This is a genomic window from Nocardioides ganghwensis (assembly GCF_014779655.1).
Classification (GTDB): Bacteria; Actinomycetota; Actinomycetes; order Propionibacteriales; family Nocardioidaceae; genus Nocardioides; species Nocardioides ganghwensis.
In genome coordinates, this window is the sequence record NZ_JACXYX010000020.1 from 1 (window position 1) to 55629 (window position 55629).

The following is a 55629-nucleotide window of genomic DNA, read 5'->3' on the forward strand; positions in this document are numbered from 1 at the left end:
CACATCGACACTTCGGATCAGCCACTCCCGGACCCGCACGCCCGACGCTACGCCGCACCTGCGCCGCCCCGAAAGAGCACAGCGACAAGGACCCGCGAAGCCACTCGTTGACAACAGAGGGGAGCCGATGTGCAGCACCGCACGGGGGTGTTGCCTAAACAGTCGGCCCGCCCTGCCACATGAGCTTGCTTCTGTCGGTCCGAGATCATCGACCGCACCTCCTGGAGCTCGCCGAAGCGCGGCAGCCGGTCCTCACCCCCGAGCACGCTCGTGTGGCGTCGTTTCGGGATCACCCGCGGCCTGTACGGCTCCAGGACTGTGACGTCGCGTTCGTCGAGCAACGACCGGCTGGAGACCCCGCGCACGTGCCGTCGGTCCACAGCATCGAGGCGAGCAGCGCGCCCGGAAGAAGTCCCCCCGGCCGGCTAAGGGGCGTGCGTGTCAGAGCTCCCAGACGTTCCGGGTTTGTGGGTCAGATCTGAATGTTCCGTCCGTTGACCCCCACAAATCGGCGGCGCTAGCGTGACGAGTCTCCAAAGGGCTCGAATGCTTTGGGAGATGGTCATGCGGCGTTCGGCAATCGCCGATCTCCTGCGAGGTTCCACAGCAGGCGGCACCCGTCCGCACACGTCCGGCCGGCATGCGCGCCGGGTCGCTGTTGCCGCCACCATGGCTGTGCCGATGCTGGCGCCACCGGCGCTTGTCGCCGTGCCCGCGACCGCGGGTCATGGCGCCGCTCATGTGTCCGGAACGGTGACCATCGTTCGCCTCACCACCGAGCAGCGCAGCAGCTCTTCCTTGGACCAGACCGAGGTCGCGACGTACCGGGTGGACGGTCCAGCGACCGTCCTCGACAGTGGGCGGTTCGAGTTGCCGGCCGCGCTCGAATACACCGTGGATGCGTACCGGTCCGAATCGACCACCTCTGCAGGCCTCACCTGTACCAGCGAATGGTTCTACGCATACGGACCCACCACGTGGACCGGACCCGACCTGTCCGGACAGGTTTCGAACCCCCGGGTCCTCATCGACCTGGACGACACCTTCAACCCTGGTCGGGCACGCCTCGAAGCGCGGTACGGCAACGTGGGTCCGATCCCCGGCACCTTGTTCGACCGTCGCATCACGCCCAGTGACCCGTTCGACGGCACGTACCACTGCAAAGAGTTCGTCTACGACGTCTCGCATGAGCAGTTCGCTGTACCGAGCCGGACCCTGGAAGGCTTGGACCCAGCAACCAGCAACGCTTCGGCAACTGTCTTTCGGTTGACGGGGAGCGTCGCCCAGACTCCTTTGCCAGGGGTCACCTACGTCACGTCCTATGACCTCACGATCTCGCTGGCACCTGACGCCACCGAGACGACATACACCGGCCCCACGACGATGACGTACTCCGATCCTGTCTCCCTGAGTGGAACGTTGAAGGACATCTCAGGAACCGCCGCAGTCGGCATCCCCGGTAAGCAGTTGGAGTTCACCCTGGGTGCGATACCCAGCGTCGTAGGGGCACCGACTGGCACCGACGGCTCGGCCTCGGCCCCACCGACGCCGGTGACTCTCGCGCCGGGCGCAGCCTCTGTTCGGACTGCGTTCGCGGGAGACGCCAGCTTGGCCGCATCCTTCGACACCGACGAAGTCCAGATCGAGCGCGAGTCCTGCACTCTCTCCTACACCGGCGACACACTGGTGCAGCCCTTGGTCCAGACGAGGCTCGCCGCGCAGCTTGGCGAGACCGATGCCTTCCCCGGCGACTGGGCCGGCAAGCTGGTCACTTTCGAGGTCGTGGACGCCGCACTCAACAGCCGCACCTACACCGCCACGACGAACCAGGCCGGGACGGCTGCCGTGGCCGTGCCGTTGAACGCAGACGTATACGCGGTCACGGCGAGCTTCTCCGGCGACGCCTTCTACGACCCATGTGCTGCGACCGCCGAGACTCTGGTGACCGTCGGCGCCGCGGGGTCGAAGGTGACCGGCGGGGGGTGGTTCAGCAACACCACAGGCCGGACCAACTTCGGTTTCAACGCGATCCCGCAAACGGACGGAACCTTCAAGGGACAGCTCCAGGTGCGCCCTACGACCACGAAGGACACCTTTCACGGGACCACCGTCACCGGACTCCGATCCCTTTCCCAGACCTCGGTCCAGTGGACGGGAACAGGACAGTGGAACAGGCTGCCGGGCTACGGCTTCACTGTCACGGTCGTGGACAACGGATCGTCCGGATCGAGGAAGGGCGACACCATCGAGCTTTCCATCTACCCAACCAGTTCGCCCTCCGCTCCAGTCTTCACCTCCAAAGGGCAACAACTGCTCAGGGGAGGGAACCTGGTGGTGCACCACTGACGCCCGGGGCCCTGACTGCCACGTCGCGACGGGGTGACCGAAGACGCCCAGTCCCCTGTTCCGGGCTCGCAGAGCGCAGCCGAGCTCACGGGACCCGAGTCGCGACGGCCCTCCCCCAGCAGCCCGCCCCTACAAGCTCTCCGGCGGCAAGTGCTTCTTCATCAACCGCCTGACCCGCTTCTGCTTCCGGTCCGGGATCATCGAGCGCATCTCCTCGAGCTTCCCGAAGCACAGCAGCCGGTCCTCGCCCTCGAGCACCGTCTTGTTGCGCGGGTTCGGGATGACGTGCGGCCCGCGGTGCAGCGTGAGGACGGTGATGTCGCGCTCGTCGAGGCCGGAGTCGCCGAGCTTCTTGCCGACCATGTCGGAGCCGGTGTGCACGACGATCTCGGCCACGCCGTAGCCGGTCGAGACGGTCAGCCGCTGGCGTACGTCGATGTCGGGGAACGCGACTTGGTTGGCCATGTAGTCGACGATCGCGCCGGCGACGTCGAGCTTGGTCGCGGTCTCGATGCCCTCGAGGCCGGGTGAGGAGTTCACCTCCATCACCTGCGGGCCCTTGCGGCCCTCGAGCATGTCGACGCCCGCGACGCGCAGGCCCATGATCTGCGCGGAGCGTACGGCCACGCGCTCGAACTCCTCGTCGAGCTCGACGGCCTCGACGCTGCCGCCGCGGTGCACGTTGGAGCGGAACTCGTCGCCCTGGGCGACGCGCCGCATCGCCGCCACCACGCGGTCGCCGACGACGAGGGCGCGGATGTCGCGGCCCTTGCTCTCCTTGACGAAGCGCTGGATCAGCACGTTCTGCCGGGTGCTCTGCAGCGTCTCGATGATCGCCTCGGCGACCTTGATCGTCGGCGCCAGGATCACCCCGATGCCCTGCGTGCCCTCGAGCAGCTTGATCACGACCGGCGCCCCGCCGACCCGCTCGATCGCCGGGATCACGTCGGCGCGATCGCGCACGAAGGTCGTCGCCGGCATCGGGATCTTGTGGCGCGACAGGATCTGCGTGGCGCGCAGCTTGTCGCGGCTGTTGGCGATGCCATAGCTCGTGTTGGGCGTGTAGACGTCCATCTGCTCGAACTGCCGCACGACGGCGGTGCCGAAGTAGGTGATCGAGTTGCCGATGCGCGGCAGCACCGCGTCGTACGTCGAGAGCTGCTTGCCGCGGAACAGCAGGTCGGGCTCGTCGCCCGACAGGTCGATGCCGAAGCGCAGCGTGTTGAGCACCTTGACGTCGTGGCCGCGGTCGATCGCCGCGGTCCGCAGGCGCTGGGTGCTGTAGGAGCGCGGTGCCCGAGAGAGGATGGCGAGCTTCATGGGCAGCCATCCAACCACCTCCGCAGCACGGCCCCCTGCCAAGATGGCCCGGTGTCCACCACACCCGAGCAGCCCGAGCCCGACCACGTCGTCGTCGGCTGGCGCGAGTGGGTCTCCCTCCCGCAGGCCGGCGTGGACTGGGTCAAGGCCAAGATCGACACCGGCGCCCGGTCGTCGTCGATCCACGCCTTCGACCTCGAGGCCTACGAGCAGGACGGCGCCGAGTGGGTTCGCTTCTCCATCCACCCCTGGCAGCGCTCCGACGAGGACCACGTCGAGCTCAGCCTGCCGGTCCTCGACCGCCGCGAGGTCCGCTCCAGCAACGGCCAGGTCGAGCAGCGGTACGCCGTCGCGATGGACGTCACGCTGGTGGGCCGCACCATCACGACCGTCATGACGCTGAGCAACCGTGACGAGATGGGCTTCCGGATGCTGATCGGGCGCGAGGCCCTCGAGCGGGGCTTCCTCGTCGACTCCGCCCGGTCGTACGCCGGCGGCAAGCCGCGGCGCGCCGTACGCCGCAAGAACTGGGGCAAGTAGCAGCATCCGGCCGGCGGGCCGTCACATCCCGCACCACCAGCGCGCAAGCGCCTCGAGCGCGTGCACAGCCAGGTCGAGGTGGTCCAAGCGGCGCTCGAGACGCACCACGGCCTTCCGGCTCTCGGGCCGCACTCGGGCCGTGCGCTGGGCGAGGTGGAGGGCCAGGAGCACCAGCTCGGCCCTGGTCAGGGACAGGGTGGGCGTGCCGGCGTCGCCGGCAGTGGGAAGGGTCATGCCCCGGGGGTGTCCGGCGATCGCGCCTGCTGCTCGGGAGGGCCGGTCGACGTCGATGTGGTCCATGCCCGCGCACCGTGCGGAGCCGCCGGACTACGGCAAGGAGGTCGTCACGACCTCACAGGGAGACGCACAAGGTCAGCCCACGGCACCGACAGGTGCGCCGCGCAGCATCGGGCTCACCAGACCAGATGCACTTCGGAAGGCAGCACCCATGCGACTCACCAAGCTCCGCCAGGCCGTCGCCAGCACGATGGCCGCCGCGCTCCTCGCGGGCTGCGGCGCCTCCGTCGCCGGCAGCTCCACGTCCACCTCCTCGAGCTCGTCGGTCAGCTCGTCGACCAGCGCGGTCGTCGCGACCGACGCCACGACCGTTGCGGACGCCCTCGCCGACAACGTGACCGTCGAGACCAGCGACACCGCGTACGACGAGGCCAACGCCACCGCGATCACCCTGTCCGGCACGACCGCCGAGTCCGACAGCGACGCGGTCGCCGTCGCGGACGGCACCGTGACCATCAGCGCTGCCGGGACGTACGTCCTCTCCGGTGACCTCGTCGGCCAGGTGGTCGTCGACAGCGCCGGCGACGGCGTCGTACGCCTCGTGCTCGACGACGCGACCATCACCTCCGAGACCACCGCCGCGATCGACGTGGTCGACGCGGAGTCCGTCGTGGTCGTCCTCGCCGACGGCAGCAGCAACGAGCTCGCCGACGCCGCGACGTACGCCGACACGTCCGAGGACGCCCCCACGGGCACGCTGTACTCCACCGCCGACCTCACCATCGGCGGCACGGGCTCACTGACCGTGACGGGACGGAGCAACAACGGCATCGTCGGCAAGGACGGTCTCGTCATCACCGGCGGGAGCATCGACGTGACGTCGGTCGACGACGGCATCCTCGGCAAGGACTACCTGGTCCTCACTGACGGCACGGTGACCGTCGACGCCGTCGGGGACGGCTTCAAGTCCGACAACACCGAGGACGCCGGCGCCGGCTTCGTGCTGGTCGAGGGCGGCGAGATCGCCGTCACCTCGCAGGACGACGGCATCAAGGGCGTGCAGGTGCTCGTCAGTGGCGGCACGGTCGACGTGGCCGAGTCGACCGAGGCGCTCGAGGGCTCGCTGATCATCGTCGACGGCGGCGACCTCGAGCTGCACTCCGCCGACGACGGCGTCAACGCCACCTCCACCGACGACTCGGCCGCGACCGACGGCCGGCCCGGCGGCGAGATGGCGGCCGACGACTCCGTACGCCTCGTCGTCAACGGGGGCACCCTCGAGGTGTGGGCCAGCGGCGACGGCCTCGACTCCAACGGCAGCGCCACGATCACCGGCGGCGACCTCACGGTGTGGGGCCCGACGACCGACGGCAACGGCGCCCTCGACGTCAACGGCACCTTCGAGGTCAGCGGCGGCACCCTGCTCGCCACCGGCTCCGCCGGGATGATGGTCGCCCCCTCGACCGACTCCGCCCAGGCCTGGATCGCCACAGCGCTCACCGCGACGGCAGCGGCCGGCTCCGAGGTCGTGGTCACCGACGAGGACGGCTCGGAGGTCGCGGCGTACACGCCCCAGAAGGACTTCGCCTCCGTCGTCCTCTCCGCAGCCGAGCTCGAGCAGGGAGCGACCTACACCGTCACCGTCGACGGCACCGCCACCACCGCCACCGCCGGCGAGGCGCCGGCCGGCGGCGGCCCCATGCACTGACCGCCCCTCCACCACCACACCCACATCCAGAAGGACGTCCGATGACCGAGAACCCCACCACCTCCATCCCCGCGCCCGACCAGCAGCCCGCGCCCCGGCGTACGCTCCGCGACCGCCTGCCCCGCCGCCTCCCGTCGAGCCGTAGGGCGATCGCCGCGGGAGCCGTCGCCGCGGGCCTCGCGATCGGCGGTGCCGGCTTCGGCGCCGGGTACGCCGTGGCGGACGACGGCGCCGGCGACACCCCCACCCAGACCACCGGCGACGGGGTCGAGCGCGGCCAGCCCGGAGACGGCCGCGGCCCGCTAGGCGAGATGGGCGGCCAGATGGGTGGAGGCATGGGCGGGCAGGACGGCACCACCGGTGAGCCCGACCTCGACGGCGACGGTGTGCCCGACAGCGGGTCCTCGGACTCCGGCTCCCCCACCACCCAGAACAGCTGACCTCTCCCGCGGCCCCCGGGTAACGGGTTCGTGCTCGCGCTCCCGCCCCCACCGGTGCGGGCGGGAGTGCACATGTCGACCCGTTACCGGACCCACCACCGGACCCGCCCCCAGACCGGCCCGCTCCGGCCCCTCCTACCCCCGGGAGGTGGCCGGGGCGGGTCTCGTGCGCCACTAGGCTGGACCCGTGACCACCGCCGCCGCCCCGACGAGCGCCGGCTAGTGGCGCGCGAGTCGTTCGGCATCGGCAGCGTCCGGATCCGCGCGGGCACCGTACGCGCCCTCGAGCTCCCGATCACCCGCCTCGTCACTGGCGCCGACGTCACCCTCCCGGTGCGGGTCGTGCACGGGCGCGAGGACGGGCCGAGCGTGTGGATCGACGCCGCCATCCACGGCGACGAGGTCGCCGGCGTCGAGGTCGTGCGGCAGGTCATGGCCGGGCTCGACCCCAAGACGTTCCGCGGGACCCTGGTCGCCGTACCGATCGTGAACGTCCTCGGCTTCATGACCGGCGACCGCTACCTGCCCGACCGCCGCGACCTCAACCGGTCCTTCCCCGGCTCGGCCCGCGGCTCGCTCGCCGGTCGGATCGCGCACCTGTTCATGCGCGAGATCGTGGCCGGCTGCGAGGTCGGCATCGACCTGCACACCGGGTCCGACCGCCGCAGCAACCTGCCCCAGGTCCGCGCCGACCTCGACGACCCGCGCACCCGCGAGCTCGCCGCCGCCTTCGGCGCCCCGGTGATGCTGCACGCCAAGATCCGCGACGGCTCGCTGCGCCACGCCGCCCGCGAGAAGGGCGCCAAGGTGCTGCTCTACGAGGGCGGAGAGAACCTCCGTTTCGACGACTACGCCGTCGACGCCGGGGTGATCGGCGTACGCCGGGTGCTGGCAGCGCTGGGCATGACCGAGCCGGTCGTCGAGCCGGCCGTCGAGGCCAGCCTCGAGTGTCGCTCGAGCGGCTGGGTCCGCGCTCGGCGCACCGGGATCCTGCACCTCGACGCGCACCTGGGGCAGAAGGTCAGCGACGGCGAGCGCCTCGGCACCCTCTTCGACTCCTTCGGCAAGACGCTGCGCGCGGTCTACGCCAACCGCGACGGCATCGTGATCGGCCGCACCGAGGCACCTCTCGTGAACTCCGGTGACGCCGTGGTGCACATCGCCTCTTGAGCGTCTGGTTGGCTCGTCGTCATGTCCTTCGACGTCGCCGCGTTCCGCGCCGAGTTCCCCTCCCTCGCCTCCGGCATCGCCCACTTCGACAACCCCGGCGGCACGCAGACGCCGCTCGTGGTCGGCGAGGCGATCGCCCGTACGCTCACCGGCCCGCTGTCCCAGCGCGGGTCGGCGCTCGTCAGCCAGCGCAACGCCGAGGCCACGGTCGCCGGCTTCCGCTCCGCCGTGGCCGACCTCGTCGGTGGGGTCCCCGGGGGCGTGGTGCACGGCCGCAGCGCCACCGCCCTGACGTACGACGTCTCCCGCGCGCTGGCCAAGACCTGGTCGGCCGGCGACGAGGTCGTCGTCTCCGAGCTCGACCACGACTCCAACGTCCGGCCGTGGATCCAGGCGGCCGAGCGCGCCGGCGCGACCGTGCGCTGGCTGCGGCTCGACCCGGCGACCGGCGAGCTCGACCTCTCCTCGCTCGACGCCATCACGTCGCGGACGCGCCTGGTGGCCCTGACCGCGGCCTCCAACCTCCTCGGCACCCGCCCGCCCGTCGCGACCGTCGCCGCGCGGGCGCACGACGTGGGCGCGCTCGTCCACGTCGACGCGGTCCACCACACCGCCCATGCCGCGCCGGACCTCACCGCGATGGGCGCAGACCTGCTGGTCTGCTCGCCCTACAAGTTCTTCGGTCCCCACTGCGGCGCGCTCGTCGCCGACCCGGACCTGCTCGAGACGCTGCGCCCCGACAAGCTGGTGCCGTCCACCGACGCGGTGCCGGAGCGCTTCGAGCTCGGGACGCTGCCGTACGAGCTGCTCGCCGGGGTGACCGCCGCGGTCGACCTCATCGCCTCGCTCGGCTCCGGAGACTCGCGTCGTGAGCGACTGGTCTCGGCGGCCGGGCTCATCGCCGAGCACGAGCTGCGGCTGCGCGTACGGATCGAGGACGGCCTGGTCGCGCTCGGCGACCGAGGTCGACTCACCCTCCACTCCCGGGCCGCCGACCGGACCTCGACTCTGTTCCTCACCCTGCGCGAGCGCAAGCCCGTGGAGGCGTACGAGCACCTGGCCGCTCGTGACGTCCTCGTCCCGGCCGGCACGTTCTACGCGTACGAGACCTTTCGGGCGCTGGGCCTGCCGGTCGACTCCGGACTGCGGATCGGGCTGGCGGCCTACACCGACGACAGCGACGTCGACCGGCTGCTCGAGGGGCTGGCGGACTTCCTCGGCGCCTGACTCAGTCGCCGCGCCGCCAGCGGTACGTCCGGGTGCGCGCCCCCGGCACGAAGCCGATCCGCCGGTAGAGGCGGGCGGGTCCCGGGTGGTCGTCGTCGCCGCGCGGGCAGACGAGCCCGGTGGTGGCACCGGCGTCGCGGGCGGCGGTGAGCGCCGAGACCGAGGCCGCGGTCGCCAGGCCCCGCCCGCCGTGCTCGGCCACGCAGCCCACGGGCTCGACCAGGGCCACCCCGGTCGTCGGGTCGAGCCAGACGCAGCACGAGGCCACCCACTCGCCATCGGCGGTGGTCACGACGTGGTCGAGCGCCGGCCGGTAGGGCGCGATCGTCATCAGCCGCTCGTACGCCGCCGTCGTCACGCGTGACGTCGGCGACCAGGCGGCGCGGTGGACCGCGGCCCGCTGCTCGTGCTCGCCGGGCCGCACCGCGCGGACGGCGTACCCCTCGGGGAGCCCCACCGCAGGCAGGTCGGCGAGGTCGAGGTGGTGGTGGGTGAACCACGGCGACTCCACCTCGACGAACCCGTGGTCGGCCAGCACGCCGGTCACGACGGCCTCCGTCTCGAGCGTGCTCGCGGTGACCTCGTCGGCCGCCCCGGCGAGGGCGGCGGTGACGACGGCGTCCACGGCGGCGGGGTCGGTGCCGCAGACCTCCAGCCAGTCGAGCGACTCCAGCCACGCCCAGGCGTCGTCGAGCACGTACGCCGGGCCGAGGTCGAGCACGTCGGGCTCGCCGTAGGCCGCCGACCAGGCCAGCTGGCCGGGATGGTGCCGCGACTCCGGTGACCAGGTCCGCGAGGCCAGCGCCTGCATCCGGGGCAGGGCCTGCTCGACGTCGAGGCGCTCGGGAGTCATGGCGGCACTCTGGCAGCCCGCGTACGGCGGCGCGCGGGGTTTTCAGTCCGGGCGGTAGGCCCCCCGCGCCTGCTCGGCGACCTCCTCCGACCCCGAGCCCGACTCGTGGGCGCTGGAGTCGACCTCGTCGGTGTCGACCATGTCGCCGACGGTCGCGTTGCCCTCGGGCTCGGCGTCGAGCGCCCGCTGGCGGTCCTCGTCGCTGACCCGCTCGCCGGCGGTCGGGAACACCGAGTCCTCCGGGTGCTCGGCGTAGGGGTCGGGCTCGGTCTGCTCGCCGTTGGTCATGGTCCCGACCGTACGCCGCGCGCCCACCGCCGCGGACCCCCGCAGGGGTGGCGGCACATCACGTCCCGGGAGCGTGTCCCGGTGCGACGTGCCGCCACCCCCAGCGGCGGGCGTCAGTCCTCGCGGGAGGACGTACGCCCCGGCTGCACCAGCTCGACGCGCGAGCCGGGCGGCAGCGCCTGGACCAGCCGCAGCTGCGCGAGCGACGGGTGGTCGTCGAGCAGCTTGGCGCCGTTGGCCAGCGACCGCAGGGCCGCCGTCTCGGCGCGCGCGGCCTCGAGCTGCGCCTGCGCGCGGTGGCGGCCGACGACGAGCTCGGCGTACGCCGCCCGCAGGTCGCCCGGCAGCACGACGTCCTTGACGACGACGTCGACGAGCCGGATGCCGACCTCCGCCGCGGCCGTGGCCGCGGCGTCGCGGACCCCCTCCGCGAGGCGCGACCGCGGCGCCCGGACGAGCGCCTCGGCCTCCTGCCCGGCGAGCACGTCACGCAGGCCGAGCTGGATCGCGAGGTAGACCGCGCCCACCGGGTCGCGGAGGCGCTCGGTGAACGCCACCGGGTCGGCCACCGTCCAGCGGAAGACGGCCGTCACCTTGGCGGTCACGCCATCGGCGGTGAGCACCTCCTGCGTCGGCACGAGGTCGAGGCGCTCGCGGAGGTCGACGAGCTGGTGCTCGGCGCGGCGGCGTACGACGTGCCGACCGGGACCGAGCACGACGGTGGCCTCACCGTCGCGGCGCTCGAGGAGGACCTCCCACGGCTGGACGGTGCGAGAGGGCAGGAGCAGGAGCTTGAGATCGAGTGGCATGGGCGGACCTCCTTCGCGGAGAGCGGTGGGTGGATGGATGGGTTCGGCGTGGTGCTGGACGGGCCGGGGTGGTGGCCGGCGACCACGGCGGCGGGCGGGGACAGGACCCGTCGTGCTGACCGGGTCCGCCTCAGGGCTCGTCGACGAGGACCGTCACCGGCCACCACCCGTGAGAGGAGTGAGAGTCGAACTCACAGGAGTGAACAGCTCCGATGCCGTTGCCTTGGAGGGCAGTGCGGCGAGGTACGACGCGCGGTACGGGGCCCGGAACTCCGGCCCCGCCGCTGATCTCGCCGTGCACGAGGGTAGGTGGAACGCGACATCGGCCGCACCTGGTTTTCCCCGCGACGTCCGGGCGCTGTCGGACCCCTCGGCCATGATGACGGGGTGACGCACTGGGTGCTCCACGTCGACATGGACCAGTTCCTCGTCGCCGTCGAGCTGCTGCGCCGGCCCGAGCTGGTCGGCCTGCCGGTCGTGGTCGGCGGGCGGGGCGACCCGACCGAGCGGGCGGTGGTGTCGACGGCGTCCTACGAGGCGCGCGCCCACGGCGTACGCTCCGGGCTCGCGCTCCGGCTCGCCAAGCGCCGGAGCCCCGACGCGGTCTTCCTGCCGGTCGACTTCCCGGTCTACGAGGCCGCGTCGGCGCGGGTGATGGAGACCCTGCGGTCCCACCCCGGCGCGGTCGTCGAGGTGCTCGGCTGGGACGAGGCGTTCGTCGGCGTCGAGACCGACGACCCCGTCGCGACCGCCCTGGAGATCCAGGCCGCGGTCCTCGAGGCGACCCGTCTGCACTGCTCGGTCGGCATCGGCGACACCCTGGTGCGGGCCAAGATCGCGACGGAGTTCGGCAAGCCGCAGGGCAGGTTCGTGCTGACCCGCGAGACCTGGATGGACGTCATGGGCGACCGGCCGACGACCGCGCTGTGGGGCGTCGGCCCCAGGATCGGCGGGCGGCTCGAGGCGATCGGCATCCGCACCGTCGCCGACCTCGCCTCGGCCGACGAGGCCGCCCTGGTCGCCGCCTTCGGCCCGACCAACGGTCCGCACCTCGGCCGCCTCGGTCGCGGCGGCGGTCGCTCCCGGCCCGACGACACCCCGTGGGTGGCGCGCGCCCACGGCCGCGAGACGACCTACCAGTCCGACCTCACCACGCCCGACGACGTACGCGCCGCCCTGCGCGAGCTCGCCGCCCGCGTCGTCGACGACGTCCGCAAGGAAGAGCGCGCCGTCATGCGGGTGCACCTCAAGGTGCGCTTCGCCCCGTTCTTCACCTTCACCAAGGTCCGCAAGCTCGCGGAGCCGACGTACGACGCGGACGTCATCGCCCGCACCGCCCTCGAGCTGTTCGTCGCGCTCGACGACGACCGTCCGGTGCGGCTCCTCGGCGTGCGCGGGGAGATGGTGCCGCCCGAGGGTGGCTACTGAGCCCGACAGTGGAGCGCAGGGCCGCCAGGTCCGGCCGTACGCTCCACTGTCCCCGCCATCGGCGCCGCGGTCACTCCGTGGCGATGGCGTCCAGCACCTTCATCCGCGAGGCGCGGATCGCCGGGACGATCGCGGCGAGCACCCCGAAGACCACCGCGACCAGGAGGAACGTCACCAGGCTCGTCAGCGGGATCGCCAGGGCCGTGAGGTCGTCCCGGAGCGAGCGCTGCAGCAGCACCCCGATGACCAGGCCGAGGGCCAGTCCGAGGACCGCGCCCATGACCGAGATCGTCACCGACTCGAGCGTCACCATCCGGCGCAGGCGGCGCCGCGACAGGCCCACCGCACGGAGCAGGCCGATCTCGCGGGTGCGCTCGATGACGCTGAGGCTGAGGGTGTTGACGATGCCGATGATCGCGATGACGATCGACAGCGCCAGCAGGCCGTAGACCATGTAGAGCAGCTGGTTGATCTGCCCCTTGAGGCTGTCGGCGAACTCCTGCTTGTCCTGCACGGCGACGATCGGGAAGTCCGCGACGAGCGCCTTGAGCTCCTTGCCCACGGCGGCCTTGTCGGCCCCGTCGGCGAGGTTGATCGACAGGGAGATGTCGGACCGCTTGATCTCGCCCTTCCTGAGGACGCTGAAGGGGACGTTGATGGCGCCGGCGACCTCGTTGTCCTCGGAGATGCCGCTGACGGTGACGTCGACGTCGTTGTCGCCGGGGAAGCGGATGGTGAGCGTGTCGCCGACGCCCACGTCGTACTTGTCGGCGGTGGACTCGTTGATCAGGGTCTGGTCACCGGTGAAGGTGGGCGACCCGTCGACCATCGGCAGGTCGTAGATCTCGGAGAACGCGGCGTCGGTGCCGAAGATGAACGACGGCTCGACGTCGTCCTCGACCAGGCCGAGGTAGCCCTGCTGCTGCGAGACCACCTCGACGCCGTCGACCTGGGACATCTGGCGGGCGATGGCGGGGTTGAACGCCGCGAAGACCGGGGACTGCACGAGGAAGTCGGCGGTGAACTGGTCGTCGACGACGTCGTCGAGGGTGGCGCTCATCGAGGCCGCCAGGACGCCGACGGCCGAGACCAGGGTGAGGCCGATCATCAGCGCGGACGCGGTCGCGCCGGTGCGGCGCGGGTTGCGGATCGCGTTGTCGCCGGCGAGACGGCCGGTGGTGCCGAAGACCCGGGTGAAGAGCGCCCGGCACGCCACCAGGACCGGGCGTCCGAGCACGGCCGAGATCGCGGCGACCGTCAGGACCCAGATCACGGCGCCGACACCGATCCAGACGGCGTCGTTGCCGGGTGCGCCGACCACCCCCGCGAGGGCGATGCCGGCGCCGATCACCAGCAGCACGGCCCCGATCAGGGTGCGGCGGCGCAGGCTGCCCTCGGTGGTGGCCGTGTCCTCGCGCATCGCCGCGACGGGCGCCACCTTGGAGGCCCGTCGTGCCGGCAGGTAGGCCGACACCAGCGTGACCACGATGCCGACGGCGTAGGCGGCCGCGACGGTCGTGGGGCTGAGGTTGAGCACGTCGGAGTTGATCTCGAGGCCGAAGCTGCCGAACAGGGAGGCCAGGCCACGCGCCAGCCCCAGCCCGACGAACAGACCGAGGGTGCTGCCGATGACGGCCATCATCGTGGCCTCCACCAGCACCGAGCGGCGCACCTGCTTGCGACTGGCGCCCAGGGCGCGCAGCAGTGCGAGCTCGCGGACGCGCTGCGCGACGAGGATGGAGAAGGTGTTGGCGATGATGAAGCCGCCGACGATCACCGCGATGACGGCGAAGACGCCGAGGAAGATCGAGATGAAGCCGAGGAACTCGCCGATGGCGTTCTGCTGCTGGTCGACGAGCTCGTCACCGGTGACCGCCTCGTAGCCGTCGGGGAGGACGGCGTCGGCCGCGTCGACCAGCTCCTGCTGGGAGACGCCCTCGGCCGCGGTCAGCGCGACCTTGGTGAAGACGTCCTGGCCGTCGAGGAACATCGCCTGCGCGCCGGAGGTGCTGAACGTGACCAGGGTCGAGCCCGCCGTACCACCGCCGCCGGCGAAGCCGGCGAGCCCGACGAGCCGCAGGGTCGTGGTGGGCGGCTGCTCGTCGGCGGCGGAGCCGAAGCCGACGGCCCCCGGCGGGAAGACCGTGACGTCGTCGCCGACCTCGTAGCCCGCCCGGTCGGCCGCGGACGGGTCGAGCGCGATCTCGTCGTCGGCCTCGGGCCAGCGGCCCTCGGTGAGCTCCATGATGGGGTCACCGAGGAGGTTCGGGGTGTCGGTCCGGTTGAAGGAGATGGTGGGCGCGCCGCCCCCGCCGACGAGGTTGCCGTCGGTGTCGGCGATGTAGAGCGCCTGGCTGTCGATGGTGCCGTCGGCCTGGGCGACCTCGGGGAGCGCGGCGAGCTCGGCCACGTCGTCGGGAGAGATGGTGAGGGTGTCCCCCGCGCCGATCTGCTGCCACGAGTTGGAGCCGGCCGGCTGCGCCTGGGCGTCGGCGTTGGTGCCCTCGATGATCCCGTCGAACGTCTTGCCCAGGCCGCTGCTGAAGGTGAGCACGCCGGCGAGGAAGCCGATGCCGAGCACGATCGCGAGCGCGCTCATCAGGAGGCGGACCTTGCGGGCGAGCAGGTTGCGCCAGGTGAGGCGGAACATCAGCCGGCCGCCTTGGCGGTCGCGAGGTCCTGCAGGCCGGCCATCTTCGCGAGGATCGCGTCGCGGTCGGGGTCGCGCAGCTCGTCGACGATCCTGCCGTCGGCGAGGAAGAGGATCCGGTCGGTGTAGGAGGCCGCAACCGGGTCGTGGGTGACCATGACGATGGTCTGGCCGAACTCGTCGACCGAGCGACGCAGGAAGCCGAGGACCTCCGCCGAGCTGGTCGAGTCGAGGTTGCCGGTGGGCTCGTCGGCGAAGACGATCGAGGGCTGGGACACCAGCGCCCGCGCACACGCCACCCGCTGCTGCTGGCCACCGGACATCTCGCTGGGGCGGTGGCTGAGCCGGTCGCGCAGGCCGACGGCGTCGATCACCGCGTCGAACCACGCCTGGTCGACCTTGCGGCCGGCGAGGTCGAGCGGGAGCAGGATGTTCTCCCGGGCGGTCAGGGTCGGGATCAGGTTGAAGGCCTGGAAGACGAAGCCGACCTTCTCCCGGCGCAGGGTGGTCAGCGCCTTGTCCTTGAGCCCGGCCAGGCCGGTGCCGTCGACCACCGCGTCACCCGACGTCGGGGTGTCGAGGGCCGCCAGGCAGTGCATCAGCGTCGACTTGCCGGAGCCCGAGGGCCCCATGATCGCGGTGAACTCGCCCTTCATCAGGTCGACCGTGACGCCGTCGAGGGCGCGGACTTCGGCCTCCTCGGACCCGTAGGTCTTGACCAGGTCATGTGCACTCGCCGCGACGCCGCGCGCCGCCTCCCCCGTGGGTCGCTCACTCATGCGGCAAGTCTGGCAGGGGGCGCGAACAGGCGGCCATGGGATAAGACCCCCAGGCGACCCTGACAACTGTCAGGGGTGGCTCGGGGTCCAGACCAGCTCCGGACGGCACCGCCCTAGATTGTCGGCGTGGGAGACGTCGTCGCGGGGCTGCTGACCGGCCTGTCCCTCATCGTGGCGATCGGGGCGCAGAACGCCTTCGTGCTCCGCCAAGGCCTCCGGCGCAGCCACGTCGGCCTCGTGGTCGCGATCTGCGCGCTCTCCGACGCCGTCCTGATCGTCGCCGGCGTCGCGGGCATCGGCGTCGTCGTGGACCGGGCGCCGTGGGCGGTCGAGGTGGTCCGCTGGCTCGGCGTCGCGTTCCTGACGGCGTACGGCGTCGGCTCGCTGCGGCGGGCCCGGGCGCCCCAGGTGCTCGCGGTCGGCGACGGCGCCGTCGGGTCCCGCGGCGGGGTCGTGGCCCGCGCGGTGGCGCTGACCTGGCTGAACCCGCACGTCTACCTCGACACCGTCCTGCTGCTCGGCTCGATCGCCGGCACCCACGGGCCGACGGGTCGTTGGTGGTTCGCCCTCGGTGCCTGCGTCGCGAGCGTCGCGTGGTTCGCCGGCCTGGCGTACGGCGCCCGCCTGGCCGCGCCGCGGCTGGCGAACCCCCGGGCCTGGCAGGTCCTCGACGTGCTCATCGGCGTCGTGATGCTGGCGATCGCCGTACGCCTCGCGCTCGGCGCCTGAACCCGCCCGGGGTAGTCCAGCGACTTCTGGCTGCCCGCGCGGGTAGTCCAGTGAGTTCTGGCTGCACGCCCGGGTAGTCCAGTGAGGATCGGCTGCCACAGGACCCACATCACGACCATCCTCCACTGGACTACCCCACGTGAGTCGCCCGCCCGGGTAGTCCAGTGACTTCTGGCTGCACGCCCGGCACTCGGGGAGCCACTTCCCACTGGACTACCCCGCGTGGGGGCGGGGGGAGGGATGATGGCCGACATGAGCGACCGCAAGACCCGGCCCACCGACGCGTCGGTCGACGAGGTCATCGAGTCGACGCCGGACGTACGCCGCCGCGAGGACGCCCGCAAGGCGCTCTGGCTGATGCGAGAGGTCACCGGCGCCGATCCGGTGGTCTGGGGGTCGTCGATGATCGGCTTCGGCCGCCAGCCCTACACCACGGCCGACGGCAAGGAGCGTGAGTGGTTCGCCGTCGGGCTGGCCCCACGCAAGGCGGCGCTGACGTTCTACGGCCTGACCTACTACGGCTCCAACGACGACCTGCTCGCCCGGCTCGGGCCGCACACCACAGGCAAGGGATGCCTGTACGTCAAGGAGCTCGACGCCCTCGATCGCGAGGTCCTGACCGAGATGGTCCGGCGGGCGTGGCGGGAGAACCACCGGCCGGGGTGAGGGGGTTTCGACACGCTCGCTGCGCTCGCTGCTCAACCGGCGGTGGGCCGCTGCGCTCGCTGCTCAACCAGCGGTGGGCCGCTGCGCTCGCTGCTCAACCGGCGGTGGCTCAACCGGCAGGTGGCGGGTCCCCCGCCTCGCGGGCGACGGCCTCGTCGTGGCGCCGGTGCAGCCGCTCGCGGATCTCCGCCGCGTCGTAGTGGCGGCGTACGCGCTCGTCGCGGGCGATGGCGGCACCGGTGGCCACCCCGGCCAGGATCCCGGCCAGGCCGAGCCACTTCCATGCGCGCATGGCGCCAAGCGTAGGCCTCGCTAGGGCAGACTGCGCGCATGGCATCGGCGCTGACCCTCGACCAGGCGGTCGACCTCACCCGCAGCGGCGACATCTGGCTGTTCCGCGGGCGCCGGGCCCCGGACCGGGCGATCCGGGCCGTCACCAACTCCCCGGTCAACCACGTCGGGATGGCCGTCGTGGTCGACGACCTGCCGCCGCTGATCTTCCACGCCGAGCTCGGCAAGAAGCAGCTCGACGTGTGGACCGGGGCGCACCACCGCGGCGTCCAGCTGCACGACCTGCGCGAGGCGGTGGCCCGGTGGCAGGGCGAGTACGACCAGGACGCCTGGCTGCGGCAGCTCGACCCGGAGATCGGCCGCGAGGAGGAGGACGGCATGCTGCGCGCCGTGGCCCGCCTCGACGGAGTCTCCTTCCCCAGCCTCACCCGGCTCGGCGCCCGGTGGCTGCGCGGCCGCGACGCCTACGTGCCGCACCGCAAGCGCGGCCGGAAGGTCACGCCGGAGGCGGCGTTCTGCGCCGAGATCGTGGCGACCTGCTACATCGAGATGGGCATCCTGCGAAACGACCGCCGGGCGACCTGGTACGACCCGGGCAAGTTCTGGAGCGGCGACTACCTGCCGATCTCGCCCGGCTGGACGCTGGGCAAGGAGGTCGCGGTCAGCCGCTGACCGACCGCGCCAGCCGCTCGGCCACCACGCGCACGGCGTCGCGGAGCTCGGGGCCGCCCACCACCGAGAACGGGATCGGCACGTGCGCGAGCCACTCCCCGGCGTACGCCGCGGCGTTGTTGGTGCTGCCGACGAGCTCGCAGCGACCGTCGGGCAGCGCGCGCAGGTCGCCGAGCGTGGGGCGGATCCACGGCCGGACCTCGTCGATGGCGGCGTCGAAGACCACGTGGGTGTCGTGCTCCCACCCCCTGCCGAGGTTGGCCTCGAGCTCCTTCGCCGGGTCGAGGTCGGCCGGCACGTCGAAGCCGTCCTCGAGCTGGACGACCTCGGTGACGCGGTCGATGCGGAAGGTGCGCAGCGCGTCGGCGTGGTGGGAGCGGCACAGCAGGTACCACCGGCCGTAGCGCACCACCACCGACCACGGGTCCACCTCGAAGGTGCGGGCGTTGCCCGCCGCCGTCCGGTAGCCGATGCGGACCTGGCGCTGCGCCGCCACCGCGGCGACGAGGTCGCTGGTCACGCCGGGGTCGGGCTTGGCCGACGCCCGCTCGGGGACCGTACGCGCGGTCTCGCGCAGGGCGACTGCCTGCCGCGCGACGTTGGTCGGCAGCACCCGGAGGATCTTGCCGAGGGCGGAGCCCACCGGGTCGTCGGGGTCCGCGACGGCGTGCTGGGAGTCGAGCGCGGCCATCACCAGGCCGAGCGCCTCGGTCGCGGAGAACACGAGCGGCGGCAACCGCAGCCCGCGACCCAGCGTGTAGCCGCCGTAGGGACCGCGGGTCGACTCGACCGGGATGTCGGCCTCGCGCAGGATCGCGACGTAGCGCCTGGCCGCGCGCTCGGTGACGCCGAGCCGCTGCGCCAGCTCGGTGGCGGTGATCCCGGGCCGGGTCTGGAGGACGTCCAGTGCCCGCAGGGCGCGCGCGGTCGGGCTGATCTCGCTCATGGGTCGATGATGACATCGATTCCGGACGTGGAACGTCCGGAATGAGGTCTAGCGTCCGTCAGGCACCTCAACCGACCAAGGTCAAGGAGAACCCATGGACATCGTGCTCATCGCCGGACTCTGGCTCGACGGCTCCGCCTGGGACGACGTGGTCCCCGAGCTGGAGAAGCTCGGCCACCGCGGCATCCCGGTGACGCTGCCCGGCCAGGGCGACGGCACCACCTCGGCGACGTACGACGACCAGGCCGGTGCCGTGCTCGCAGCGGTCGACGCCGCCGAGGGTCGGCCCCTCGTCGTCGGCCACTCGGCCGCCTCGACGCTGGCGTGGGTCGCGGCCGACCGGCGCCCCGACGCGGTGACGGGCGTGGTGCTGATCGGCGGCTTCCCCACCACCGACGGCGGCTCGTACGCCGACTTCTTCGAGACCGACGGAGACGCCGTCGCCTTCCCCGGCTGGGAGCCGTTCGCCGGCCCCGACTCCGACGACATGTCGCCCGAGCTCAAGGCCGAGGTGGCCGCGGGGACGCACCCGGTGCCGGTGGGCGTCACCAAGGGGACGGTCCGTTGGACCGACGAGCGCCGCCACGGCGTACCGCTGACGCTGGTCTGCCCGGAGTTCACCCCCGCACAGGCGCAGGAGTGGATCGACGCGGGCGACGTGCCCGAGCTCGCCGACGCGAAGGCGCTCGAGCTCGTCGACCTCGACTCCGGCCACTGGCCGATGTTCACCCAGCCCGCCGCGCTCGCGGCGCTGCTGGACGAGGCCACCCGGAGGTAGGCCTCAGTCGAGGAGCTCCTCCGGGCCGGCGGCCATGGTCGGGATGTCGGCCGGCGCGCGGTCCGGGGGCTTCACGGCCTCGAGCGGTGTCGACGGGGTCAGCGGCGTGACCGGGAGGACGACGTAGCCGCTCGACGTCCCGGAAGCCCCGGACGCGGCGTCGACGTCGACGTCGGCGAGCTCGGGCGGCGCCATGCCGAGCATCACCGCGACGGCGATGGCGCTGTCCGGGCGGTCGGCGGGGTCCTTCTGCAACAACGACGCCACGACCGCGCGCAGGTCCTCCGGCACGTCGTCCTCCAGCGGGGGCGGCGGCTCGTTGACGTGGCACAGCGCCGTGGCGATCGGGGTGCCGCGGTCGAAGGGGCGCTCGCCGGTGAGCATCTCGTGGGCGACGACGCCGAGCGCGTAGAGGTCGCTGGCGCCCGTCGCGGTCTGCCCGACGGCCTGCTCGGGGCTGATGTAGTTGGGGGTGCCGAGCATCTCGCCGACACGGGTGTGGCCGATCGTGTCGATGGCGCGGGCGATGCCGAAGTCGGTGAGCTTCACCAGCCCGTCCTCGCGCACGAGGATGTTGGCCGGCTTCACGTCGCGGTGCACCACGCCCGCCTCGTGGGCCGTACCGAGCGCGAGGGCTGCCTGGCCGAGGATCGAGCGCACCGGCTCGGGAGCCATCGCGCCCTGCTCGCGGATGATCGCGGAGAGCGGGAGGCCCTCGACGAGCTCCATCACGAGGTAGGTGCGGTGGTCGTCCTGGCCGTAGTCGAAGACCGTGGTGATGTTGGTGTGGAGCAGCGCGGCCGAGTGGAGGGCCTCGTCGCGGAACCGCTCGGCGAAGATCTCCTCGTTGTCGGGGTCGGCCCGCATGACCTTGACCGCGACGTCACGCTTGAGCACGTCGTCGAGGCCGCGCCAGACGTCGGCCATGCCGCCGGAGGCGATGCGCTCCTGCAGGACGTAGCGATCCCCGAGACGGAGTCCTTCCACGAGCCTGTGCATCGGGCAGTGCCCCACTTCCCTCGGGTACCAGCGCGCAGACCGCGCCAGCGTCGGATGCTACGTCCTCCGTGACCGGATCCGGCCTTTTTCATGCGCGAGGACCATCCCTCGGGGTGGAACCCTTGACAACGTACAACCATTTGGTTGTACGTTGGTCCCATGACCGCAGAGGACGAGGACCGGGCCGACGCCTGGTTCCACGCGCTCTCCGACCGCACGCGCCGCGACATCCTGCGCCGCGTGCTGGCCGGGGAGCACTCCGTCTCGGCCCTGGCGCGCAGCTACGACATGAGCTTCGCCGCCGTCCAGAAGCACGTCGCCGTGCTGGAGCGGGCGGGCCTGCTGACCAAGCGTCGGCAGGGTCGTGAGGCGCTGGCCAGCGGCGACGTGGAGGCGGTGCGGTCCGTGGGCGCGATGCTCACCGACCTCGAGGCGCTCTGGCGCGGCCGCATCTCCCGGATGGACGAGCTCTTCGCCGAGCAGCACGACACCTCACCCGACACCCGGCACGACCCCACCACTCACCGAACGGACTGAACCCATGCCTGTCACCGACGTCCAGCACGACCTCGACGCCCTCACCCTGACCATCACCGCCGACTTCGCCGCGCCCGTCGAGCGCGTGTGGCAGGTGTACGCCGACCCCCGCCAGCTCGAGCGCGTGTGGGGCCCCCCGACCTACCCGGCCACGGTCGTCGACCACGACCTCACCCCCGGCGGCCGGGTGAACTACTTCATGACCAGCCCCGAGGGCGAGAAGTACTACGGCTACTGGGACGTCACCGGCGTCTCGGCGCCCGACCGGTTCACCTTCGACGACGGCTTCGCCCTCGACGAGACCTTCGCCCCCAACACCGAGCTGCCCGTGTCGCACAACGTCTACGACTTCACGGAGGTCGACGGGAGCACCCGCGCGCGGTTCGTCGCGACGTACGACTCCGCCGAGGGCCTGCAGCAGGTGCTCGCGATGGGAGTCGTGGAGGGCGCCTCGTCCGCCATCAACCAGATCGACGAGCTGCTCGCGTCCTGACCGCCCGACCAGACCACACCGGACCAGAGGAGAAGCCCCATGCGCCCCATCGTCGTCACCGAGTTCATCACCCTCGACGGCATCGTCGACTCCCCCGGCGGCGGGGACCACCCGCACGCGGGGTGGACCTTCAAGGACGTCCCGTTCGAGGAGGCGGCCTACGACATCAAGGGCCGCGAGACCGAGCAGGCCTCGGCGCTCCTCTTCGGGCGGCAGTCCTACGACGAGTTCGCGCCGCACTGGCCGTCGATGGACGAGTTCGCGACCTACAACGCCATGCCGCGCTACGTCGTGTCGACGACGCTGCCCGGCGACACCGCGCCCTGGGGCGACGGGGAGGTCACCGTGCTGCGATCGCTCGACGCGGTCGCCGAGCTCAAGGAGACCGAGGGCGGCGAGATCCACGTCCACGGCAGCCCCACCCTCGCCCAGGGGCTGGCCCGCGCGGGCCTGGTCGACCGCTACCACCTGCTCGTCTTCCCGCTGCTGCTCGGCAGCGGCAAGAAGCTCTTCGCCGAGGGCGACAAGACCGCGCTCGCGCTGACCGAGCACGCGGCGTACGGCAACGGGATCACGCTCCAGGTCTACGACGTCGTGCACTGAGGCCCCCCCTCGGTAACGGGTCGGCAGGTGCACTCCCGCCCCCGCCGGTGGGGGCGGGAGTGCACCTGTCGGGCAGTTGCCCGGGGACCACCGGGGCTGCGCGATGATCTCTGGGTGGAGATCGCCCTGCTGCTCGTCTCGATGGCAGCCGTCGTCCTGGCCGTGACCGCCGTCAGCGAACGCCTGCACGTGCCCGCCCCGCTCCTGCTGGTGGTCGTCGGCGGCGCGGCGTCGTACCTCCCCGGCCTGCCGACGATCCACCTGGAGTCCGAGGTGGTCCTGCTCGGACTGCTGCCGCCGCTGCTCTACGCGGCGGCCATCCAGACCTCGCTGGTCGACTTCAACGCCAACCGCGGATCGATCCTCCGGCTCTCCGTGCTGCTGGTCGTCGTCACCGCGCTGGCCGTCGGCGCGGTCGTGCAGTGGCTGGTCCCGGGCCTGGGCTGGGCGGCCGCGATCGCGATCGGGGCCGTCGTGGCACCGCCCGACGCGGTCGCCGCGACCGCTGTCGCCAAGCGCATCGGGCTGCCACGACGGGTGGTCACCATCCTCGAGGGCGAGTCCCTCCTCAACGACGCCACCGCCCTCGTCACGCTCCGCACCGCGATCGCGTTCCTGGCGGGCAGCCTCACGATCGCCGAGGTCGGCCTGGACTTCGCCCGGGCCGCCGGCGGCGGCGCGGTCATCGGCTTCGCGGCCTTCTGGGTCGTCGCCCGGCTGCGCCGGCGCATCACCGACCCGCTGATGGACACCGGCATCTCGTTCCTCACCCCGTTCGCGGCCTACGTCGCCGCGGAGGAGGTCCACGCGTCGGGCGTGATCTCGGTCGTCGTCGCCGGCCTGCTGCTCGGCCACAAGGCCCCGATCATCCAGACCGCGCAGTCGCGGATCACCGAGCGGATCACCTGGGGCACGGTCGCCTTCCTCCTGGAGCACACCGTCTTCCTGCTCATCGGCCTCCAGCTCGACTGGATCCTCGAGGACGTCACCGAGTCGACGCTCTCGCCGGGCCGCATCGCGCTGGTCTGCGCGGCGACGCTCCTCACCGTGGTGGTGGTCCGCCTGGGCTGGGTGTTCTCGACGCTGCTCTTCCGCCGGATGGGTGACAACCCGCTGCCGGCCTCGTGGACCTTCCTGGTCGGCTGGGCCGGCATGCGTGGCGTGGTGACGCTCGCGGCGGCCTTCGTCATCCCCGAGGACACCCCGCACCGCGAGGTGCTGCTGCTCGTCGCCTTCACGGTCGTCGCCGGCACCCTCCTCGGCCAGGGGCTCACGCTCCCTCTCCTCACGCGCGCCCTCGGCGTACCGTCCCCCGACCCCGCCGAGGACGCCCTCTCCCGCGCGGCCCTGCTCCAGCAGGCGGCCGACGCCGGCTTCCGCCGGCTCGAGGAGCTCGAGTACGACGACCACCACGGCGTCGTCGACCAGATCCGTGCCCGGCTCGACCAGCGCTCGTTCGCCGCCTGGGAACAGCTCTCCACCACGACGGGCGAGGAGACGCCGTCGGAGCTCTACGCCCGGATCCGCAACGAGATGATCGACGCCGAGCGGACCAAGGTGCTCAAGGTCCGCAGCGAGGGCCGGGTCGCCTCCGACGTGGTGCGCCAGGTGCTGGGCATGCTCGACATCGAGGAGTCGATGCTCGACTTCGGCACCGCGGCGCGCGAGGGCGTACGCAACGGGTCGCTCGCCTTCACCGCCGGCCACCTCTGCGACGACCTCGAGTCGCACCCCGCGGTCGAGACCGTCGACGACGCGGCCTGCGCGACCTGCCTCGCCGACGGCACCCGGTGGGTCTCGCTGCGCCAGTGCCTGACCTGCGGGCACGTCGCGTGCTGCGACTCCTCGGTCGGCCGGCACGCCACCGCGCACTTCCACGAGACCCTCCATCCCGTCGTGGAGTCCGCGGAGCCCGACGAGTCGTGGCGCTGGTGCTACGTCCACAACCTGACGGGCTGACCGCCCTCCGACGCCGCACTACGATTCGGCCATGGGTGCGCCCGCGATCGTCATCGCCTCCGCCAACCACCAGACCGAGCTGTCCGAGGCCTTCGCGCGCTACGAGCGGGAGTACGACGTACGCCTGGTCGGCGACAAGATCTCGGCGAAGGCCACGGCCAAGGAGCTGATGACCGGCGGGCACCAGGTCGCGCTCTTCGTCATCGACAGCGACCACGACCAGGACGAGCTCTACGGGCTCATCAGCGGCACCCGTCAGGCCGTGCCGACCTCGCGGCGCCTGATCGTGACCCACGTCAGCCGGTTCCGCGAGGACAACCAGACGTTCCGGCACGCGGTCGCGGCCGGCAAGGTCGACGCGCTGCTGCTGATGCCGCAGGGCCCGCGCGACGAGGAGTTCCACCTCGCGGTCGGTGAGCTGCTCAACGAGTGGAACGCCACCGTCGCGGCACCCGTCGTCGAGAACGTCCGCATCATCACCCCGGAGAAGGACGCGCTGACCCGCGAGCTCCTCGACTACCTCTCCCGCGTCGGGCTGCCCGCGGGCGTGCACCACCCCGACAGCGAGGTGGGTCGCGCGGTCATGGCCGAGTGCCCCGAGGACGCGGGCCGTTGGCCGGTCGTGTCGTCGATGGTCGGCTGGTGCGGCCACTGCCCCGACGTACGCTCCCTCGCCAACCAGCTCTACGGCCGGCCCGACGACATCGAGGTCGACGAGGTGGTCGACCTCGTCGTGGTCGGCGCGGGCCCCGCCGGGCTGGCGGCCAGCGTGTACGCCTCGAGCGAGGGGCTCTCCACGGTGTGCCTCGAGGCCGAGGCGATCGGCGGGCAGGCCGGCACCAGCTCGATGATCCGCAACTACCTCGGCTTCCCCCGCGGCATCTCGGGCATGCGGCTGGCCCAGCGGGCGCGCGGCCAGGCGCTGCGCTTCGGCACCCGGTTCTTCACCGGGTGGCCGGCGACGGGGCTCACCCCCGCCACCGACGGCGGGCACCACACCGTGCACACCGACGGCGGCGACGTACGCGCGCGGTCGGTCCTGGTCGCCACCGGCGTGGACTACCGACGCCTCGGGGTCGAGTCGATCGAGGAGCTGGTCGGGCGCGGCGTCTACTACGGCGCCGCGATGGCGGCCGCGCGCGAGCTCGCCGGCGACGACGTCGTCGTGGTCGGCGGCGGCAACTCGGCCGGGCAGGCCGCGATCCACGCCGCCCGGTTCGCGCGCTCGGTCACCATCGTCGTACGCCGGCCCGACCTGACCGCGACGATGTCGTCCTACCTGATCGACGAGATCGAGTGGAACCCGCGCATCTCGGTCCGCGGCTCGACCCGGGTGGTCGACGGCGGACCCGACGACGTGGGGCACCTCGCGTGGCTCGACCTGGAGGACGTGGACGCCGGGACGCACGAGCGGGTGGCGGCGCGTGGGCTGTTCCTCCTGCTCGGCGCCGCGCCGGAGTGCAGCTGGCTCCCGGACGTGGTGCTGCGCGACGAGCACGGCTTCGTGCTGACCGGGCGCGACATCCCGCCGGAGCAGTGGGTCGAGGACGTGCCGCCGGAGGACCTGGCCACCACGGTGCCGGGCATCTTCGCCGGCGGCGACATCCGGGCCGGCTCGATGAAGCGGGTCGCCTCCGCGACCGGTGAGGGCGCGTCCGTGGTGTCGTCGGTGCACGCCTGGCTGGGCCAGTAGCCCGGCCCGGGACCAGGTCAGAGCTCCAGCAGCAGGAAGAGCACCGCCAGCGCGGGCAGGGTGCCCTGCATGAGCGCGGCGCGCACCATCGATCGGTCGTGGGCGACGAGCACGACCGCGGCGGCGAGCATCGACCCGGTGCCGGCCAGGGCGAGGGCGGAGCCGACCCAGTGCTCGGTCCCGAGCAGGGCCACGCCGACGAGCGCGATGATCGCGAGGAACAGGTTGTAGAAGCCCTGGTTGTAGGCCATCGGCGCCAGCACCTCGGCGTCCGCCTCGGAGACGCCGAACGTCCGGCGGGTCGAGGGGTGGGTCCAGCGGAACGACTCCAGGAACCAGATGTAGACGTGCAGCAGGGCCGCCAGCACCGTGAAGCCCACCGTGAAGATCGTCATGACCGCACCCTAGGGCCGCCTACCCCTGGGAGGGTGGCACGACGAGCACGCCAGCGACACAGTGGGACGTACGGCTACCCCGCCGCGAGGATCGAGGGAGGTCCCCATGGGACGACTGATCGGCATTCTGCTCGTGGTCTGGCTCGTCATCGGCGCGTTCGCCGCCTTCCAGCGCGGCTACTTCGAGGACGCGGAGACCAACTGCTCCGAGGCCAGCGACATCGCGCTCAACATCGTCGCGGGCCCGCTCAACTACGCCGGCCTCAACCCCAAGGTCGACTGCGCCGACGTCGACGTCGACACCCCCGAGCCGAGCAAGTAGCCGCGGGCGGCCGCGGCGCGCAGCCGCAGCCGACGCGTCGCTAGGGTCGGAGCGTGCCCGACCTCTCCCGCGTCCCCACCGCTCCCCTGCTCGCCACCGGCCTCGTCGGCGGCTTCGCGCTCGCCCAGCAGACGGGCGTACGTCCCCTCGGCGGGGTCGCGATGCTCGGCGCGAACGCGCTCGCCGCCCGCCAGTGGTACGCCGTGGGCGGCGCGCCGCTGGCCGCGGGGCTGACCGCGGCGTACTGGACCGCGATGGGTGTCTCGCACCCGCTCGCGAAGAAGGTCGGCACCTGGCCGTCCGTGCTCGGCGTCACCGCTGCGGCATCCGGCGCCGCCTGGGTGCTCGCCGACCGCCGCGCCCGCCGCTGACGGTCGCGGAGGTCAGTCCTCCGGCAGGTCCGCGAAGGCCTGCTTCATCTCGCGGTACCAGCCGAGCGACTTCTTCGGGTGCCGCCAGCGGCTCTTCATCTCGTCGCGGGCGGGCTGGTGGGCGGCGTCGCCGTCCTTCTCCGCCTGCTTGAGGTGCTGGTCCTGCGCGTTGATCACGTCGTCGTGGGTCTCGCCGCGGTGCGCGAGGTCGCACGGGCCGCCGAGCTGGCGGCAGGTCATGGTCTTCATGGGTTCTCCTCCGTGGGCTTGTGGTGGTTCGACGATCCGGGGGCTGCACGTGTGACCGGTGCGCTCACCGCGGCGACGCGCCGTCGCGGCGTACGACCCGGTCGAGGACGCCGGGGTCGGCGCGGAAGGTGATCGCCGCGACCCGGCCGGCCTCGACGGTGAAGTCGAAGACGACGGCCGCACGACCGCGGTGGAACCAGGCCGACGCCGGCCGGTCGCCGACGAAGACCGCCAGCGCCGCCTGCGCGCTGCCGTTGAAGAACGCCGCGACCTCGCCACGCCCCTCGATCGAGGCGGGCGTGCCGGCGAGGATCGCGGCCTCGTCGGCGCCGACGACGGCGTCGGGGGCGAGCAGCTGGAGCAGCCGCTCGAAGTCCCCTCCGCGGGCCGCGGCCATGAAGGCGTCCACCACCTCCCAGTCGGCGAGGGCGTCCTCGGCGGCGGGCTGGGCGACCTTGGCGCGGGCGCGCGAGGCGAGCTTGCGGGCGGCCGCGGGGGTGGTCTCGAGGACGGCGGCGATCGTCGCGAACTCGAAGCCGAAGCTGTCGTGCAGGACGAACGCCACCCGCTCGCGCGGCGAGAGCCGGTCGATGACCGCCTGGAGCGCGACTCCCACCGTGTCCGCGAGCGCGACGTCGTCGGCGGGGTCGCCGGGCCGCTGCGCCCAGACCTCGGCGCCGTCGTCGAGGTCGTCCATCGGGAGCGGCGTACGCGCCCGCAACCGGTCCAGGCAGAGCCGGGTGGTGACGGTCGTCAGCCACGCGGGCAGGTTCTCGATGTCGGTGCCGTCGCGCGTGGTGGCCCGGTCGAGCCGGAGCCACGCCTGCTGCACGACGTCCTCGGCCTCGGCATGGTCGGCCAGCACCCGGCCGGCCAGGGCCAGCAGGCGCGGCCGCTCGGCCTCGAAGGCCTTCACCTGGTCCATCACTCCACCCTTCGTCGATCGCATCATTCCAACCCGATGACGAGCCGGGGGCCCGGGATGTGACCAGCCCTCCCGCACACTGGAGCGCATGGACGCCCACCGGCTCCGAGCCCGCAGGCCCTTCGGTGCCCCGGTCGTGCTGCTCGCAGCGGTGGCGGTGCTGCTCGCCGGGTGCACGAGCGAGCAGTCGACGCCCGGCAGCCCGGACGAGGCGCCGAGTGCGACCAGTGCGACCAGTGCGCCCGAGCCCGCCGAAGACGCCTCCGAGGAGCCCACCGAGGAGTCCAGCGAGGACCCCACGGACGAGCCCGCCGAGGACCCCGCGGAAGAGCCGACCGAGGAGCCCGACCCGGTCGATCCGATCTCGATGGCCGCCCTGGCTCGGGCTGACCTGACCGGGGGCGACCTCCGGCTGGGGACGGTGCGCGAGCGGACGGCGGCGTACACGTCGTACGACGTCACCTTCGCCTCGACGACGGCGGGCAGGGGCACGTCGCCGCTGCGGATCAGCGGCGTGCTCAACGTGCCGACCGGGCGGGGACCGTTCCCCGCCGTGGTCCTGGCGCACGGCTACATCGACCCGGCCGTCTACGTCCGCGGGCAGGGCATGACGCGCGAGCGGGGGTTCCTGGCACAGCGCGGCTACGTCGCCCTGCACGTCGACTACCGCAACCACGCGGAGTCGACCGACGACCCGCGGGTCGAGACGGCCGTACGGCTCGGCTATGCCGGGGACACGATCGCCGCGCTGCACGCCCTGCGCAAGTCCCGCGAGGTCCGGGTGGACCCCGACCGCATCGCGCTCTTCGGCCGGTCGATGGGTGGCGGCGTGATGATGAAGGCGCTGGCCGCCGAGCCCGGCCTGTTCGCCGCCGGGGTCGGGTGGGCGTCGGTGTCGAGCCTCGAGGCCGAGAACTTCGCGCAGTTCCAGCGACCGGACGCACCCCTGGCCGAGCTGAAGGCCGGCTTCCGTGGTCGGCACGGCCTGCCGGCCGAGGACCCCGGGTTCTGGCGTGGGGTCTCGCCGCGCCCGCTCTTCGGCGAGATCACCGAGCCGGTGCTGATGGTGCACGGCAGGTTCGACGACACCTGCCCGCCGGAGTGGGCGCGGGCCACGCAGCGGGCCATGACCCGTGCAGGCGTCGACGCCACGCTCGAGTGGTACGACGACGCGCACGCCTTCGGTCCGGCGTTCGTCGCCGCGATGGACCGGACCGTGCGGTTCCTCGACGCCCGGATGCCGGCCTGACGACGGTTCGGTCAACAGGTCAGTCGACGGTCCCGGCGGCCTCGAGCTGCTGCGGCGGCGCGGCGGCGTACGCCTCGGACAGCCGGCGGTAGGGAGCCGAGACCAGCGCGACGAGCACGGTCACGAACATGATCGCGCCCGCACCGAGGAAGACCAGCGCGATGCCGCGAGCGTCCCCGTCGCCGAGCAGCCACCGCCAGGTCTCACGACCCTCCGCGGACTCCATGTAGGGGATCAGCGCGAACTCCGCGATCGGGCCGATCATGAACGCCGAGATCGGGCTCGCCGCCACCTCGACGCTCTGCGCGAAGCCGAAGACGCGGCCCTGGGTGCGGTAGGGGACGACCCGTTGCAGGATCGTCTGCTCGGAGGCCTCGGCCGCCGGGATGATCGCCATGAAGGCGAAGAGGCCGAGGACGTAGAGCCAGGCCCACTCGCGCAGGGTGAAGGTCATGCCGAGCACGGCGATGCCGAGGTTGACGAGCAGCAACGTGCGGACCGGGTTGGCGCCGAGGCCGAAGCGGGCCACGAGCCCGCCGCCGACCACGAAGCCCAGGCCGGTGACGCCGAGCACGATGCCCCACAGCTCGACGCTGAAGAGGGTCAGGCCGTAGGGGTCCATCAGCGCCATGTAGACGCCGTTGACGAGGTTGTTGAACGTCGAGAAGAGGATCAGCGCGACCAGTCCGGGCACCGCGGTGATGGCGGAGATCGCGCCACGCACGTCGAAGCGCGAGCCGGCCGCGTCGGGGTCGGGGTCGAGCTCCGGGATCGCGATCGGCGCCAGGTGCAGCAGGGACGCGCCCGTGAGCGCGATCGCTATGGCGAGGGTCCAGCCCATGCCGAGCAGGCCGACGCTCAGGCCGCTGAAGACGCTGGTGATCATGAACGCGATGCCCTGGACGGTGCCGACCAGGCCGTTGGCCCTGTCACGGCCGTCCTCGGGCACCAGCAGCGTGACGGTCGTGGAGAGCGCGATGTTGCGCAGGCTCTCGACCACCCCGCCGACGAGGATGACCGCGGCGAACAGCCAGAACCAGGGGCTGCCCCAGTCGGCCAGCCGGTCCTCGCCGAGCAGCAGCCACAGGCCGCCGGACAGGACGTAGGTCACGAGGGTGACCGTCGAGGAGGCGACCATCACCTGCTTCTTGCGGTGCCGGTCGACGAGCGTGCCGAAGTAGGTGCCGAAGACGGCGGTGAAGAGCATGAAGCCGCCGCCGATGATGGCCGTGGCCATCACCGAGCGGGTCTCGAGGTAGGCCCAGAAGGTGAGTGCGAACCAGAGGAAGCTCGACGTCACGTTGGCGACGAGGGTGTTGGCGAGGACCCGCCGGAAGGCGCGCAGCGTCTCGGCACCGCGTGTCACACCCGGCGGCAGGTGTGCCTCCACCTGCGGGGCTGCGGGGTCCGCCGGGATCGGGTCGAGGTCGTCCAGGGGCACGACGGAACCCTAGGACGACCCACCGACATCGCGCCTGCGACTTTCGACCGGCCGACGCCGGGGCGCTGCCGGTCCGCTGCTGTGACATCGCGTGCCACGATGGCGGCATGACGACCGAGCGCATCGCCACGGCGGTGCGGCCGGCTCGCGAGCAGTGGCAGCGCTGGCGGAGCACCGCAGCCTGCCTCGGCGTCTGCCTGCTGAGCTCGGTGGCGTTGGTGTGGTTGGGCGACCGCAGCCAGCAGACCAGGCTCGGGCAGGCCCTCGACCAGGCCGGCATGGACGTCGTCGTCGGGGACCGTGCCGCCACCCGGCAGCTGGTGGCCGTGCTGGGCAACGTCTCGCTGGGGTCGATCGCACTGGCCGTCGTCCTGCTCATCGGCACCGCCGTGCTGCGCCGCCGCTATCCCGCCGCCGCGGCGGCCGGCACGCTCGTCCTCGGCGCCAACCTGACCACCCAGGCGTTGAAGGCGTGGTCGGAGCGGCCCGACTTCGGCAACCTCACCGTCTCGAGCTATCCCAGCGGCCACGCGACGGTGGTCGTGTCGCTGGTGCTGGCGGCCCTGCTGGTCGTCCCTGGCCAGGCGCGCACCACGGTCTCCCTCGTCGGCTCCGGCGCGATCACCGTGACGGCGACGGCGATGCTCGTCGCCAGCTGGCACCGACCTGCCGACATCGTCGGAGCGGTCCTCGTGTGCCTGGCCTGGGGGACCGCGGTCCTCGTGGTGTGGAGCATCCTGCGCGGCGGCATGGCCGGCGTCGCCCCCGGCCGACCCCACCGCATCTTCGCCACCACCGGGGTCGTGCTCGCCGCCGCCGGCCTGCTCGCGGTCGGCGTACGCCCCGGAGGCGGCTGGTCGGGCTTCCTCGACGCCGGCGTGGTGCTCGCCGGCATCGCCCTGGTCACCGCCCTCGCGGTCACCACCTTCGCCCAGCTGTCCGCACCGATGGGGGTGGGTGAGGTCGGTGAGGGGCGGCCGGTGATCAGGTCGTGGCGCGCTCCTCGACCGGGACCTCCTTGATGGCGCCCGTACGCCGCCCCTCGCGGAACGACCGCAGCTCCTCGCGCACCTTGGGGAGCAGGATGTAGCAGGCGAGGAGGTTGACGATCGCGCAGACGAAGAGCATGGAGTCGGCGAAGGTGAGGACCGACGTGAAGGTCATGACGCTGCCGATGACGGTGAACATGCAGAACACGATCTTGAAGATCGCCTCGCTGCGCTTCGAGCGGCCGAAGAGCTCGGTCCAGGCCTTCATCGTGTAGTAGGACCAGGTGATCAGCGTCGAGAAGGCGAACAGCGCGACCGCGATCGCGAGGATCACCGGGAACTGCGGCAGGAACGTCTCGAACGCCCGCGAGGTGACGACCACGCCGTCCGGGGTCGGGCCGCCGCCCGCCACGACCTCGCGCTGCTCGGCGTAGTAGGCCGAGTCGGCGATGACGATCGTCAGGGCCGTCATGGTGCAGATGACCACGGTGTCGATGAAGGGCTCGAGGAGCGCCACGAAGCCCTCGCTGACCGGGTGCTTGGTCTTGACCGCCGAGTGGGCGATCGGTGCGGAGCCGACGCCCGCCTCGTTGGAGAAGGCGGCGCGCTGGAAGCCGATGATGAGGACGCCGAGCGCACCGCCCGCGACACCCTCGGGGTTGAAGGCGCCGGTGACGATCTCGCCGATGGCCGCGGGGATGTTGGGGATGTTGCCCAGGATCACCAGCAGGCAGGTGCCGAGGTAGAGGATCGCCATCGCCGGCACGAGCTTGGAGGTGACCTGCGCGATCGAGGTGATGCCGCCGATGATGACGGCGCCGACGAGGAACGCCAGGACGAGGCCGAAGATCAGCGCGGAGCCGGACGAGCCGAGGAAGCCGTCCTCGCCACCGGTGACCTCACGCGCCTGGGCGAAGGTCTGGTTGGCCTGGAACATGTTGCCGCCGACGGCCCCGAAGAAGAACAGCGCGACGGCGAAGACGATCGTGAGCGTGCGGGACACGCCGCTGCCGAAGCGCTCGAACGCGATGGGCAGGTAGCGGAACGGACCGCCGGTGACGCTGCCGTCCTCGTGCACCTCGCGGTACTTCACGCCGAGGGTGCACTCGACGAACTTGGTGCACATGCCGAACAGCCCGGCGATGATCATCCAGAACGTCGCTCCGGGACCGCCGAGCGTGACCGCCGCGCCGACGCCGGCGATGTTGCCGAGACCGACCGTGCCGGACACCGCCGAGGACAGGGCCTGGAAGTGCGTGACCTCACCGGGGTCGCTGGCGCGCGAGAACTTGCCGCGGACCAGGTCCCACGAGGTCCGCCACGACGTGAACTGGATGCCCTTGAAGTAGATCGTGAAGACGACGGCCGCCACCACGAGCCAGAGCACGATGAGCGGGAAGGTGACCCCGCCGAGCGTCGGCGCGTAGAAGATGACGGATGCCACGGCGTCGGCGACCGGGTCGAAGGTCGAGTTGATCGCGTCCTCGATCGACGCGAGCCACTCCCACTCGCCCGGAGTCGCTTCTGCCGCCACAGCTGCCGCCTCGGATTCCATCCGCCGAATGGAACCAGTGATCGGCGCGGACCTCAACCCCTAGGGGTGAGAAGGATCCGGATCGGACGGCGGCTCGAACCGCTCCGCCACCCGCGTCAGCCGGGCGACGTACGCCGGCCAGTCGACGTCGGGCAGGTTCGCGGCGGCGACCGTGAGGCCGGCGGCGCCGTCGATGCCCTCGCGGAGGATGTCGGCGTGCCCGGCGTGCCGGGTCGTGTCGGCGATGACGTGGACGACGACCCGGTGGAGGGAGACCGTGCTCCGCTCCCCGGGCCACCACGGCACCGTGCCGACGGCATCGAGCGGCAGGTCCGCGATGGTCGCGTCGGCGAAGGCGGCCACCTCGCGGTAGAAGTCGACGACCTCCGCGGCGGACACCTCGGCGCGGACCCACCAGTCGGACTGCGGGTCCGCGTCGTAGTCCGCGTCCGTCACCACCAGCGGGTGGTCGGGGTCGGGCCACTCCCGGCCGAACGTGGGTCCGAAGTAGCCGATCTCCACGTTGGCGACGTGCTTGACGATGCCGAGCAGGTTGGTGCCCGTCGGCGTACGGGGCAGTCGCAGGTCGCGCTCGCCCACCCCCTCGAGCTTCCAGAGCAGCGCCTCGCGCGACTCCTGCAGGTAGTGGTGGAGGGCTGCCTTGGGGTCGAGGAGGTCGGTCACGGCTCGATCATGCCCGCGGACCCGGACGATCGGCGGCCGGATCGCGCGGCACGTCCACGTACGGTCTCCGCGTGAGCTCCCGCGTCCACTCGATCCACCTCGCCCCGGGACGCCGCCTGCCCACGAAGTCCGTCGCGTCCGTCGAGGCGGAGGCGGGCGCGGGCCTGGTGGGCGACCGCTACCACGGCAGCAGGCACCGGCACGTGACGGTGCAGGCGCTCGACGACCTCGAAGCCGCGGCCGAGGTGCTGGGCCGGTCCGTCGATCCCGGCCTGACCCGCCGCAACGTCACCCTGACCTGCGGACCCATCCCCACGAGGCCGGGCGAGCGGATGCGCATCGCGGACGTCGAGCTGGAGGTCGTACGGATCGCCGCGCCCTGCCGGCTCCTCGACGACTGGCTCGGGCCCGGGGCGATGCAGGCACTGCGCTCGCCCCGCGGCGGCACGGTCTTCCGGCTGCTGACGTCGGGCACGATCAGCGTCGGCGACGAGGCCGAGCCGCAGCCCGGCACGTAGGTCAGGGGTTCTGCACGAGCCGCAGCAGGTTGCCGTCACCGTCGACGAGCGCCCCGATGCGCAGGCCGGAGTCCTCGGCCTTCGGCGGGTGAAGGCGCGGCCAACCGAGGTGGCTCTCGGGCAGGCCTGCCTCGACGCAAGCGGCGTACAGCGCGTCGACGTCGTCGACCCGCAGGCAGCAGCCGGCGGCCGTGGACGCCGGGTCCATGCCGGGGTCGGGGAAGAACTCGAGCTTCAACCCGCCTCGCTCGAGGATGAGCCAGCCCGGGTCGCGGTAGGTCGCCTCGAAGCCGAGCGCGGAGTAGAAGTCGGTGGTCGCGTCGAGGTCGCGCGCGGGCAGGTTGGGCGTGGCGTGGTCGACCATGTCCTCACGCTAGGGCGCGCCGAGGACCTCCGCGACCGTCGCGTCGCGCCCGGACGCACCGCAGCCCGGCCCCCGAGCGGGGACCGGGCTGCCGGCGTACGGGAGGCGTACGGGTCAGCGCAGGTCGAACCTGTCGTTGTCCATGACCTGTGCCCACGCCGCGACGAAGTCGGCGACGAACTTGTCGCGCGCGTCCTCGCTGGCGTAGACCTCGGCGAGCGCCCGGAGCTGGGAGTTCGAGCCCAGGACCAGGTCGACCGCCGTGGCGGTCCACTTGAGCTCGCCCGAGGCGACGTCGCGGATCTCGTAGACGCCCTCGTCCGACTGCGACGCCTTCCACTGCGTGCCCGGGGCCAGCAGGTGGGCGAAGAAGTCGTTGGTCAGGACACCCGGCCGGTCGGTCAGCACGCCGTGGGCGGTGCCGCCGGCGTTGGCGCCGAGGGCGCGGAGGCCGCCGAGCAGGACGGTCATCTGCGGCGCGGAGAGACCCAGCATGTAGGCCTTGTCGACCAGCAGCTTCTCCGGCTGGAGCTTCTCGCCGGGGCGGGTCCAGTTGCGGAACCCGTCCGCGCGGGGCTCGAGCCAGCGCATCGAGTCGACGTCGGTCTGGTCCTGCGTGGCGTCCGTACGACCGGGCGTGAACGGCACGGTCACGTCGTGGCCGGCGTCCTTGGCCGCCTTCTCGATCGCCGCGGCGCCACCGAGGACGATCAGGTCGGCCAGCGACACCTGCGCCCCGCCGGCGGAGTTGAACTCCTGCTGCACCCGCTCGACGGCCCCGAGGGTCGCGTCGAGGTCCAGGTCGGCGTGCACGGCCCAGCCACGCTGGGGCTCGAGGCGGATGCGGGCGCCGTTGGCGCCGCCGCGCTTGTCGGTGCGGCGGAAGGTCGCAGCGGACGCCCAGGCGAGCGACACCAGCTGCGAGACGGAGAGGCCCGAGTCGAGCAGCTTCTCCTTGAGCGAGGCGATGTCGGCGTCGGAGACCAGCTCGCCCTCGACCGGCGGGACCGGGTCCTGCCACAGCTGGGCCTCGGGGACCCACGGGCCGAGCAGGTGCGGGCCGACCGGGCCCATGTCGCGGTGCAGCAGCTTGTACCAGGCCTTGGCGAAGGCCTCCGCGAACTGGTCGGGGTTCTCGAGGAAGCGGCGCGAGATCTTCTCGTAGGCCGGGTCGAAGCGCAGCGCGAGGTCGGAGGTCAGCATCGTCGGGCGGTGCTTCTTCGACGGGTCGTGCGCGTCGGGGATGATCTCGTCGTCGGTCTTGGCGACCCACTGCTTCGCGCCCGCGGGGCTCTCGGTGAGCTCCCACTCGTAGCCGAAGAGGATCTCGAAGTAGCGGTTGCTCCACTGGGTCGGGACGTCGGTCCAGGTGACCTCGAGGCCGGAGGTGATCGTGTCGGCGCCCTTGCCGGAGCCGTACGAGCTCAGCCAGCCGAGGCCCTGGTTCTCGATCGGGGCGCCCTCCGGCTCGGGGCCGATGAGGTCGGCGTCACCGTTGCCGTGGGTCTTGCCGAAGGTGTGGCCGCCGGCGATCAGCGCGACGGTCTCCTCGTCGTTCATCGCCATCCGGGCGAAGGTCTCGCGGATGTCGCGTGCCGAGGCGACCGGGTCCGGGTTGCCGTTGGGGCCCTCGGGGTTGACGTAGATCAGGCCCATCTGGACGGCGCCGAGGCCCTCGCCGAGCTCGCGGTCGTCGGAGTAGCGCTCGTCGCCGAGCCAGGTGTCCTCCGGGCCCCAGAAGATCTCCTCGGGCTCCCAGACGTCCTCGCGGCCGAAGGCGAAGCCGAAGGTCTCGAACCCCATGTCCTCCAGGGCGACGTTGCCGGCGAGCACCAGCAGGTCGGCCCACGAGATCTTCTGGCCGTACTTCTGCTTGACCGGCCACAGCAGGCGGCGGGCCTTGTCGAGGTTGGCGTTGTCGGGCCACGAGTTGAGGGGGGCGAAGCGCTGGCCGCCGTCGCCCGCGCCGCCGCGGCCGTCCTGGACGCGGTAGGTGCCGGCGGAGTGCCAGCTCATCCGGATCATCAGGCCGCCGTAGTGGCCGAAGTCGGCGGGCCACCAGTCCTGCGAGCTGCGCAGGGTCTGGGCGATGTCGGCCTTGAGCGCCTCGACATCGAGCTTGGCGAACTCCTCGCGGTAGCTGAAGTCGGCACCGAGCGGGTTGCCCCGGGGCGAGTGCGCGTGCAGCACCGAGAGGTCGAGCTGGTTGGGCCACCAGTCCTGGTTGGTCCGCGGGCGGTGGCCCTCGGGCTGGGGCGCGTCGATGACCGGGTTCTCGCTCTCGCTGCCCTCCGCGGTGACGGAGTCGTGCATGACCGGGCAGCCGGCCTCGGCCTTGCGGTCCACGCCCTGGGGGCTCTCGGGTGCGGTGTCCTGGTTGTCGGTCATGGCTGTCCTTCCGGATGGGGTGTCGAGATCACGAGCGGGTGTCAGGTGGCGGTGTCGGTGGAGCAGGCGGGGCAGAGGCCCCAGTAGGTGACCTCGGCCTCGTCGACGACGAAGCCGTGGGTGTCGGAGGCGTCGAGGCACGGGCGTACGCCGACTGCGCAGTCGACGTCGGCGACGACGCCGCACGAGCGGCAGACCACGTGGTGATGGTTGTCGCCGACGCGCAGCTCGTAGCGCGCGACCGAGCCGGCGGGCTGGATCCGGCGGACCAGCCCGGACTCGGCGAGCGCGCCCAGCACGTCGTACACGGCCTGGTGGGAGACCGTCGGCTCCTCGGAGCGCACGGCCGCGAGGACGCTGCCGGTGTCGGCGTGCGGGTGGCGGCGTACGGCGCGCAGGACGGCGAGACGCGGGCGGGTGACCCTCAGGTCAGCGCTGCGGAGCAGGTGCTCGAACTCGGCCTCGGTCGCGTGGTCGTCCATCGCGTTCCACCCTGCCCCCTTTTCTTGAACGAGTCAAGTTTTTCCGGCGGGGAGTCAGCGGCCGCGCGGTGGGGTAGTCCAGTGAGAAGTGGCCGGGAAATCACGCTCGCCACGACCACAGGTCACTGGACTACCCGCCCCAACAGCCAGAAATCACTGGACTACCCCACGCGGGCGGGGAGGACCCGGCCAGGCGGACGTCGTCGACCCGCAGGCTCGGCGCCGCACCAGCCGAGTGCCGGGCGATCAGTCGAGCCCGGCCGCCTCGCGCAGCCACGCCCACGCCTGGGCCCGGTCCCGTCCGCTCGCCCGCGTGGTCGGGAGCAGGTTGGTCGGCCGCTCGACCCGGTCGTGCCAGAACCGCCCCGTCGGCGGGGCCGGCTCGACCGCGGTCAGCCACACGCTGGTGTCGGCACCCTGGGCGTCGTCGCGCAGGACCGGACGGGTGAGCCTGCGGAAGGTCGGCAGGGACTCCTGCACCCCGGGGGTGTCGGCCCAGCCCGGGTGCATCGTGGCCACGGTGATCCCGTCCGCGGCCCAGCGCTCGGCGAGGAGTGGCGCCATCTCGACCTGCCAGCGCTTGGACCGGGCGTACGCCGTGGTCGGCGAGTAGTCGCCGGTCGTGAAGCCCGGGTCGTCGGCGCGCAGTGGCTGGCCGTACATCCCGCCGCTGCTGACCAGCACCACCCGGCCGCCGGCCCCGTCGGAGAGGGGACCCCGCAGCGCCTCGGTCATCACCACCGGCCCGACGACGTGCACCGCGAGGCTCAGCTCGTGGCCCTGCGGCGACTCGGTGCGGGCGGGCGGCATGACCCCGGCGTTGTGCACGATCGCGTGGAGGTCGGGAACCTCACCGGCGAAGTCGGCGGCGAAGCGGCGTACGTCGTCGAGGTCGGACACGTCGCAGCGCCACAGCCGTACGTCCGCCCCGGGGTGCGTCGCCCGGATCCGCTCGGCGACCCCGGCGCCCTTGGCCTCGTCACGCACGAGCATGTGCACGACGGCCCCGTAGGTGACCAGGCCCTCGACCGTGGCGATGCCGAGCCCGGAGCTCGCGCCGGTGACCAGGACGTGGCGTCCCTCGAGCGAGCGTGGCAGCGGGTCGGGCGGCCAGCCGGGCAGCGCACGCCGCACGGCCAGGCCGATCGTGGTGTAGCCGAGGACGAGCGAGCGGTCCATGACCGCGTCGACGGCGCGGCTGAGGATCGGGCGGGCCACGGTTCAGCTCGCGTCGAGCCGGGCCAGCTCGTCGGCGGTGAGCTCGAGGTCGGCCGCGGCGGCCGAGTCGGTGATCGACGAGGGACGCTTGGCGCCGGGGATCGGGATGACGACGGGCGACTGCGCCAGCTCCCACGCCAGCGCGACCTGCTGCGCGCTGACGCCGCGGTCCCGGGCGATCTCGGCGAAGGCCGGGTGCTTCTCGGCGAGCTCCTTGGCGTCGGAGAGACCGCCCAGCGGGCTCCACGGCAGGAAGGCGAGGCCGAGCTCCTCGCAGACGTCGATCTCGGGACGGCTGGAGCGGAACTTGGGGCTGAACTGGTTCTGCACGCTCACCAGCGCGTCGCCGAGGACGGCGTGCGCGTCGCGGATCTGCTGCGGATCGGCGTTGGAGAGGCCGACGTGGGCGACCTTGCCGCTGTCGGCGATCTCCTTCAGCGTCCCGATGACCTCGTCGTAGGGGACCTTGGGGTCCGGGCGGTGGTGCTGCCAGAGCGCGATCTGCTCGACGCCGAGACGCTGCAGGCTGGCGTCGACGGCCTCGCGGAGGTGGGCCGCGGAGCTGTCGGTGTCCCAGCCGCCGCCCTCGGTGCGGACGTGGCCGCCCTTGGTCGCGAGCAGGACCCGGTCGCGCACGCCGAGCTCGTCGAGGAGGGAGGCGATGAGCCGCTCGTTCTCCCCCTGGGCGCCCTCGCCCTTCTCGTCGCCGGGGCCGTAGGCGTCGGCGGTGTCGAAGAGCGTGACGCCGGCCTCGAGCGCGGCGGACACGGTGTCGAGGAGCTGCTGGCGGGGCTGGGTGCCGGTCTGGTCGAAGGTCATCAGGCCGAGCCCGATGGCGCCGACCTGCTGGTTGCCGAGGGTGCGAGTCTGCATGCCCTCGACCCTACGACCGGGACGGAAGCGCGGCCCCACCCCGATGGGAGGCGTCGGGCACCGACCAGGGCGGGGAACAGGCGGTGTTGAGGCGGAAGGACTCGAGCAGCTCGAAGGCCGGCGCCACGTGGGCGAGGAGGTCGTGCCCGACCGACTGGCGGGCGAACTCGTTGAAGTCCTGGAGGTCGGCGACCTCGCGGGCCGAGACGTTGCGGAAGCCCATCGACCACGTGGAGAACGAGCGGTCGGCGACGTGTCGGCGGTCGACGACGCGTACGCCGCCGTGGCGGGGGTCGTCCTGGATCGCGCCGAACACCGAGTCCACGGCGTCCGACGTGCCCTCGAGCGTCTGGATCACGTTGCCGCCGCTGTAGAGCAGCAGCCCGGTCAGGCCGAGGCGCTCGTTCTTGGGCCGGATCTGCTCGATCAGCTCCACGAGCTGCGCGACGGACATGAGACGCGTCGCGGCGCTCGTGTAGGTCAGCGTCAGGAGCTGAGGGTCGTCGCTGTGCATGGCTGCTGGAGACGCTAGCCACGTCGGGGGGTGGACACATCACCCCTACGGGCAGTGCGGGTGCCCGCCCGGGACGGGAGACGGCCCCGAGTTCTGGGGATGCCCGCCGTCGACGGCGTGCCGATACTGGTGGGGTGGCCGTGCTCGACGACGTCCTGGCGCTGGGCTCGACCCTGGACCGGTCGTACGTCGCCACCGTGCGGGGACGGCTGAAGTTCCGGGTCGGCTCGATCGTCTACGTAGCGTTCTCCGAGGACGAGAGCGTCATGGGGTTCGCGTTCCCCAAGGAGGAGCGCGACGCGCTCGTGGCCGGCGACCCGCGCTTCCACCTGCCCGGGGCCTCCGACCTCCGGTTCAACTGGGTGCACGCGACCCTGTCCGAGCTGGACGCGGCCGAGGCCCGCGAGCTCGTCGTGGACGCCTGGCGGATGGTGGTGCCGCAGCGGCTCGCCCGGGCGTACGACGCCGCGCACCCCCACGCCCCGGGCTGAGGCCGCTCGGCCCCCGGCCTGGCCAGGACGGGAGGATGCGGCGGGCGTTCACGCGCGTGATCTGCGTGGCGGAGGTCCGGGCCCGCCCGGCGGTAGTCCAGTGGCGTCTGGCTCCGGGTCGGGGTAGTCCAGTGGGGTGTGGTTGTCGGCCGGGGTAGTCCAGTGGGTTCCGGTCGTCCCGGGGCCGTCTTCCCAGCCACTACCCACTGGACTACCCCACGAGGGCGGACGCAGGGCCTCGGTCTCTCGACTGCGCACGGCCGCCTCGAGGGCGCAGGCGGGTCGTGGACGACGTACGTCAGGCGGTCGTCCGGAGCGTCCGCGCGACCGTCGGCACCACCAGCGCCGCGGCGAGGAGGTGCAGCAGCACGAGGGTGAGGGCCGTGGCGGTGTCGGCGGCCCCGAGTCCGGTGGCGACGAGCCGTCCGGTGCTCACTGTCCGGCCCCGTCGGCGGCCAGCCGCTCAGGCAGGCCCAAGGAGGCGAACCGGTCCGCGTCGAAGATGGTCACCTCGGTGACCGTCCCGTCGGAGATGCGCAGCACGTCGAGGGTCAGGGCGACGTACGCCGCCTCCTGCTCGCGCCACAGGTAGTAGGCGACCGCCGGCTGGCGGTTGACCGCCGTGGGGACCGCGCGGAGGCCGGTCATCCCGGGGTAGCCGTTGGCCGTCCAGTCCGCGACGACGGCGTCCCGGCCGACCACCAGTCCCTCCCAGGGCGGCATCGAGTAGCGGACGTCGTCACGCATCATCGCGGCGATCGCGTCGAGGTCGGCGGCCACGCTGGCGTCGGTGAAGCGGCGTACGAGCTCGCGGTTCTCCACGTCCGTGTCCGCGCCCGTCCACTCCTGGCGCTCGGCGGGCAGGTGCTCGCGCATGCCGGCGCGAGCCCGCTGCAGCGCGCTGTTGACCGAGTTGACCGAGTCGCCGAGGAGGTCGGCGACGTCCTTCGCCGGCCACCCGAGCACGTCACGCAGGACGAGCACGGCCCGCGGCCGGGGCGCGAGGTGCTGGACCGCGACGACGTACGCCAGCTCGATCGTCTCCCGCGCCATCGCGAGCGCCTCCGGCTCGTCGGCGTCGGCGGCGGGCAGCTCGTCGAGCAGGCTGTCGGGGTACGGCTGCAACCACCGCACCTCCCCGCCGGTCGCGGGCTCGGGGCGCCGCGTGGCGAGCAGGTCCAGGCAGGCGTTGGTGGCGATCCGGTAGAGCCACGCCCGGAAGGTCGAGCGCCCCTCGTACGTCCCGCGCGCCCGCCACGCCTTGAGGAAGGTCTCCTGCACTGCGTCCTCGGCGTCCTGGAACGACCCGAGCATCCGGTAGCAGTGCACGTGCAGCTCGCGTCGGTGCCGCTCGGCGGCCGCGGTGAAGCTCGCCTCGTCCATGTCGTCCAGGCTGCTCACGCCGACCTCCTCCACATCCGTGTCGACCGTCATGACCCATCCTTCCGTCCGTCGTGTCCTTGTCACACGTATGACGGCGGTGGGCGCCGGAACTCATCACCCGACGCGGGCGATGAAGCCACCCACCCGCGCGCAGGGTGCGCCCCTGTCTCGGAGCGGCCGACAATGTGTCATGGTGAACGAGTCCTGGCCCGAGACCGAGCGCACCTTCGACGTCGACCCCGCGACCGTCCTTCCGACGATGCTCGACGTCGATGGTGTGGCGCGCGTGGGTCAGGCGGTCGAGCACGAGCTCGAGGCGGTGTACTTCGACACGGTCGACCTCGACCTGGCCCGCCGCGGCGTCACCGTACGGCGGCGGACCGGGGGCTCCGATGCCGGCTGGCACCTGAAGCTGCCCCGCGTCGGCGACACCCGGGTCGAGGTGCGACGGCCGTTGGGCCGCGCCACCCGAACGGTCCCGCGACCTCTGCTCGAGCCGGTGCGAGCCCTGGTGCGGGACCGTCCCCTCGTCCCGGTCGCGCGCATCCTCACGCGTCGCCAGGAGCGCGCGCTGCTCGACGCCGACGACGCCGTGCTGGCCCACGTCTGCGACGACCACGTACGCACCGAACAGCTCCACGTCGGCGACCAGCGGGACGAGTGGCGCGAGTGGGAGGTCGAGCTGGTCGCGGGCGACGACACCCTCCTCGACCTGGCCGAAGAGCTGTTCCGGGAGGCCGGTGCCCGACGGGCGCAGGCGTCGTCGAAGCTGGCCCGGACACTGGGCGACCACCTTCCCCCAGCGCCGTCGCCGCCGTTGCGGAAGAAGGAGCTCCGCCGATCGACCGCCGCGGCCGCTGTCACGCACCGGCTGGGACGGCAGGTCGACCGGCTGCTCGCTCAGGACCGGCGGGTCAGGGCCGGCGAGGACGGGTCGGTGCACAAGATGCGCATCGCCGTCCGGCGGCTGCGGTCGGCCCTCAAGACGTACGGTCCGCTCTTCGAGGACGCCGCCGCCACCGACTCGCTGGCCGAGGAGCTGCGGTGGCTCGGCCGGGCCCTCGGACCGGCGCGGGACGCCCAGGTCCTCCGGGAACGGCTGACCGAGCTGGTGGCGGCCGAGCCGGATCACCTGGTGCTCGGTCCGGTGGCCGCATCCATCGACGACGACCTTCGAGCGGCCGAACGGGCCGCCCGTGAAGCGACTCTCGCCGCGCTCGGAGACCGGCGCTACTTCCGGCTGCTCGACGACCTCGACGAGCTCGTGGGGGCTCCGGCCTTCACGGCCGAGGCGGGGAAGCCGGCCCGGAAGGTGTTTCCGCGACTGCTGCACCGCGACGCCAAGCGACTCCGCCGCTCGGTGAAGGAGGTCAGGCGCGCGGCGGGCGGCGAGAAGCGCGACGTCGCTCTCCACGACGCCCGCAAGAAGGCGAAGCGCCTGCGCTACGCCGCCGAGTCCATGGCTCCGGTCCTCGGGAGGCGGGCCGACGAGCTGGCCGCATCGGTCAAGGCGATCCAGCAGGTCCTCGGTCGGTTCCAGGACACCGTGATGTCGCGCCGGGTCCTGCGTGACCACGGTGCGCGCGCACACGCGGACGGACACAACGGCTTCACCTACGGCCGCCTGCACATGCTCGAGGAGGCGAGCGCCGAGGCAGCCGTCCGCGAGTTCGACGACGCCTGGGCGCGGGTGTCCCTCAAGGGGCTGCGACGCCGGCTGGAGGCGTGAGGGGGTCGTCGACCCCGGTGATCGCCCGAAGCATCAGATCGGCCTCGCGCTCGCACTCCTGCCAGAAGCCGGCGTCGAAGAGGCTCTCCGACGCGTGCCGCGTCACTCCGATGGTCTCCACAGTGCTCACCGTCCGTCTCGCCCCGCGTCCTTGACGAGGAGACGGGGCTCGGCCCCAGGCGTGACGCAGAGTCACCAACCTTTTCGGCCCGCCCGGGACGACGCCCGGGCCGCCCGTCGACCTTCAGCAGGCGTGGGTGGGGTGCCACCCCGCGAAGCCCGTGTGCATGCCGGGATTGTGCGCGCCGTCGAATCCCATGACCTGAGCACAGGACTGCACGTGGTGACCGAACTCCGAGCCAGCGCTGGCGGACACCGCAGGGGTCGCTGTCAGGGACAGGCCCCCTGCGAGGAACAGGATGCTGAGGATCCTGGCGAGTGAGGTGGTCATGACGGGGCTCCTTGACGGGTGCTGGGTGTGTGGTTGCCTCCTGAGACTGCCCTCCTCCCCTGTGAGGCACCAGGGCCAACGTCCCCCTCTCAAGCAGGACCGTCGAGGGGTTGACTTGATACCCCCCGGGGGTATTGTGGGGGTATGAGCAGTCACGCGCACGACCCGGCTTCGACCACAGCTCGCCAGGTCACCGACCCGGTGTGTGGGATGACGGTCGACCCGGCCACGACCGAACATGCCGCCGTCCACGACGGCGAGCACTTCTACTTCTGCTCGGCTGGCTGCAAGGACACGTTGCTCGCCGCGCCGGATGCCTACGCCCGCCGGTCCGACGAGCAGGACCACGCCGGGCACGGAGGCGCAGCTGGCGGCCAGCCGCCGACGCCGGGTGAGGGGGAGGCGATCGAGTACACGTGCCCGATGCACCCCGAGATCCGACAGGACGGGCCCGGCGCCTGCCCGATCTGCGGCATGGCCCTCGAACCCGTCATCGTCACCGCCGACACCGGCCCGTCCGAGGAGCTGCGCGACATGACGCGCCGGTTCTGGTTCGGGGTGGTGCTCTCCTTGCCCGTCCTCGTCCTGGGCATGGGACGCGACCTCGTCCCGTGGCTCCACGACAACGTCTCCGCCACCACGTCCGCGTGGACCCAGCTCGTGCTCGCCACGCCCGTGGTGCTGTGGGCCGGCTGGCCGTTCTTCGTACGCGGCTGGGCGTCGGTGCGCACCCGCCACCTCAACATGTTCACGCTCATCGCGATGGGCACCGGCGTCGCCTGGCTGTTCTCCGTCGTCGCCACCCTCGCGCCCGGCATCTTCCCCGAGGCGTTCCGTGAGGACGGCGCCGTCGCGGTCTACTTCGAGGCCGCCGCCGTCATCACCACACTCGTGCTCCTCGGCCAGGTGCTCGAGCTCCGTGCCCGCGAAGCGACGTCCGGCGCGATCAAGGCACTCCTCGACCTCTCACCCAGGACCGCGCGGCGCATCCGCGACGACGGCACCGACGAGGAGGTCACTCTCGACCAGGTCCACATCGGTGACCTGCTTCGCGTGCGCCCCGGCGAGAAGGTCCCGGTCGACGGGCTCGTCGAGGACGGCAAGTCCGCCGTCGACGAGTCGCTGGTCACTGGGGAGTCGATGCCCGTCACCAAGAACCCCGGCGACCACGCCATCGGCGGCACCCTCAACACCACCGGCACGCTCCTGATGCGTGCCAGCGCGGTGGGCCGCGACACGATGCTCGCCCGCATCGTCAACATGGTCGCCGAAGCCCAACGCTCCCGCGCGCCCATCCAGCGCACCGTCGACCGCGTCTCCGCGGTGTTCGTGCCCACCGTCATCGGCATCGCCGTGCTCGCGTTCATCGTCTGGGCCATCGTCGGGCCCGACCCCAAGCTGGCGCACGCGCTCGTCGTCGCCGTCAGCGTCCTCATCATCGCCTGTCCGTGTGCCCTCGGCCTGGCCACCCCCATGTCCATCATGGTCGGGGTCGGCCGCGGCGCCCAGATGGGCGTCCTGATCAAGAACGCCGAAGCGCTCGAGCGGATGGAGAAGGTCGACACCGTCGTCGTCGACAAGACCGGCACCCTCACCGAAGGCAAGCCGGCCGTCGTCGCTGTCGAGCTCGCCGACGGCTACAGCGACCTCACCGCCGAGGAGCTGCTGCGGCTCGCGGCTGCCGTCGAGAACAGCTCCGAGCACCCGCTCGCACGCGCCATCGTCGACAAGGCGCAAGCCGGCACGACCGGCGTCGACAGGCTGCCAGAGGTGGCTGACTTCGACGCCCCGGCCGGCAAGGGCGTCCTTGGCACCGTCGAGGGGACGCGGGTCCTCATCGGGACCGGCGGGTTCCTCACCTCCCAGGGCGTGGACGCCGACGTCCTGGCCGAGAAGGCCGACCGCCTGCGCAGCACCGGCGCAACCGCCGTCCTCGTCGCGGTCGACGGCACACCCGCCGGTGTCATCGGTATCGCCGACCAGGTCAAGGACACCACTCCTGCCGCCCTCGCGGCGCTGCGCAAGGAGGGAATCGAGGTCATCATGCTCACCGGCGACAACCAGGTCACTGCGACCGCGGTCGCCGCCGGCCTGGGTATCGACCGGGTCGAGGCCGAGGTGCTGCCCGACCACAAGGCCGACGTCGTCAACAAGCTCCGCTCCGAAGGCCGAGTGGTCGCGTTCGCCGGTGACGGCGTCAACGACGCCCCCGCGCTCGCGGCCGCCGACGTCGGCCTGGCGATGGGCACCGGCACCGACGTGGCCATCGAGTCCGCCGGCGTCACCCTGCTGCGCGGCGACCTCAACGGCATCGCCCACGCCCGGCAGCTCTCACACGCCGTCATGGGGAACGTCCGGCGCGGGCTCGTGCTGGCCTTCGCCTACAACACCGCCGGCATCCCCATCGCAGCCGGCGTGCTGTACCCCGCGCTCGGCTGGCTGCTCTCACCCATGGTCGCCGCCGCCGCGATGGCGCTGTCCTCGGTCAGCGTCATCGTCAACGCCCTGAGACTGCGCACCCAGCGACTGGTCTGACGGCGACACCTCCACGCCAGCGAGAGGGACGAAGGCCGTTCCACCGGCCCGGACGACTAGCCCTGGGCCATGTCCACGAACCTGGAGTAGTGACCCTGGAAGGCCACGGTGAGGTCGCGGGTCGGGCCGTTGCGGTGCTTGGCCACGATCAGGTCGGCCTCGCCGGGGCGGGTCGACTCCTTCTCGTAGACGTCGTCGCGGTGGAGCAGGATCACCATGTCGGCGTCCTGCTCGAGCGAGCCGGACTCACGCAGGTCGCTCATCATCGGGCGCTTGTCGCCACGCTGCTCGGGACCACGGTTGAGCTGCGACAGCGCGATGATCGGGCACTCGAGCTCCTTGGCGAGGAGCTTGATGTTGCGGGAGAACTCCGAGACCTCGAGCTGGCGGGACTCGACCTTCTTGCCCGAGCTCATCAGCTGCATGTAGTCGATGACGATGAGCTTGAGGTCGTGGCGCTGCTTGAGCCGCCGCGCCTTGGCCCGGATCTCCATCATCGTCATGTTGGGGCTGTCGTCGATGAACATCGGCGCCCCCGACACCTGGCCCATCTTGCGGGCGAGCTTCTCCCAGTCGTCGTCGCGCATCGTGCCGTTGCGGATGTGGTTGAGCGGCACCTTCGCCTCGGCGGAGAGCAGGCGCATCATGATCTCCGAGCGCGTCATCTCCAGGCTGAAGAAGACGCTGGTGAGGTTGTTGTGGATCGACGCCGCGCGGCAGAAGTCGAGGGCGAGGGTCGACTTGCCCATGGCGGGGCGCGCCGCGACGATGATCATCTGGCCCGAGTGCAGACCGTTGGTGAGGTCGTCGAGGTCGGCGAAGCCCGTGGGCACGCCGTAGAGGCCGGCCTCGCGGTTGCCGATCGCCTCGATCTCGTCGAGGACGCCGCTCATGATGTCGCTCAGCGGCGCGTAGTCGACGGCCGCGCGCCGGTCGGTGACCTTGTAGACCTCGGCCTGGGCGTGGTCGACGACGTCGTCGATCTCGCCCTCGCCGGCGTAGCCGAGCGCCGCGATGCGGGTGCCGGCCTCGACCAGGCGGCGCAGGATCGCCTTGTCGCGCACGATCTCGGCGTAGTAGCCCGCGTTGGCCGCGATCGGCACGTTGGCCGAGAGGGTGTGCAGGTAGGGGGCGCCGCCGATGCGGACGAGCTCGCCTCGCTTCTGCAGCTCGGCGGCGACGGTGATCGGGTCGGCCGGCTCGCCGCGACCGTAGAGGTCGATGATCGAGTCGTGGATGACCTCGTGGGCCGGGCGGTAGTAGTCGACGCCCTTGATGACGTCGACGACGTCGGCGATCGCGTCCTTCGACAGCAGCATCGAGCCGAGCACGCTCTGCTCGGCGGCGTTGTCCTGCGGAGGCGTACGGTCACCGGCCGAGCGCGGCGACTGACCGGGCTCGTAGGCCGCCGGACCGTCGCCCCAGGCCTCGTCGGTGTCCCCCTCGAAGGCGATGCTCACTCCGCGCTCCTCCATCTCGTGCCACCCACGGGCCCACTCACGACCTGCCGCCCTCGACGGTAGGCACGACCACCGACACCGCCAGCGGACCTGCGCCGGCGAGCCGCGCCGGACCCGGTCCGCGAGTGGCGTCCCGATCGACGTCCGCGCGAGACCGTACGTGCTCCGGACGGGTCAGGGGAAGCCAGCGCGACGGAGTTATCCACAGGCTTTGTGGAGAACCTGCGGACGAGGGTGGACGACACGCAGGCAGCAGTGCACATGACGTAGACGAGCCTGTGGACACGAGTCCGCAATGCTGGCCGAACACCGCTCTGACCTGCGACAACGCGACACACAGCCTGTGGAGGAGAAATACACGGGCCCTGCGGACGTTCACCCGTCCGCCATCTGGAAGATGCCGACCGGTCAGCCAGCACGCCGCCGTGACCAGCGCCACCGGCGCGTCATCCACACGGCCATTCACAGGTAGTCCGAAGGGACTATGTACGCGCCGGGAACCGGCCGGTATCCGGTCCGGCACGGCCGACGCCGGGCGGCGTTCCTAGAGTTCGACGCGTGACGACCGACCGGGAGAGCGAGCGCGCGACCCACCGCGAGACCGACCGCGAGATCCTGCGCCTGGCCGTCCCCGCCTTCCTCGCCCTCGTCGCCGAGCCGCTCTTCCTGCTCTCCGACGCCGCGATCGTCGGCCACCTCGGCACCCCCGAGCTCGCCGGCCTCGGCGTCGCCGCGGTCGTCCTCCAGACGGTCGTCGGCCTGTGCGTCTTCCTCGCCTACGGCACGACCGCGAGCGTGGCGCGACACCTCGGCGCCGGCGACCTCCGTGCCGCCCTCGCACAAGGCGTCGACGGCGTGTGGCTGGCCGTGCTCATCGGGACCCTCGCCACCGCGCTCGGGATCGTCCTCACCCCGACCCTGGTCGGCGCCTTCGGCGTCGGCGCGGAGGTCGCCGACCACGCAGAGACCTACCTGGCCATCGCGTTCCTCGGCACCACGCCGTTGCTCGTCATGCTCGCCGCGACCGGCGTGCTGCGCGGCCTGCAGGACACCCGTACGCCGCTGATGGTCGCCGTCGTCGGCAACGGCCTCAACATCGTGTTCAACGTCGTCCTCGTCTACGGCCTCGACCTGGGCATCGCGGGCTCGGCCATCGGCTCCGTCCTCGCCCAGGTGATCAGCGCAGCCTGGCTCCTCGTGGTCGTCGTCCGCGCGGCCCGCGCGCACGACGCGCCCCTGTCCCCCGACCGCGCCGGCATCACCGCGGCCGCGCACGCCGCCGTCGCGCTCGTCGTCCGTACGCTCGCGCTGCGCGCCTGCCTGCTCGTCGGGACGTACGCCGTCACCCGCGTCGGCACCGGTGCCACCGACGTCAACGTCGCCACGCACCAGGTCGCCATCACCCTCTGGAGCTTCCTCGCCTTCGCCCTCGACGCCATCGCCATCGCCGCGCAGGCGCTCACCGGCCGTGCCCTCGGCAGCGGCGACGTCGACGGCACCCGGCGGCTGACCCGCCGGATGGTCAGGTGGGGCTGGGGCAGCGGGCTCGTGGCCGGGCTCGCCCTCGCGGCCGTGGCCCCGTTCATCGGTGCGCTGTTCACCACCGACCCCGAGGTGCGGGAGCTGCTCGTGCCCGTCCTGCTGGTGGCCGCGCTCGGCCAGCCGCTGGCCGGGATGGTCTTCGTGCTCGACGGCGTCCTCATCGGCGCGGGCGACGGGGCCTACCTCGCGTGGGCCGGGCTGGTCGTGCTCGCGGCGTACGCCCCCGCCGCGCTCTGGGCGGCGACCCTCCCGCACGGCCTGGTCGCCGTCTGGGTCGCGATGGTCTTCGTCTTCATGGGCGCGCGAGGGGTGCTGCTGTCGTGGCGCGCACGCGGCGACCGGTGGCTCGTGACCGGAGCGACGTCCGCTCGTTGAGCCTGCATCACGACCGAGGGAGGGTCCGAGGTGGGTCAGGTGGAGAAGCAGCGCGCAGCCGTCAGGTCGGCAGTGCGGCTGGGGGTGGTCGCGCTCGTCGCAGGAGCGCTCGTCGCAGGAGCGCTCGTCCCCCTGGCGGGAGCCGCACCCGCCGAGGCCGAGCCGGGGTGCGTCGACGAGACGGCGCCCGGCATCCTGCAGGACGGCTGCGACGACAGCACCCCGCCCGACACCACCCTCACCGCGTCCACCACGCCCAACGCCGCCGGCCTGGTCGACGTCTCCACGATGACCTTCGCCGTGCAGGCGCAGGTCTCCGACGCCGACCCCGGTCCCTTCGGCCTCGAGTGCACGCTGGCCGGCGGACCGCAGGCCCACGACTGGCGCGCCTGCACCAGCCCCGTGACGTACGCCGACCTCCCCGACGCCGCGGCCGGGACGTACGTCTTCCAGGCCCGCGCCGTCGACCTCGGCGACGCCGCCCGCAACCCCGACGTCAACCCGCTGCTGCCGCCGGCGGTCGCCGACACCCCTGACCACGACCCCACCCCGGCGACCGTGCGGTGGGGCCAGGACACCCGGGCGCCGTTCGTCTTCGTCACCTCGACGTCCTACGACGAGATCACCCCCACCCAGCCGGTGGTCACCGGCGCGGGCGTGCCGATCCGGCTCAACAGCAGCGAGGCGGGCTCGACGATCGAGTGCACCGACAACGGCCGCCCCGTGGCGTGCTCGGCGGGTCGGTGGGAGCTCGAGGACCCGCGGGCCGGCCGGCACCGGTTCGCCGCGCGCGCCGTCGACGCCGCCGGCAACGCCAGCGCCTGGTCGGAGCCGGTCGAGTTCTTCGTCCCCCGCAACCTCACGCGACAGCGCGGTTGGAAGAAGGTCCGGGACGCCGGCTGGTTCCGTGGTGACGCGCTCACCTCGTCCAGGCGCGGGGCCCGGCTCGTCCTGCCCCGCGCGAAGGTCGGCGAGCTCCGCCTCATCGCCCCCAGCGGGCCGGGCTTCGGCAAGGTGCGTGTGCGCGTCGGCAGGCGCGCGTGGCACGTCGTCGACCTCTCCGGCCCGAAGGCAGCCATGCGCCAGGTCGTCGTCATCGACCGCTACTCCGGGGTCCGCTCGGGCCGGATCGTGATCGAGACGCTGGGCCGCAAGCGGGTCGTGATCGACGCCGTCGTCGCCCGGCCCAACCGCTTCCCGGCCGCCATCCGGACGGACGGTCCGGCGCCCGCGCCCTGACCCACGCGGAGACGATCCGGGGTTACGTCTCCGTTACGAGAGAATCTTCAGACGCGGTTTTCGTTGACACGCGCCCCACGTGTGACTTCAGATACAGGGGCTTCACCCCTCATCCCGCCTGGATGACGTACGCATTCGCTCTCGGGGGCGCGTCGTCATGCGGTCGGGCCAGTCTCGTCGAACGGGAGATCCGCGTGATCCGTCGCACCATCGCGGCAGGCGCTGCAACCAGCGTCGCTGCCGCACTACTCGTGCCGTGGGGGACGGCTGCCAACGCAGCCGACTTCGACCCCGGCACCCTCAAGCCTGAGAAGGCAACCCCTGCCCAGGCCTTCGACAAGGGCACGGTGCTGGAGCTCGGCACCGGCAAGAAGGCCGAGACCTACATCGTCCAGCTGGACGCCCCTGCCGTGCCGACCCGCGACAGCGCCGAGCGCCGCGGCGAGGCCAGCACGCAGTCGGAGTCGGCCTACCGCTCGGAGATCAAGTCCGAGCAGGCCGACCTGGTCTCCTCGATCTCCCAGGTCACCGGTGGCAGCGCCAAGGTGCTCTACCGCTACACCGAGGCGCTCAACGGCATCGCGGTCAACCTGACGCGCGCGCAGGCGCAGAAGGTCTCCCGTCTCGACGGCGTCGCGGCCGTCCAGGTCGACTTCGAGCGCGAGCTCACCACCGACAAGGGCCCCGAGTGGATCGGTGCGCCGTCCATCTGGGACGGCTCCAACGTCCCCGCGGCGTTCGACGGCAACAAGGGTGAGGGCGTCATCGTCGGCATCCTCGACTCCGGCCTCAACCCGGAGAACCCGTCGTTCGCCGACGTGGTGCCCGCCGAGGACGGTGGCGACGGCTACGACCACACCAACCCGCTCGGCGCCGGCAACTACCTCGGCATGTGCGACCCCGCCAACACCGCGCAGTACGTCGCGAACTGGGGCTGCAACGACAAGCTGATCGGCTACTACAACTTCGAGAACCCCGCCGCCGGCGGCAACCCGTTCGACGACCCCTACGACGACGACGGCCACGGCAGCCACACCGGCAGCACCACGGCCGGAAACCAGGTCGACGCGACCGCGTACGCCGCCAAGGGCACGCCCAACGAGTTCTCGGTGACCTCCACGATCAAGGGTGTCGCGCCCCACGCCAACATCATCGGCTACGACGTCTGCGACGGCGGCTGCCAGGGCTACTCGATCCTGGCCTCCATCAACCAGGCGATCCTCGACGACGTCGACGTGATCAACTACTCGATCGGCTCGTCCGCGGCGTCCAACCCCTGGACCGACCCCGACGCCGTCGCGTTCCTCAACGCTCGCGAGGCCGGCATCCACGTCGCCACCTCGGCCGGCAACGCCGGTCCCGGCGCCGCCACCCTCGGCAGCCCCGGTGACGTGCCGTGGATGACGACGGTCGGTGCGACCACGCACGACCGCAAGTACGTCTCGTCGGTCACCGACCTGGCCTCGGACGCCGGCGCCGGCCCGGGCGACATCGCGGGTGCCGGTCTCTCCGGTCCCACCGACGCCGCCTACCCGCTGGTCGACGCCCGCTCCGTCAACGGCAACGCGCTCTGCGAGGCGGAGAAGTTCCCCGCCGGGACCGACTTCACCGGTCAGATCGTCCTGTGCGACCGCGGTGTCACCGGTCGCGTGCAGAAGGGCGAGGTCGTCGCGGCGCTCAACGCCGAGGGCATGGTCCTGGCCAACGACCCGGCCAGCGGCGACTCCCTCAACGGTGACGCGCACGCCCTCCCGGCCGCGCACATCACCTACGACGACGGTGTCGCCCTCCGCGAGTGGATGGGCTCGGTCACCGGCGAGGAGGCCGCGCTCTCCGGCTCGGTCGCCGACATCAAGGACGAGAACGGCGACATCATGGCCGCCTTCTCCAGCCGTGGCCCCAACCGCGCGGTGTCGATGATCAGCCCGTCCGTCTCGGCTCCCGGCGTGGACATCCTCGCCGCGGCCGGCGCTGACAACGAGGTCGTCTGGGAGTTCATCTCCGGCACCTCGATGGCCAGCCCGCACACGGCCGGCGCGCTCGCGCTCCTCAGGGGCATGCAGCTCGACGTCCCCGAGGCCGACCAGTGGAGCCCGGCAGAGGCGCAGTCGGCGCTGATGACCACCGCTGAGCGCGACATCACCGACTCCGACGGCACCGCTGCCGACTGGTTCGACATGGGCTCGGGTCGCATCGAGCTCCGTCGCGCCGCCAAGGCCGGCTTCGTGCTCGACGAGGACCTCGCCGGCTACCAGGGCGCGAACCCCGCGCTCGGCGGCGACGTCCGTGAGCTCAACACCGCCAGCATGGCCGACGACGAGTGCCTGCAGACGTGCGAGTGGACCCGTACGCTCACCGGCACCGCCACCGGTGCCGGCACGTGGACCGTGTCGGTGGAGAACGTCTCCGACGGCATCACCCTCGACACCGACGTCGACACCGTCGCGCTGACCGACGGCGGCACCGCCGACGTCACGGTCACCGCGACCGTCGACGCCGGCGTGGCCACCGACAAGTGGCTCTTCGGCACCCTGGTGCTGACGCCGCCCGCCGGATCCGAGGCCCCTGTGGCGCACCTCCCCGTCGGCGTCCTGCCGTCGGCCGGCGTGCTCCCCGAGTCGATCGACATCACCACCCGTCGTGACGCGGGCTCCCAGGTGGAGTCGGGCTTCGAGGCCATCGCCATCAGCGACCTGCAGATCGACGCCAGCGGGCTGGTGCCCGAGGACAGCGTCGAGCTCTCGATCGCCGAGGACAGCACCAACACCGACCCGTACGACGGCAACGGCACGCACGTCGAGATGCTCGAGGTGCCCGCGGGCGCCACGAGCCTCATCGCCAAGCTGGAGAACCCGACGGCGCCCGACTTCGACCTCTACGTCGGGAAGGGCGAGGTCTCCGCGGCCAACGAGATCGCCATGAGCGCGAGCGCTGGCTCGGACGAGGTCATCGAGATCGCCAACCCCGAGCCGGGCACCTACTGGGTCCTGGTGCAGAACTGGGAGGCCTCCACGGCCGGTGGCACCGACACCACCGACCTGGTGACCGCGGTGGTCGCCGGCGACCAGGGCAACCTGCGCGCCGAGGGCCCCGAGGGCGCCCTGCCTGCCGCCACGCCGTTCTCGATCCGCACCTTCTGGGACGAGGACGCCATGGAGGCCGGTCAGACCTGGCACGGCACGCTCACCCTCGGCACCTCGCCGGCCAGCCCGGGCGACATCGGTGTCGTCCCGGTGACGGTCGAGCGCGTCGAGGACGACGTGACCAAGACCGCGGACGTGGAGGAGGCGGCACCGGGTGACACGATCACCTACACCGTCGAGGTCGCGCCCAACGTCTCGCGCGAGGACCTGACCTACACCATCACGGACGCACTGCCCGAGGGCACGACGTACGTCGAGGGCTCTGCCACCGACGGCGCCACCTTCGCCGACGGCACGGTGTCGTGGACCGGTGAGCTGGCCACGACGTACGGCCTCGAGGGCACCTACTCCTTCGCCACCAGCGCCGAGGACGAGTCCTGCACCACGCCGTTCGGGGGCTACCTCGACCTGGCCGAGCTCGACATCCCGGCCGACGACGGGGTCACCGGTGACACGGCGTCGTTCGACGCCTTCGGCACGGGTGACTTCGGCTTCTACGGCACGTCCTACCGTGGCCTCAACTTCGCCGACGACGGGTTCCTGACCTACGGCGACGGCTACGGCGACCCGGGTGCCGGCGACGAGCCGTGGACGGTGCAGTCCG

Annotated in this window: 54 protein-coding genes (1 of these 54 only partly in view); 27 read left to right on the forward strand and 27 right to left on the reverse strand. The window is 72.1% G+C overall.

Annotated elements, in window-relative coordinates:
• The first annotated feature begins 564 nt into the window (after nt 1-564).
• Nucleotides 565-2346, forward strand: a complete 1782-nt coding sequence (locus tag IEZ24_RS18835) for a post-COAP-1 domain-containing protein (RefSeq protein ID WP_129456663.1) — start codon at nt 565-567, stop codon at nt 2344-2346.
• Nucleotides 2347-2475: 129 nt separating this feature from the next.
• Here IEZ24_RS18835 and IEZ24_RS18840 read toward each other — a convergent pair whose 3' ends face one another.
• On the reverse strand, nt 2476-3666 hold the full coding sequence (locus IEZ24_RS18840; protein WP_129456662.1) for a RimK family alpha-L-glutamate ligase: 1191 nt from the start codon (nt 3664-3666) through the stop codon (nt 2476-2478).
• Between the two features lie 51 nt (nt 3667-3717).
• Here IEZ24_RS18840 and IEZ24_RS18845 point away from each other — a divergent pair, with 51 nt between their 5' ends.
• Entirely contained in the window at nt 3718-4206 is a 489-nt protein-coding gene (locus tag IEZ24_RS18845) for an ATP-dependent zinc protease family protein (RefSeq protein WP_129456661.1), read from the forward strand.
• Between the two features lie 21 nt (nt 4207-4227).
• On the opposite strand, the gene IEZ24_RS18850 is transcribed toward IEZ24_RS18845, so the two are convergent.
• On the reverse strand, nt 4228-4506 hold the full coding sequence (locus tag IEZ24_RS18850; protein WP_165356193.1) for a hypothetical protein: 279 nt from the start codon (nt 4504-4506) through the stop codon (nt 4228-4230).
• Nucleotides 4507-4654: 148 nt separating this feature from the next.
• Between IEZ24_RS18850 and IEZ24_RS18855 the strand changes: the two genes are divergently transcribed.
• The 4 genes from IEZ24_RS18855 to IEZ24_RS18870 all read left to right on the forward strand — a co-directional run bounded on the left by IEZ24_RS18855 (nt 4655) and on the right by IEZ24_RS18870 (nt 8988).
• On the forward strand, nt 4655-6151 hold the full coding sequence (locus IEZ24_RS18855; protein WP_129456659.1) for a carbohydrate-binding domain-containing protein: 1497 nt from the start codon (nt 4655-4657) through the stop codon (nt 6149-6151).
• Nucleotides 6152-6192: 41 nt separating this feature from the next.
• A complete protein-coding gene (locus IEZ24_RS18860; RefSeq protein WP_129456658.1) occupies nt 6193-6591 on the forward strand; it encodes a hypothetical protein in 399 nt (132 codons plus the stop codon).
• A gap of 222 nt (nt 6592-6813) precedes the next feature.
• Complete coding sequence (locus IEZ24_RS18865) at nt 6814-7761, forward strand: succinylglutamate desuccinylase/aspartoacylase family protein (protein ID WP_129456657.1); 948 nt, start codon at nt 6814-6816, stop codon at nt 7759-7761.
• 21 nt (nt 7762-7782) lie between these two features.
• The gene (locus IEZ24_RS18870) at nt 7783-8988 is read left to right on the forward strand and encodes a cysteine desulfurase-like protein (protein ID WP_129456656.1); all 1206 of its coding nucleotides are present in this window, start codon (nt 7783-7785) and stop codon (nt 8986-8988) included.
• Between the two features lies 1 nt (nt 8989).
• Here the strand turns inward: IEZ24_RS18870 and IEZ24_RS18875 are convergent, their stop codons facing one another.
• The 3 genes from IEZ24_RS18875 to IEZ24_RS18885 form a co-directional block, all read right to left on the reverse strand.
• Nucleotides 8990-9841: a GNAT family N-acetyltransferase gene (locus tag IEZ24_RS18875; protein WP_129456655.1), complete on the reverse strand. Its 852-nt coding sequence runs from the start codon at nt 9839-9841 to the stop codon at nt 8990-8992.
• Between the two features lie 42 nt (nt 9842-9883).
• Nucleotides 9884-10129 carry a hypothetical protein gene (locus IEZ24_RS18880; protein ID WP_129456654.1) on the reverse strand — a complete coding sequence of 82 codons (246 nt, stop codon included), beginning with the start codon at nt 10127-10129 and terminating at the stop codon, nt 9884-9886.
• Between the two features lie 113 nt (nt 10130-10242).
• Nucleotides 10243-10938 carry an SPFH domain-containing protein gene (locus tag IEZ24_RS18885; RefSeq protein WP_129456653.1) on the reverse strand — a complete coding sequence of 232 codons (696 nt, stop codon included), beginning with the start codon at nt 10936-10938 and terminating at the stop codon, nt 10243-10245.
• A 387-nt stretch (nt 10939-11325) separates the two neighbouring features.
• Between IEZ24_RS18885 and IEZ24_RS18890 the strand changes: the two genes are divergently transcribed.
• Entirely contained in the window at nt 11326-12366 is a 1041-nt protein-coding gene (locus tag IEZ24_RS18890; protein WP_191192883.1) for a DNA polymerase IV, read from the forward strand.
• Between the two features lie 70 nt (nt 12367-12436).
• On the opposite strand, the gene IEZ24_RS18895 is transcribed toward IEZ24_RS18890, so the two are convergent.
• Both IEZ24_RS18895 and IEZ24_RS18900 read right to left on the reverse strand, forming a co-directional pair.
• Entirely contained in the window at nt 12437-15016 is a 2580-nt protein-coding gene (locus tag IEZ24_RS18895) for an ABC transporter permease (protein WP_129456652.1), read from the reverse strand.
• A complete protein-coding gene (locus IEZ24_RS18900) occupies nt 15016-15795 on the reverse strand; it encodes an ABC transporter ATP-binding protein (protein ID WP_129456651.1) in 780 nt (259 codons plus the stop codon). The genes IEZ24_RS18895 and IEZ24_RS18900 overlap by 1 nt, the downstream gene beginning before the upstream one ends.
• A 126-nt stretch (nt 15796-15921) precedes the next feature.
• Here IEZ24_RS18900 and IEZ24_RS18905 point away from each other — a divergent pair, with 126 nt between their 5' ends.
• Together IEZ24_RS18905 and IEZ24_RS18910 are read left to right on the forward strand one after the other, a co-directional pair.
• Entirely contained in the window at nt 15922-16524 is a 603-nt protein-coding gene (locus IEZ24_RS18905; RefSeq protein WP_129456650.1) for a LysE/ArgO family amino acid transporter, read from the forward strand.
• Nucleotides 16525-16776: 252 nt separating this feature from the next.
• Nucleotides 16777-17190, forward strand: a complete 414-nt coding sequence (locus IEZ24_RS18910; RefSeq protein WP_129456649.1) for a DUF1801 domain-containing protein — start codon at nt 16777-16779, stop codon at nt 17188-17190.
• A 109-nt stretch (nt 17191-17299) separates the two neighbouring features.
• Here IEZ24_RS18910 and IEZ24_RS18915 read toward each other — a convergent pair whose 3' ends face one another.
• On the reverse strand, nt 17300-17482 hold the full coding sequence (locus IEZ24_RS18915) for a hypothetical protein (RefSeq protein WP_129456648.1): 183 nt from the start codon (nt 17480-17482) through the stop codon (nt 17300-17302).
• Nucleotides 17483-17520: 38 nt separating this feature from the next.
• Here IEZ24_RS18915 and IEZ24_RS18920 point away from each other — a divergent pair, with 38 nt between their 5' ends.
• The gene (locus tag IEZ24_RS18920) at nt 17521-18153 is read left to right on the forward strand and encodes a hypothetical protein (protein ID WP_129456647.1); all 633 of its coding nucleotides are present in this window, start codon (nt 17521-17523) and stop codon (nt 18151-18153) included.
• Here IEZ24_RS18920 and IEZ24_RS18925 read toward each other — a convergent pair.
• A complete protein-coding gene (locus IEZ24_RS18925) occupies nt 18143-19099 on the reverse strand; it encodes a helix-turn-helix transcriptional regulator (protein ID WP_129456646.1) in 957 nt (318 codons plus the stop codon). The two genes, IEZ24_RS18920 and IEZ24_RS18925, sit on opposite strands and share 11 nt — an antisense overlap.
• Before the next feature lie 94 nt (nt 19100-19193).
• Here IEZ24_RS18925 and IEZ24_RS18930 point away from each other — a divergent pair, with 94 nt between their 5' ends.
• Nucleotides 19194-19877, forward strand: coding sequence for an alpha/beta fold hydrolase (locus IEZ24_RS18930; protein WP_129456645.1), 684 nt, complete (start codon nt 19194-19196; stop codon nt 19875-19877).
• A 3-nt stretch (nt 19878-19880) separates the two neighbouring features.
• On the opposite strand, the gene IEZ24_RS18935 is transcribed toward IEZ24_RS18930, so the two are convergent.
• Nucleotides 19881-20864 carry a serine/threonine-protein kinase gene (locus IEZ24_RS18935; RefSeq protein ID WP_207206914.1) on the reverse strand — a complete coding sequence of 328 codons (984 nt, stop codon included), beginning with the start codon at nt 20862-20864 and terminating at the stop codon, nt 19881-19883.
• A gap of 171 nt (nt 20865-21035) precedes the next feature.
• Here IEZ24_RS18935 and IEZ24_RS18940 point away from each other — a divergent pair, with 171 nt between their 5' ends.
• The 5 genes from IEZ24_RS18940 to IEZ24_RS18960 all read left to right on the forward strand — a co-directional run bounded on the left by IEZ24_RS18940 (nt 21036) and on the right by IEZ24_RS18960 (nt 26161).
• Nucleotides 21036-21413 carry an ArsR/SmtB family transcription factor gene (locus IEZ24_RS18940; protein WP_129456643.1) on the forward strand — a complete coding sequence of 126 codons (378 nt, stop codon included), beginning with the start codon at nt 21036-21038 and terminating at the stop codon, nt 21411-21413.
• A 4-nt stretch (nt 21414-21417) separates the two neighbouring features.
• Entirely contained in the window at nt 21418-21906 is a 489-nt protein-coding gene (locus IEZ24_RS18945; RefSeq protein ID WP_129456642.1) for an SRPBCC family protein, read from the forward strand.
• A 39-nt stretch (nt 21907-21945) separates the two neighbouring features.
• Nucleotides 21946-22509: a dihydrofolate reductase family protein gene (locus tag IEZ24_RS18950; RefSeq protein WP_129456641.1), complete on the forward strand. Its 564-nt coding sequence runs from the start codon at nt 21946-21948 to the stop codon at nt 22507-22509.
• 114 nt (nt 22510-22623) lie between these two features.
• Nucleotides 22624-24468 carry a Na+/H+ antiporter gene (locus IEZ24_RS18955; RefSeq protein WP_129456640.1) on the forward strand — a complete coding sequence of 615 codons (1845 nt, stop codon included), beginning with the start codon at nt 22624-22626 and terminating at the stop codon, nt 24466-24468.
• 31 nt (nt 24469-24499) lie between these two features.
• A complete protein-coding gene (locus IEZ24_RS18960; protein WP_129456639.1) occupies nt 24500-26161 on the forward strand; it encodes an FAD-dependent oxidoreductase in 1662 nt (553 codons plus the stop codon).
• Nucleotides 26162-26178: 17 nt separating this feature from the next.
• Here IEZ24_RS18960 and IEZ24_RS18965 read toward each other — a convergent pair whose 3' ends face one another.
• The gene (locus IEZ24_RS18965; protein WP_129456638.1) at nt 26179-26556 is read right to left on the reverse strand and encodes a DUF1304 domain-containing protein; all 378 of its coding nucleotides are present in this window, start codon (nt 26554-26556) and stop codon (nt 26179-26181) included.
• 106 nt (nt 26557-26662) lie between these two features.
• Between IEZ24_RS18965 and IEZ24_RS18970 the strand changes: the two genes are divergently transcribed.
• A complete protein-coding gene (locus IEZ24_RS18970) occupies nt 26663-26878 on the forward strand; it encodes a hypothetical protein (protein WP_129456637.1) in 216 nt (71 codons plus the stop codon).
• Between the two features lie 53 nt (nt 26879-26931).
• A complete protein-coding gene (locus tag IEZ24_RS18975) occupies nt 26932-27249 on the forward strand; it encodes a hypothetical protein (RefSeq protein ID WP_129456636.1) in 318 nt (105 codons plus the stop codon).
• 12 nt (nt 27250-27261) lie between these two features.
• Here IEZ24_RS18975 and IEZ24_RS18980 read toward each other — a convergent pair whose 3' ends face one another.
• Nucleotides 27262-27498, reverse strand: a complete 237-nt coding sequence (locus IEZ24_RS18980) for a DUF1059 domain-containing protein (RefSeq protein WP_129456635.1) — start codon at nt 27496-27498, stop codon at nt 27262-27264.
• 64 nt (nt 27499-27562) lie between these two features.
• A complete protein-coding gene (locus tag IEZ24_RS18985) occupies nt 27563-28423 on the reverse strand; it encodes a sigma-70 family RNA polymerase sigma factor (RefSeq protein WP_129456634.1) in 861 nt (286 codons plus the stop codon).
• A gap of 88 nt (nt 28424-28511) precedes the next feature.
• Here IEZ24_RS18985 and IEZ24_RS18990 point away from each other — a divergent pair, with 88 nt between their 5' ends.
• The gene (locus IEZ24_RS18990) at nt 28512-29672 is read left to right on the forward strand and encodes an alpha/beta hydrolase family protein (RefSeq protein ID WP_224745562.1); all 1161 of its coding nucleotides are present in this window, start codon (nt 28512-28514) and stop codon (nt 29670-29672) included.
• A 19-nt stretch (nt 29673-29691) separates the two neighbouring features.
• Here the strand turns inward: IEZ24_RS18990 and IEZ24_RS18995 are convergent, their stop codons facing one another.
• Complete coding sequence (locus tag IEZ24_RS18995; RefSeq protein WP_242498591.1) at nt 29692-31113, reverse strand: MFS transporter; 1422 nt, start codon at nt 31111-31113, stop codon at nt 29692-29694.
• A 107-nt stretch (nt 31114-31220) separates the two neighbouring features.
• Here IEZ24_RS18995 and IEZ24_RS19000 point away from each other — a divergent pair, with 107 nt between their 5' ends.
• Nucleotides 31221-32135 carry a phosphatase PAP2 family protein gene (locus tag IEZ24_RS19000; protein ID WP_129456633.1) on the forward strand — a complete coding sequence of 305 codons (915 nt, stop codon included), beginning with the start codon at nt 31221-31223 and terminating at the stop codon, nt 32133-32135.
• Here IEZ24_RS19000 and IEZ24_RS19005 read toward each other — a convergent pair.
• Both IEZ24_RS19005 and IEZ24_RS19010 read right to left on the reverse strand, forming a co-directional pair.
• Nucleotides 32098-33657: an alanine/glycine:cation symporter family protein gene (locus IEZ24_RS19005; protein ID WP_129456632.1), complete on the reverse strand. Its 1560-nt coding sequence runs from the start codon at nt 33655-33657 to the stop codon at nt 32098-32100. The two genes, IEZ24_RS19000 and IEZ24_RS19005, sit on opposite strands and share 38 nt — an antisense overlap.
• A gap of 39 nt (nt 33658-33696) precedes the next feature.
• The gene (locus IEZ24_RS19010) at nt 33697-34320 is read right to left on the reverse strand and encodes a DinB family protein (protein ID WP_129456631.1); all 624 of its coding nucleotides are present in this window, start codon (nt 34318-34320) and stop codon (nt 33697-33699) included.
• A gap of 71 nt (nt 34321-34391) precedes the next feature.
• Here IEZ24_RS19010 and IEZ24_RS19015 point away from each other — a divergent pair, with 71 nt between their 5' ends.
• Nucleotides 34392-34838 carry an MOSC domain-containing protein gene (locus IEZ24_RS19015; protein WP_129456630.1) on the forward strand — a complete coding sequence of 149 codons (447 nt, stop codon included), beginning with the start codon at nt 34392-34394 and terminating at the stop codon, nt 34836-34838.
• A gap of 1 nt (nt 34839) precedes the next feature.
• Here the strand turns inward: IEZ24_RS19015 and IEZ24_RS19020 are convergent, their stop codons facing one another.
• The 6 genes from IEZ24_RS19020 to IEZ24_RS19045 form a co-directional block, all read right to left on the reverse strand.
• Complete coding sequence (locus tag IEZ24_RS19020) at nt 34840-35202, reverse strand: bleomycin resistance protein (protein WP_129456629.1); 363 nt, start codon at nt 35200-35202, stop codon at nt 34840-34842.
• A 114-nt stretch (nt 35203-35316) separates the two neighbouring features.
• Nucleotides 35317-37590 carry a catalase/peroxidase HPI gene (gene katG, locus IEZ24_RS19025; protein WP_129456628.1) on the reverse strand — a complete coding sequence of 758 codons (2274 nt, stop codon included), beginning with the start codon at nt 37588-37590 and terminating at the stop codon, nt 35317-35319.
• Between the two features lie 41 nt (nt 37591-37631).
• A complete protein-coding gene (locus IEZ24_RS19030) occupies nt 37632-38072 on the reverse strand; it encodes a Fur family transcriptional regulator (protein WP_129456627.1) in 441 nt (146 codons plus the stop codon).
• A 246-nt stretch (nt 38073-38318) separates the two neighbouring features.
• Complete coding sequence (locus IEZ24_RS19035) at nt 38319-39290, reverse strand: SDR family NAD(P)-dependent oxidoreductase (protein WP_207206913.1); 972 nt, start codon at nt 39288-39290, stop codon at nt 38319-38321.
• A 3-nt stretch (nt 39291-39293) separates the two neighbouring features.
• A complete protein-coding gene (locus IEZ24_RS19040) occupies nt 39294-40163 on the reverse strand; it encodes an aldo/keto reductase (RefSeq protein WP_129456626.1) in 870 nt (289 codons plus the stop codon).
• A gap of 10 nt (nt 40164-40173) precedes the next feature.
• Nucleotides 40174-40677, reverse strand: coding sequence for a BLUF domain-containing protein (locus IEZ24_RS19045; protein ID WP_129456625.1), 504 nt, complete (start codon nt 40675-40677; stop codon nt 40174-40176).
• Between the two features lie 134 nt (nt 40678-40811).
• Here IEZ24_RS19045 and IEZ24_RS19050 point away from each other — a divergent pair, with 134 nt between their 5' ends.
• A complete protein-coding gene (locus IEZ24_RS19050; RefSeq protein ID WP_129456624.1) occupies nt 40812-41168 on the forward strand; it encodes an MmcQ/YjbR family DNA-binding protein in 357 nt (118 codons plus the stop codon).
• Between the two features lie 298 nt (nt 41169-41466).
• Here IEZ24_RS19050 and IEZ24_RS19055 read toward each other — a convergent pair whose 3' ends face one another.
• A complete protein-coding gene (locus IEZ24_RS19055; protein WP_165356191.1) occupies nt 41467-41604 on the reverse strand; it encodes a DUF6069 family protein in 138 nt (45 codons plus the stop codon).
• Complete coding sequence (locus IEZ24_RS19060) at nt 41601-42602, reverse strand: RNA polymerase subunit sigma-70 (RefSeq protein ID WP_129456623.1); 1002 nt, start codon at nt 42600-42602, stop codon at nt 41601-41603. Before IEZ24_RS19060 ends, IEZ24_RS19055 begins: the two co-directional genes overlap by 4 nt.
• Before the next feature lie 139 nt (nt 42603-42741).
• Here IEZ24_RS19060 and IEZ24_RS19065 point away from each other — a divergent pair, with 139 nt between their 5' ends.
• Nucleotides 42742-44280 carry a CYTH and CHAD domain-containing protein gene (locus IEZ24_RS19065; protein WP_165356190.1) on the forward strand — a complete coding sequence of 513 codons (1539 nt, stop codon included), beginning with the start codon at nt 42742-42744 and terminating at the stop codon, nt 44278-44280.
• On the opposite strand, the gene IEZ24_RS19070 is transcribed toward IEZ24_RS19065, so the two are convergent.
• On the reverse strand, nt 44249-44401 hold the full coding sequence (locus IEZ24_RS19070) for a hypothetical protein (RefSeq protein ID WP_165356189.1): 153 nt from the start codon (nt 44399-44401) through the stop codon (nt 44249-44251). The genes IEZ24_RS19065 and IEZ24_RS19070 overlap by 32 nt on opposite strands.
• Nucleotides 44402-44524: 123 nt before the next feature.
• Nucleotides 44525-44731: a hypothetical protein gene (locus IEZ24_RS19075; protein WP_129456621.1), complete on the reverse strand. Its 207-nt coding sequence runs from the start codon at nt 44729-44731 to the stop codon at nt 44525-44527.
• A 144-nt stretch (nt 44732-44875) separates the two neighbouring features.
• On the opposite strand from IEZ24_RS19075, the gene IEZ24_RS19080 reads away from it, so the two are divergent.
• Nucleotides 44876-47266, forward strand: a complete 2391-nt coding sequence (locus IEZ24_RS19080) for a heavy metal translocating P-type ATPase (RefSeq protein WP_129456620.1) — start codon at nt 44876-44878, stop codon at nt 47264-47266.
• 56 nt (nt 47267-47322) lie between these two features.
• Here IEZ24_RS19080 and dnaB read toward each other — a convergent pair whose 3' ends face one another.
• Nucleotides 47323-48720: a replicative DNA helicase gene (gene dnaB, locus IEZ24_RS19085; RefSeq protein WP_439116373.1), complete on the reverse strand. Its 1398-nt coding sequence runs from the start codon at nt 48718-48720 to the stop codon at nt 47323-47325.
• Nucleotides 48721-49284: 564 nt separating this feature from the next.
• Between dnaB and IEZ24_RS19090 the strand changes: the two genes are divergently transcribed.
• The 3 genes from IEZ24_RS19090 to IEZ24_RS19100 form a co-directional block, all read left to right on the forward strand.
• Nucleotides 49285-50643: an MATE family efflux transporter gene (locus IEZ24_RS19090; protein ID WP_129456618.1), complete on the forward strand. Its 1359-nt coding sequence runs from the start codon at nt 49285-49287 to the stop codon at nt 50641-50643.
• A 39-nt stretch (nt 50644-50682) separates the two neighbouring features.
• On the forward strand, nt 50683-51882 hold the full coding sequence (locus IEZ24_RS19095) for a hypothetical protein (protein ID WP_129456617.1): 1200 nt from the start codon (nt 50683-50685) through the stop codon (nt 51880-51882).
• A 194-nt stretch (nt 51883-52076) separates the two neighbouring features.
• Nucleotides 52077-55629, forward strand: partial view of a S8 family serine peptidase gene (locus IEZ24_RS19100; RefSeq protein ID WP_165356188.1) — the 5' portion only. Its footprint extends 1184 nt past the window's final position; the window shows 3553 of its 4737 coding nt (coding positions 1-3553); it begins with the start codon at nt 52077-52079; its stop codon lies off the right edge, out of view.

Excerpts from the sequence above, each read along its gene's own strand:
- IEZ24_RS18835 (WP_129456663.1), top strand. The coding sequence starts at position 565 with ATGCGGCGTTCGGCAATCGCCGATCTCCTGCGAGGTTCCACAGCAGGC.
- IEZ24_RS18840 (WP_129456662.1), bottom strand. The coding sequence starts at position 3,666 with ATGAAGCTCGCCATCCTCTCTCGGGCACCGCGCTCCTACAGCACCCAG.
- IEZ24_RS18850 (WP_165356193.1), bottom strand. The coding sequence starts at position 4,506 with ATGGACCACATCGACGTCGACCGGCCCTCCCGAGCAGCAGGCGCGATC.
- IEZ24_RS18855 (WP_129456659.1), top strand. The coding sequence starts at position 4,655 with ATGCGACTCACCAAGCTCCGCCAGGCCGTCGCCAGCACGATGGCCGCC.
- IEZ24_RS18860 (WP_129456658.1), top strand. The coding sequence starts at position 6,193 with ATGACCGAGAACCCCACCACCTCCATCCCCGCGCCCGACCAGCAGCCC.
- IEZ24_RS18870 (WP_129456656.1), top strand. The coding sequence starts at position 7,783 with ATGTCCTTCGACGTCGCCGCGTTCCGCGCCGAGTTCCCCTCCCTCGCC.
- IEZ24_RS18875 (WP_129456655.1), bottom strand. The coding sequence starts at position 9,841 with ATGACTCCCGAGCGCCTCGACGTCGAGCAGGCCCTGCCCCGGATGCAG.
- IEZ24_RS18880 (WP_129456654.1), bottom strand. The coding sequence starts at position 10,129 with ATGACCAACGGCGAGCAGACCGAGCCCGACCCCTACGCCGAGCACCCG.
- IEZ24_RS18885 (WP_129456653.1), bottom strand. The coding sequence starts at position 10,938 with ATGCCACTCGATCTCAAGCTCCTGCTCCTGCCCTCTCGCACCGTCCAG.
- IEZ24_RS18895 (WP_129456652.1), bottom strand. The coding sequence starts at position 15,016 with ATGTTCCGCCTCACCTGGCGCAACCTGCTCGCCCGCAAGGTCCGCCTC.
- IEZ24_RS18900 (WP_129456651.1), bottom strand. The coding sequence starts at position 15,795 with ATGAGTGAGCGACCCACGGGGGAGGCGGCGCGCGGCGTCGCGGCGAGT.
- IEZ24_RS18910 (WP_129456649.1), top strand. The coding sequence starts at position 16,777 with ATGAGCGACCGCAAGACCCGGCCCACCGACGCGTCGGTCGACGAGGTC.
- IEZ24_RS18915 (WP_129456648.1), bottom strand. The coding sequence starts at position 17,482 with ATGCGCGCATGGAAGTGGCTCGGCCTGGCCGGGATCCTGGCCGGGGTG.
- IEZ24_RS18920 (WP_129456647.1), top strand. The coding sequence starts at position 17,521 with ATGGCATCGGCGCTGACCCTCGACCAGGCGGTCGACCTCACCCGCAGC.
- IEZ24_RS18925 (WP_129456646.1), bottom strand. The coding sequence starts at position 19,099 with ATGAGCGAGATCAGCCCGACCGCGCGCGCCCTGCGGGCACTGGACGTC.
- IEZ24_RS18930 (WP_129456645.1), top strand. The coding sequence starts at position 19,194 with ATGGACATCGTGCTCATCGCCGGACTCTGGCTCGACGGCTCCGCCTGG.
- IEZ24_RS18940 (WP_129456643.1), top strand. The coding sequence starts at position 21,036 with ATGACCGCAGAGGACGAGGACCGGGCCGACGCCTGGTTCCACGCGCTC.
- IEZ24_RS18945 (WP_129456642.1), top strand. The coding sequence starts at position 21,418 with ATGCCTGTCACCGACGTCCAGCACGACCTCGACGCCCTCACCCTGACC.
- IEZ24_RS18950 (WP_129456641.1), top strand. The coding sequence starts at position 21,946 with ATGCGCCCCATCGTCGTCACCGAGTTCATCACCCTCGACGGCATCGTC.
- IEZ24_RS18960 (WP_129456639.1), top strand. The coding sequence starts at position 24,500 with ATGGGTGCGCCCGCGATCGTCATCGCCTCCGCCAACCACCAGACCGAG.
- IEZ24_RS18965 (WP_129456638.1), bottom strand. The coding sequence starts at position 26,556 with ATGACGATCTTCACGGTGGGCTTCACGGTGCTGGCGGCCCTGCTGCAC.
- IEZ24_RS18970 (WP_129456637.1), top strand. The coding sequence starts at position 26,663 with ATGGGACGACTGATCGGCATTCTGCTCGTGGTCTGGCTCGTCATCGGC.
- IEZ24_RS18980 (WP_129456635.1), bottom strand. The coding sequence starts at position 27,498 with ATGAAGACCATGACCTGCCGCCAGCTCGGCGGCCCGTGCGACCTCGCG.
- IEZ24_RS18985 (WP_129456634.1), bottom strand. The coding sequence starts at position 28,423 with ATGGACCAGGTGAAGGCCTTCGAGGCCGAGCGGCCGCGCCTGCTGGCC.
- IEZ24_RS18990 (WP_224745562.1), top strand. The coding sequence starts at position 28,512 with ATGGACGCCCACCGGCTCCGAGCCCGCAGGCCCTTCGGTGCCCCGGTC.
- IEZ24_RS19000 (WP_129456633.1), top strand. The coding sequence starts at position 31,221 with ATGACGACCGAGCGCATCGCCACGGCGGTGCGGCCGGCTCGCGAGCAG.
- IEZ24_RS19005 (WP_129456632.1), bottom strand. The coding sequence starts at position 33,657 with ATGGAATCCGAGGCGGCAGCTGTGGCGGCAGAAGCGACTCCGGGCGAG.
- IEZ24_RS19020 (WP_129456629.1), bottom strand. The coding sequence starts at position 35,202 with ATGGTCGACCACGCCACGCCCAACCTGCCCGCGCGCGACCTCGACGCG.
- katG (WP_129456628.1), bottom strand. The coding sequence starts at position 37,590 with ATGACCGACAACCAGGACACCGCACCCGAGAGCCCCCAGGGCGTGGAC.
- IEZ24_RS19030 (WP_129456627.1), bottom strand. The coding sequence starts at position 38,072 with ATGGACGACCACGCGACCGAGGCCGAGTTCGAGCACCTGCTCCGCAGC.
- IEZ24_RS19040 (WP_129456626.1), bottom strand. The coding sequence starts at position 40,163 with ATGCAGACTCGCACCCTCGGCAACCAGCAGGTCGGCGCCATCGGGCTC.
- IEZ24_RS19045 (WP_129456625.1), bottom strand. The coding sequence starts at position 40,677 with ATGCACAGCGACGACCCTCAGCTCCTGACGCTGACCTACACGAGCGCC.
- IEZ24_RS19060 (WP_129456623.1), bottom strand. The coding sequence starts at position 42,602 with ATGACGGTCGACACGGATGTGGAGGAGGTCGGCGTGAGCAGCCTGGAC.
- IEZ24_RS19065 (WP_165356190.1), top strand. The coding sequence starts at position 42,742 with ATGGTGAACGAGTCCTGGCCCGAGACCGAGCGCACCTTCGACGTCGAC.
- IEZ24_RS19075 (WP_129456621.1), bottom strand. The coding sequence starts at position 44,731 with ATGACCACCTCACTCGCCAGGATCCTCAGCATCCTGTTCCTCGCAGGG.
- IEZ24_RS19080 (WP_129456620.1), top strand. The coding sequence starts at position 44,876 with ATGAGCAGTCACGCGCACGACCCGGCTTCGACCACAGCTCGCCAGGTC.